Below are 57,671 nucleotides of genomic sequence, written 5' to 3'. Positions count from 1 at the left end.
GTCCACCCGCAACTTCGGATTGGGTTCAAAACGCTCCGGGGCCTGCCGTGCCGACAGCAGCGCATCATGCCCAGTCAGCAGATCGCCCTTGTCCTGCGCGAACACCGCGGACGGAAGCCGCGCTGGACTGCCGTTCATGACACGAAGTCGACGTCCGCAATCATCTACATGCCGACAATCGGCCATGATCGGAGCGACTGAACCCCGCCAATTGAGCGAGCGCCGACGGCCGTGTGGCGCTCAGGCGGCCCGCAGCGCTCGTTTGTTACGGGGCCGGGGCCCCGGTCGTCGCGGCACGGTGACGCAACACCATCTTGCGCAGCTCGGTAACCACGATCACCGACACGCTGGCGGCCACGCACACGAGCCACTGTGTCAGGTTGAGGCTGACGGTGTGCAGGATGCGCTGGAGCAGGCCGAGTTCGGTGGCGAGAATGATTGCGATGACCGACATGCCGCTGGTGATGAGGAACCGGCGGTCTTCGAACGTGTCCATGCTGAACATCGAACGCACGTCGCTGCGGACGGTGAACGACAGCACCAGGTTGAGGATCGAGAACGTGGTCAGCCCCATGGTGCGGGCCACGCCGGTGCCGTAGGCCCGGTCGCTCCAGACGATCACGGCAAGGGTGACCACGCCCAGCACCAGGCCGACGACGGCGAGCCAGAGCAGGATGCGTGTGGACAGCAGGGGTTCGTCCGAGCGGCGGGGTGGCCGTCGCATGACGTCCGGGTCCTGCTTGCCGTAGCCGAGACCGATGGCCTGGAACACCTGGGTCGTGAAGTTCACCCAGAGCGTCTGCAGCGGCAGGAACGGCACACCGGAGGCGACGTTGAACATGCTGGCGCCGAGGAACGTGGCGATGAAGCCGATGAGGACGCCCATCTGGAAGAAGACGTACCGTTTGAGGTTGTCGTACAGGGCCCGGCCGATCTCCACGGCCTTGACGATGGTTGCGAAGTCGTCGTCGGTGAGGATCATCGCGGCGGCCTCTTTGGAGACCTCGGTGCCGGTGATGCCCATCGCGATGCCGATGTCGGCGCGTTTGAGGGCGGGCGCGTCGTTGACGCCGTCGCCGGTCATCGCGACGATGTGGCCCTTGCGCTGCAGGATCTCCACGAGGCGTACCTTGTGCTCGGGTGTCACCCGCGCGATGACCCCGATGTCGTCGATTTCGCCGATCAGTTGGTCGTCGCTCATCGTGGCGAACTCGGCGCCGCTGATGGCCCGGCCGTTGATGCCGAGCTGTTGTGCGATGGCCGCCGCGGTGATGGCGTGGTCGCCGGTGATCATGCGGACCCGCATCCCGGCCGCCTTCGCTGTGGCGATGGCGGCCTTCGCCTGTGGCCGCGGCGGGTCGACGATGCCGACGAGAGCGAGCAGGGTGAGCCCGTTGAGGGTGTCGAGCAGGTCGGCCTGCGGGTCGAACTCGGCCGGGGCGAAGTCCTTGCGGGCCGTGGCCATGACCCGCAGCCCCTGCTCGGCAAGCCGCTCGTTCTCGGCCATGTAGCGCGCGCAGAGCTCGTCGTCCAGCAGGGTCGGTGCCGCGTCGGGGGTGATCACCGACGACGCGCGGGCGAGCAACTGGTCCGGGGCGCCCTTGACGAAGCAACGCACGACCTGGTTACCCGACTCGTCGCTCATCCGGTGGAACGTGGCCATCAGCTTGTACGCGGCGTCGAACGGTACCTCCGCGATGCGCGGGTACCGCTGCCGCGTCGAGGCCACGTCGAGGTGGCCCTTCTCGGCGAGCACGACCAGCGCTCCCTCGGTGGGATCGCCGATCAGTTGGCCGTCGCTGACCACGGCGTCGCCGGCCAGCGCCATCGGCAGCAGGAACGGCTCCAGCGGCACGCCCGGCTGGCCGGCGGCATGTCGGATGTCGCCGTCGGTGCGGTATCCGCTGCCCGTCACCACGTAGCGCCGGCCCGGGATGGTCAGCTCGACGGCGGTCATCTGGTTCAGCGTCAACGTCCCGGTCTTGTCCGAGTTGATGGCCGAGGTCGACCCGAGCGTCTCGGTGGACCGCAGCCGCTTGACGATCGCGTTCGCCCGGGCGAGCAGCTGCGTGCCCATCGACAGGATGGTCGTCACGACGGCCGGCAGGCCGGTGGGGATGGCCGAGATCGCGAAGGCGATCGCGGCGAGGAACACCACGTTGAACGCGTTGCCGCGGGACAGGTTCAGCCAGATCGACAGCAGCAGCGCGACGCCGGCGACGACGAGGATCTGGTTGGTCAGCCGCGACAGCTGCCGGGTCAGCGGCGTCTCGGCGCCCTGCTCGGCCTGCAACATGCCGGAGATGTGCCCGACCTCGGTCGCCATCCCGGTGGCGGTGACCACGAGGTCGCCGGCGCCGCGGGTGACGTTGGTGTTCATGTACACCATGTCGACCCGGTCGCCGAGTGCTGCGTCGGCCCCAGCGACCGTGTAGGCGTTCTTGGCGACGGGGACGCTCTCGCCGGTCAGCGCCGACTCGTCGACCTCGAGCCCGGCGGACCTGACCAGCCGCCCGTCGGCGGGGACCAGGTCGCCGGCCTCGATCTGCACGACGTCACCCGGTACCAGTTCCTCGGCCGCGAGCTCGGTGAGCTGCCCGCCGCGGCGGGCCCGCGCCTTGACGATCATCATCTTCTGCAGTGCGCTGACGGCGGCCGCGGCCTTGCCCTCCTGACGCAGCCCGAGTACCGCGTTGAACAAGGTCAACGCCAGCAACAGGATCCCTGTGCCGAACTGCTTGAGCGGGTACAGGCTGCCGATCCCGGCACACAGCAGGACGATCTGCATCGGGTCGGCGTACTGGCGCAGGAACGCCCGCCACCACGGCTCCTTGCGCGACTCGACCAACCGGTTCGGGCCGTACTTGGCACGCCGGGACGACACCTCGGCAGGCGGCAAGCCGGACAGCGGTTCGACATGCTCCACGGCGAGTGCGTCGTCGACCGACAGCGCGTGAAAGAGTGTGGTTTCGGCCTCCGTGGTCGACAGCGTGGCCATGAACTGGTCGCCTCCTGGTGATCCGACGCGCGAACGTGATCCGACGTGTGAACGCGTGCGGATTACCCACTCGTCGACGATTGACGCCGCGCTTTCGGCATACGCTCGATCACCTTCGTTGTGGCACGTGCCCCGGCAGCGACACGCCTACCATTGAGGTGATCACCACCGGGTGCAGGTGGCAGTCCGCGCCGAGCGGAAAGCAGCGGGAAGATCGTCATGTCGTCTTCAGTCGCCCTCACCGAGTTCGACGCGGTGCTGTTCGACCTCGGGGGAGTCCTGGCCGCCACTCGCCCGGTGCAGGCAGCGGCCTGGAAGCGCACGTTCGAGGAGTTCCTGGGCGCGTGGGACTCCGAGCACGGCACCCGTACCACCAGGTTCGACGAACGGACCGACTACGCCACGTACGTCGACAGCAAGCCCAGTCAGGACGGTGTACGCGACTTCCTGGCCTCTCGCGGTATCGAACTTCCGGAGGGTTCACCCGACTCGCGGCCCGGGGCGGAGTCAGTGTGGGGCCTGGGCAACCGTCAGCAGTTGCTGGTCGAGGATGAACTCGAACGGACCGGTGTCGAGGCATTCCCGGGATCGGTCGCTTGGGTCAGGGAGCTGCGCGAGGCGGGGCTGCGGACCGCGGTCGTGTCGACCAGCCGCAACTGCGCCTCGATCCTGCAGTACGCGGGCATCACCAACCTGTTCGACACCCGAGTGGGCGGTGTAACGGCGCAGAACCTTCGTTTGCCGGCCAAGCCGTTGCCCGACGCGTACCTGGAAGCTGCCCGCCGGCTCAGCGTCCCGCCCGACCGGGAGGTGGTCGTCGAGGACACCGGCACGGGAGTGCAGGCCGGCCGGGCCGGCGCGTTCGGACTGGTCGTGGGGGTTGACCGGGACGGGCACGCGGAGGAGCTGGCTGCGCCACGAGACCTGGCCCATCGTGTATCCGGAACAGGCCCACGGGTTCGCCACCACCGGCCAGACCATCGTGCGGGTGCCGGACGGCACCACGATCCGGCTGTTCGTCGACGATGACCCGGTGACGTGCGAGACGACGGAGGTTCGGCAGTTCGACCGCGCCCTGGACATGCGGCGGGGCGTACTGGACCGCTCGGTGGTGTACCAGTTGCCGGACGGCCGGCGGTTCCGGGTGGATACCAGGAGGTTCGTGTCCCTGGCCCACCGACACATGGCGTGCCTGCGCTACGAGGTGACGGCGCTGGACGCTCCCGGCCGTCTGATGATCTCCTCGGAACTGCTCACCCCACGGGCGACAGCAGACGGACCGGCGCTCGACCCGCGACAGAGCCGGGCACTCACCGAAGCGACCCTGGAGCCCGGCCTCGAACGTGTCGACAACGTCCGGGTGATCCGCACCTACCGCACGGCGCGCAGCGAGCTGGTGGTCGCCGTCGGGATGGATCACGAGTTCGACGAGCAGGCCGTCACACACGTCCGTACCAAGGTCGACGGTGATCGCGCCGATGTTGCCTTCGAGGCCTATGCGCGGCCCGGACAGACCGTCACGCTCACCAAGTGGCTGGCCTACCACTACGGCGCCGAGAATGCCGCGCACCTGGCCGACCGTGCCGGGGGTGACGTTGTACCGAGCCCGCGGCATCGGCTATGCGGCCGCGCTCGTAGACCACGAGCGTGTGGTCACCCAGTTCTGGCGGCGCAGTGAGGTGGTCTGGGAGGGGTCGCCCGCCGCCCAGCAGGCGCTGCATTTCAGCTTGTTCAGCATCCTGCAGGCGTCGCTGCGCAGTGAAGGGCATGGAGTGCCTGCGAAGGGTTTGACCGGCACCGGCTATGAGGGGCACTACTTCTGGGATACCGAGGCGTACGTGCTGCCGTTCCTGACACATACGTCACCGAACGTGGCCCGCAGTCTGCTCATGCATCGCATCCGCATGCTGCCCGCGGCCCGCCGCCGGGCCCGTGAGGTCGGCTGCGCAGGGGCGTTGTTCCCTTGGCGCACCATGAACGGCGAAGAAGCGTCGGCGTATTACGCCGCCGGGACGGCGCAGTATCATATCGATGCCGACATCGCCTATGCCCTCGACCAGTACGTCAAGCTCACCGGCGACTCCGACCTGCTGTTCAGACACGGCGTCGAACTGCTGGTCGAGACGGCACGCATGTGGGCCGGCCTCGGCTTCTTCTCCCAGCGGCGTGGCGGCAGGTTCGTCGTCCACAAGGTGACCCGGCCCGACGAGTACACCACGGCCCTGCACCGTCCGACACCGCGTGAACCGGTCTGCCCGGACTGCGGACCGGTCACGCGGTGGCCCGCCGGCCATCACGCTTTGACCTTCCAGCCGTGCACGGCCAGCGCCCAGATCACGAATACATCCAGCGCGATGATCAGCAGCGACCACAGCGGGTAGTAGGGAAGGAACAGGAAGTTCGCGATGGCGCTCAGTCCGGCCAGAACGATGCCCAGGGCCAGGGCCCACAGCCGTCCGGAGAACACCGCGAAGCCGGCCAGGAGTACCACGAGGCCCACGATGAGGTGAATCCATCCCCAGCCGGTCACGTCGAACGCGTACAAGTAGTCCGCCGTGACCACGAAGAACTTGTTCTCGACGATCGCGGCCAGGCCCGCGGCCATGTGGAACACACCGGCGATGATCATCATTATCCCGGCGAAGACGGTGAAGCCGCGGGCCCACCCGCCTCCCGTCTCCTGCTGTGCTCTCCGCTCAGCCATGCTCGGCACCCCCTCCACTCGGCGGGCGCCGTTCAACAGGTCACGCCGCGCGTAGCCCTGGTCAGCGTCCACAACGCCGGATGCGGGACGCCGCCCGGGAAGGACGGCATCGGACATACCCCCGCAGAGCGCGGACAATCCTTCTGGACGGCCCTTCCGGAACGACCTCCATCCAGGTTGGACGGGACCGCGCGGTAAGCGGTCGGAAGCCGTCGTCAGTCGGCGGCCGGGGCGCACTCGGTGGCGCCGGCTCGGTGGGCGGCCTCCTTGTCCGTCAGGTAGGTGTGCCGCGCCGACAGCATGATCAGCCCGTTGGCCAGCAGCGGAACGAGCATGATCAAGAAGGTGTCGCGCAGGCCGGCTGCCCGGCTCGTCACGCCCCGGCCGGCCAGCGCGTCCGCGACGAGGCCGAAGCACGCGGGACCGAGCGCCTGCGCGGTGAGGCTCAGGACCGTTCTTGCGCTCTCCGCGCGGCCCCATAGCCAGGGCGTGACAATGTCGAGCCGGGCCGCGTCCAACGGCGGGTTCGCCGCGCCCAGCATCGCCACGCCCAGGATGAGCAACGGCAGGGCGAACGCCACCGACGCGGACGCCAGGCCGGGCGCGAACAGCAGCGCCGTCCCCGTGTACGCCACGGCCGGAACCAAGATCCTGGCGTTCGGGCGGCCGTTGTGCTGCAGCCGGTCGGCCAGCCGCCCGCCGAGTACCGTGCCGGCGAGTGCGCCCGCACCGACCGCCACGACGAGACCGGTCAGCTCGCGCGTGTCGACGCCGTACCGGCTCGCCACGAAGACCACGCTGAAGATGCGCAGGCCGGCGAAGAAGAAGTACCCGACCGACGACGCGACGATGAGGATCCTGATCGTACGGATCCGCAGGATGTACGCGAGTGCCGGGCCTGTCGACCGCCAGGCCTGCCGCAGGACGTCGGCGCCCCCGGTGCCGTGGGGCATTGCCACGGGGTTGCCGCGCATCCGGACGGGGGCGGCCCGCGGGATCTCGTGCGCGCCGGGCGGCAGCCGGCTCGCCCCGCCGCGGGCGGGTTCGGGCAGCCACCGGAACACGGCGACGGCCAGCCCGAGGCCGAGGAGGCCGAGCAGCCAGAATCCGTACCGCCAGGACACCGCGGCGCCGATGTTGGCCCCGACGATCAGCCCGGCGCCCGCGCCGATCATCTCGCCGGTCAGGATCCAGCCGTACACCTTCGCCCGTTCGGCGGCCGGGATGAGGTCACCGGTCAGCGAGGCGAGCAGCGGCCCGGCCGCCGTGGTCGCACCGCCCAGGGCGAGCCGGGACAGCAGCAGCCACAGGTAGGACTGGGCCGCCCCGCCGACGAGGAGGGCCAGGCTCCACAGGACGATCGTGTAGATCAGCAGCCGTACCCGGACGACCTGGTCGGCCAGCGCCCCCATCGGGATCGTGGCGAGCGCGCCGACCCCGGACGACATGGTCGCCAGCAGGCCGAGCTGCGCGTGGCCGATTCGGAAGGCGCCCTCCAGTTCCCGGGCCAGCGCGCCAAGCATGCCGAGATCCGCAGAGCCCATGGCGAACACGCCGGCGAACAGCAGGATGACCCGGGTCCGCGCCGGCCCGCCGAAGAGTGCTTTGAACCGTCCGAACGGCATTGATCGGACAGCTACCCGCACCGATGGCTACCTAACCGAGCGGGGATGAGCGGACGGCCGGGCGTGACGCTGGGGCGACGGGGTAGGTGGTCGCCGTGGTCGCGTGGTTGGATCGTTACCAGCGCCGGCACGCCTGGCTGGGATTCCCGCTGGCGGTGGTCTACAAGTTCGTCGACGACCGTGGTCCGTATCTTGCCGCGATGGTGACCTATTACGGCTTCATCTCGCTGTTCCCGCTGACGCTGCTGTTCCTCACTGCGCTGGGCTTCTTCCTGGAGGCCAACCCTGGCCTGCACCAGCAGCTGGTGCAGACGGCGGTGGGGGATTTACCGGGCATCGGGCCGGAGTTGCAGCGCAACGTCAGCGGGTTGCGCGGCAGCGGCATGCGTCTGGTGCTCAGCGTCCTCGGTGCGCTGTACGGCGGGCTGGGGGCGATGCAGGCCGCGCAGGCCGGGTTCAATCACATCTACGGCGTCCCGCGCAACGAACAGCCCAATCCGATCCGGTCCAGGCTGCGCAGCCTCGGGCTGTTGCTGATGCTCGGCGGCGCGGTGCTGTTGTCGGCGGCGGCCACGACGTTCCTGGCTTTCGCGAACGAGCTCACCGGCCGGTCCGGGCCCGGACTGCAGTTCCTCGGCTACCTGCTGACGTTCGTGATCAATGCCGGCCTGTTCACCGCGGCGATGCAGTTGCTGACCGCCCGGACGCTGCGGGTGCGCCAGGTCATCGCCGGCGGGTTGATCGCCGCGACGTTCTGGATGGTGTTGCAGACCGTAGGCGCTCGATTCATCGCCGCCCGGCTCAGCCACACGAGCGCGCTCTACGGCACGTTCGGACTCGTACTCGCCGCGCTCGCCTGGATATATCTGCAAGCGCTCGTGCTGATGCTCTGCGCCGAGATCAACATGATCGCGAACCACCGCCTGTGGCCCCGGGCGCTGCTCGCGCCGTTCACCGACGACGTCGAACTGACCGAGGCCGACCGGCGGATCTACACGACGCTCGCGGCCGCTCAGCGTTTCAAGGGCTTCGAGACGGTGCGGGTCGACTTCGGCCGGCCGTCGCAACGATAGGCGTCGGCGCGACCGGCAGATTGCCGCCGCCCAGCCGGTCGGATTGCGGCGGCCGGCCGAGCAGAAAGACGACCGCCGCCCTGCGCAGTGTCCACGGTCGGCCGGCAGGGGTACGCGACGGTGGTCGTGCGGCGGCGCTGATGGGGTGTGGGCACCGCGATCCAGCAACTTCGTCGGATATGCCGCCGCATTCGGACGCGTCATACCCTGCCGTGACATCGACGTCGCTCGTTGGCCTCTCACCCGTGGCGGGGGATGGGCACGTGCATGGGATGTACGAGCCTGGAGGGGGAAGGAAGGCGACCTCCGGCTGACCTCGCTCCGGGTGCGGCGGCTCGCGCAACAGCGGACTTTCCTGCAGGTCGATCTGCGCGACGGTGAGTCGCGGCGCATCAGTAGCGCGCCGGCGGCGGTGCCAGCCGCGGCCGGCGCCGGCGGCGGGCCTCATCCGCGCGACGCCAACCGGCCCGGCCGCGAGAGCGAGAGACACTGGCTGGGGGAAGGCGGTACGCGAATGGATCAGGGTCCTTCGGCGACCGGCGACCGTGCCGCGACGTGGCTGGCGCGAACGGCGTTCGTCGCGGCCGCGGCGGCCATCGGACTGCTCGTCGGCGTCGCGGGACTGCGAGGGATCGGACTGCTCGCGGTCGGAGCCGCCGGCGCGGCGGCCGGCGTCGCCGGTCTGTGGTGGTTCCTCGCCCGCCGCGGCCTGCGGCGCCTCGCCGCGGCCGCCGTCACGATCGCCGCGCCGGTGACGGTGGTGACGCTGTACGTGCGGGCCGAGCTGCTGTGGCTGGTACTGACCTGCGGTGCGCTGAGCCTCGCCGCAGCGGCGGCGGGCGTGGTCGCGCTGCGGCGGACCGGCCGGGCCGAGGACGCCCGTGGGTCCGAGGTCCCGCCACCGCTGCACCCGTACCTCATCATGAATCCCCGGTCGGGAGGCGGAAAGGTGCAGCGATGCGACCTGGCGCGGAAGGCCCGCGCGCTCGGCGCCGAGGTCGTGCTGCTGGACGAGGTGGGCACCGTCGACGTCGCCGCGCTCGCCCGCCGGGCCGTGCGAGCCGGCGCCGACCTGCTCGGTGTGGCCGCAGGCGACGGCACCCAGGCAGCGGTCGCCGCGGTCGCCGTGGACAACGACCTGCCGTTCCTGGTGATCCCCGCCGGCACGCGCAACCACTTCGCGATGGACCTCGGGCTGGACCGCGCCGACCCGGCGAGCGGCCTGGACGCGCTCACCAACGGCGTCGAGATCCGCACCGACGTCGGGCTCGTCGATGACCGGATGTTCGTCAACAACGCCTCGTTCGGCGTGTACGCTGCGCTCGTGCAGAGCCCGGCCTACCGCGACGACAAGGCGGGCACCGCGCTGGAGCTGCTGCCAGACCTGCTGACCGCCGGACACGACCCGAACCTGCGGCTGCGCGCCGGGCAGACGCTCGTGTCCGGGCCGCAGGCGATCCTGGTGAGCAACAACCCGTACGCGGTCAATGACGTCATCGGGACGGGCCGGCGCGAACGCCTCACCGACGGTGTGCTCGGCGTGCTCGCCGTCAGCGCGAACAGCGCCTCCGACGCGGTCCGGCTCATGCGCGGCGGCCGCTCGAAGGGGCTCGCCCGTTGCACGACCGACGAGGTCGTCGTCGACGCGGACACGCCGTGGATCCCGGCCGGTGTCGATGGTGAGCCGGTCCGGCTGTCCACGCCGGTCCGATGCCGCATCCGGCCCGGCGCGCTGCGGGTCCGGGTGCCCCGCAGCCGGCCGGACCGCCGGCCGCGGCCCCCGCTGGACTGGCGCCGGCTCGGCCGGCTCGCCTTCCCCGCCGGCCGGCGCCGGCCGTGAACGCCGGCCCGGTCCGGCCGCCGCTGGTCATCGCGCACGTGTCGGATCTGCACATCGGGGCACACCCGCCCCAAGTTGTGCAGACGCTGGTGGACGACGTCTCGGCCACTGCTCCCACGCTGCTGGTCGTCACCGGCGACTGCACGATGCGCGCGCGGACCAGCCAGTTCTCGCAAGCCCGCGCCGTCCTCGAGCGGCTTCCGGCGCCCCGCCTCGTGGTGGCGGGGAACCACGACATCCCGTTACTCGCGCTCGGCCGCCTCGTCGCACCGTATGCCCGCTACCGCACATGGATCGATGGAGAGCTCGACCCGCGACTCGACCTGCCCGGCGTGAGGGCGCTCGGGCTGCAGACGATGCCCCGCTGGCGCTGGAAGAGCGGGCGGGTGAGCGGAGAGCAGTCCGCACTGGTCGAGGATTTCCTCGGGTCGGCGCCGGCCGGCGCGCTTCGCCTGCTGGCGCTCCATCACCCGCCGTCGGCCGGCGGCCTGGCCCGGATGCTCGGCCGCGCGGCGCTGATGCGAGCGGCCGCCGCCGCGCGCGTCGACATCGTCCTGGCCGGGCACACGCACGTGCCGGCCATGCGCGCGATCGACCTGCCGTCCGGGCAACAGCTGGCCGAGGTGGTGGCCGGGACCGCGACGAGCACCCGGCTGCGGGGGGTGCCCCGCTCGTGGAACGTCATCCGCGTCGATGCCGCCCACATCCGCGTGGAGCAGCGGTACGAGATCGCGGGGGAGTGGCGGACCGGTCGCGTCGTCAGCATCGAGCGCGGCGCAGGACGGACTTGCGCGCCGCGGTGAGCACGATTGCGTCGAGGTCGAGGCTCACGGTGTGCAGCAGGCGCGCGAGGAGCGGCTCCGCGCCATGTCAAGCCACCACTTTCAATCACCACCACTGGCGATGATCGGGGTCAGCTCGGCGGTACGGTCCCGGGTCCATCCTTGAGGAGGAACGACGTCGGCCCATGCCGGCACGGCCGACGGCCCGTAGTTGTGCCCGTGCCCCGCGGGCACCCCGGTCGAGAATGCCATGTCGGCGGTCACCTGCCAGAACGTCACGAACGGGATCCAGCGGATATCCGGCGACACGTCTCGGCCCCGCGGTTCGGCCAGCCATTCCGGCCGGCTGACGATCAGACGCGGCGACCACCAGACGATCGGGTCGGACGCATGTTGCAGGTACACCATCCGCGGGTTGTTCCATACGGTCGCCGGGTGATCGAGGTCGGATGCCGGATCACCGGCGAAACGGACCGTCGCGCCCTGCTCGTAGATCGGCAGTATCTCGGGGCTCCCGGCGTCGCGCTCGTCGACGATCTGCTGCCACTGGGCGCTGCTGTTCGGCGGGCCGATGAGCAGCATGCCGTCGACCCGGTTGCGGATGTCGTCGACGCCGCTGAACGCCGACTCGGCACCGAACGCGCCCAGGCTCTCACCGAAGACGACGAGCTTCGGGCGGTGGCCCGACGGCAACCGTGACCATGCGCCGTACACCTGGTTGAACAGGTCCCGCCCGGCCTCGTGCGCGCGCTGCTTGTCGACGAGGAACGACAGCCAGCTCGGGAGATAGGAGTACTGCAGGCCGACCATCGCCGTGTCCCCGTTGTACATGTACTCCAACGGGGCGACCGACTTCTCGTCGACCCAGCCCGTGCCGGTCGTGGTGATGACGCAGAGCACCTTGCGGTCGAAGGCGCCGGTGCGTTCCAGCTCCCGGACCGCCAGGGCGGCACGCTCCCTGGACGTCGGCGCGGACGCCAGCCCGGCGTATACGCGTATCGGTCGCATCGCCGGCTGGTTGGCGAACTGCTGGAGCTGTTGCGCGCTCGGCCCGTCGGCGACGAACTGGCGGCCCTGGTTGCCCAGCGATGCCCAGGACACCAGCGAGCCGGGCCCGCCCGAGCGAAGGGCGTCGTCCGGGGGCTCGGTGCCCGGTTGTGTCTCGTTGTTGATCGAGCGGAACATGGTGTCGGTGACGGCGAAGAACCCGTTGATGACGACGCCGTTGAGGACACCCAGTGCGATGACCGCGACGAGCGCGCCGGCGATCACGCGGGCGGCCGACGGTCGGATCCACCGGCCGCCGAACGCGGCGATCCGTCCGGCCGCCGAGCTCAGCAGCCGGAAGAGGCCGACGATTCCGGCCGCGGTGAGTACGGCCACGAGCAGCACGGTCGGGAAGCCGTACCCCGCCGGTGGGTCGACGCCTGCCAGCCGATGGACCTCGGTCTGCCAGCCGGCCCCCAGGTACAGGAAGATCGCCACCGTCGTGGCCGCGATGCCCGCGAGCCACCGCCAGGCCACCGGACCCGGCCGGGGCAGCGGCCGGACGACCACGTTGCGCAGCAGCCAGACCGCAACAACGCCGATGCCGTACCCGATCGCCGCGGAGATCCCGGAAATCAGCCCCTGGAGCAGGTTGCCCCGCGGCAACAGCGACGGCGTGAGCGACAGGCAGAACAGGACCAACGCGCCAGTCACGCCGACGAAGCTGTAGTGCCAGCGATGCAGTGCTCGCCGCCAGAGTCGGCGGACCGTCCCGGTCATCGCGTCCTCCACCCCGCCGCGCGTACAACTCATGCGGCCACCGCCGGCCCTCAGCGCGCCGCGCCGGCCGCCGCCAGCACTCCGAACCCGTTCACCGCCCAGTGCAGCCCGATCGGCGCCAGCAGGCTGCCGCTGCGCCGACGCAGCTCGCACAGCACGAACCCGGCGAGGGCGGTGAAGGCAACCGCCCCGGCGACCGCCAGCACCTGTCCGGTCGGGCCGGGCCCGACCAGCCGTGCGACGGCCGGGTTGACACGATTGAGGCGCAGCGACGGCAGGATGTGCCAGAGCCCGAACAGCACCGACGAGACGATGGTGGCCCGCGCCGGGCCGCGACGAGAGCGCACCAGTCCCCACAGCACGCCGCGGAACGCGAATTCCTCGAACAGTACGGTGCCGAGCGGCACGACCACCAGCGCAGTGAGCACCGCCGTGCCCATGGCGGTCGTGTACCGCTCGTCGCGGAACGCCCAGCGCGTGATGGGCACCAGCGCGACCATGGTGTAGGCGACAGCCACCGCGGCAGCGCAGATGCCCGCGTAGGCCGCGCCGCTGCGCCACGACCGCCGGCTCAGACCGAGATCGTCGGCGTGCAGACCCGCGCGCCTGGCCACCTCCACCAGCAGCAGCGCACCGACCGGGCCGGCGATCAACATGGTGTGTGGCGGCCCGAGCCGCCCGGCCGCGGCGACCACGGCCATCAGTGCGGCCGTCAGCACCACCGCGCCGGCCGGCGCGGTGCGCTGACCGGACGAACTCGCGCCCACGGGCTGAGCATGGAACCTGCACGGCCGGGCTGCCTCACCCGCAGCGGGGTATAGGCCGGCGTCCGCAGGGATTGACGTGGTCACCGGTGGCGCGTTCAGTCCGGCTCCCGACGTGCCGCGGTAGGTTGGCCCACTGACCAGAACGGTTTACCAGAACACGCGCAGATGCAGCAATGTCGATGGGGTGGCCGGGTCGTCGGCGTCGACCACGCCGAGCAGCCGTGCACCGCTGCGTTCGACCGTGTGCAGGGCGAGTCCTTCGATTTTCTGGACCGCGTCGCCTCGATGGGGCAGTGGCGTCACGGCCTGGACGCGGTCGTCGTCGAGCAGGGCCAGCGCCGCGGCCACGACCGGTCCGTCGTCGACCGGGTTGGGGGTGTCCTCGGCCGCGGCGCTGACCAGGATGCGGCCATCCGGCAGGGCCGCGGCATCGGTCACTGCGAGCGGGATCCCGCGGACCGTGCCGAGCTGGTAGCGGCGGGTTCCGTCGACGGTGACCGCATCGGGCCGGATCCGGCCGGTTGCGGCCAGCAGCAGTTCGTGCACGTCCACCTCGACGCTGGCGGACGGAGTGGCGGTGTCAGCGCTGCCGCGCTGGAACCAGCGTAGCCGGTCGCCGTGCCGACAGGCGCCCTCCAGGTTGAGCTGCCCGGCCGGCATGTCGAGGGCGTCGGCGACTGCGTCGTAGAGCCCGGCCAGGTCCGCAACGACGAAGGTCGGACCCTGCGTGGCCAGAGTCACGAACGACGACCGCATCCGCGCCCGGGTCGAGCCCGAGCCCAGCAACAGGACACCGACGAGGTCGTCCACCTGGATCTGGCACGCCGCCTCGAAGTCCGGCTTGAGGTGTTTGGTTCCGGCCGAGGAGCTGAATACCTCGTGGCCGTCCACGGCTGGCAGGACGCGGACCGGTGTCGTGCCACCCGGCCGGTCCCACGCGGCATGGGTGGCGTCGTCCTGTGCGACGAGCCAGCCGTCGCCGAGTGGGGCGATCGCCGATGCCGCTCGCACCGGCGACCCGGTCCCGAACCGCAACAGGGCCTCGTGCTCGACCTCGATCCGCACGTCTTCTCCTCGATAGCCGCCCTCACCCGACGTCCGGGTGCCGTCGTCGTCGCGGGTGCAGTACTGCGGCACCGGCGCGCCGTCGTCCCCGGTGTCGCGGGTCTCGCCGTACCGCGTGATGCAGCAGACCCCTCGAGGATCACGGAGTCGCCGCGGTACATCATCACGTAGCGGCCGGCGATCCACCCGGGGTGCGGACCGTCCTGGTAATGGCCGCCGACGGCGGTGACGAGGCTGCCCTCCGGGCGTTTGGGCAGCGGCCGGGGCGGCTGGTTCTTCGGTGGCGCCGCGTCGGCCGTGTCCACCACGCTGCCGTACCGCGGCGGCATCTTCGACGGGCTCTTCGACGGGCTCTTCGTCGGCTTCGTCGAGGCCGAGGGCGATACCGACGGCGAGGACGTCGGGCTCGACTGCGGCGACGGTACACCGGCCGGGTCGGCCACCGCCGCGACGTCCAGTCCCGCCGACGGGGCGCCGGAGCGCGCGCCGAAGGCGTGGATCCCGTACGCCACGCTCGCGCTCGCCACAAGCAGCACCAGGATCGCGTAAAGGCGCGCGCGGCGCCGCCTGCGCGGCCGCTCGTCCGCGTGAAAACCCTGCTCGTACCCAACGTCCATGTGGATTCCCATCCCAGCCAAGCTTCGTCGTCGGGCCAGCCCTGGCACTGGCTACGACCAGGAGACCGGATGGCGTTGAGCCGGATAACAAGAGACAACTGGCGAGGCTCCGGGGCCGGCACTGCGATGCAACTCTGGAGCGCGGGCCTTGTGAGCGCTAACATGGCGCGATGCTCATCCGGGACGGGATGGACACGGAGTCCGTGGTGGTTGCCGCGCAGGGCGGTGACCGGCGTGCCCTCGACGAGCTGATCGCCGCGTACCTGCCGCTGCTCTACAACGTGGTCGGGCGGGCGCTGGCCGGCCACGCCGACGTCGACGACGTCGTGCAGGACACCATGGTCCGGATGATCCGCAGCCTGCCGGGCCTGCGTGAGCCGGCGAAGTTCCGCTCGTGGCTCGTCACGATCGCGATACGCCAGGTCCGCAACCGGCTCGCCGAGCGGCAGGCCGCGACCGAACGCGGCGCCGCCGCCGACTTCGACACCGTGGCCGACCCGGGGGCGGACTTCGCCGACCTGACGATCCTGCGCCTTGGCCTGTCCGGACAGCGCCGGCAGATCGTCGAGGCCGCCCGCTGGCTGGACGGTGACGACCGGCAGCTGCTGTCGCTGTGGTGGCTGGAGGCCGCCGGCGAGATCGACCGCGGCGAGCTCGTCGAGGCGCTCGACCTGCCCGCCGCGCACGTCGCGGTCCGGGTCCAGCGCATGCGCGCCCAGCTGGACGCCGCGCGCTCGGTGGTCGGCGCATTGCGGACCCGGCCGGGCTGCCCCGACCTCATGGTGCTCACGATGGGCTGGGACGGGCGGCCCAGCCCGTTGTGGCGCAAGCGCATCGCCCGGCACACCCGTGACTGCGCGGCCTGTCACCCGGCGCGGGCCGGGCTGATCCCGCCCGAGCGGCTGCTGGCGAACCTCGCGCTGGTGCCCGTGCCGGTCGCGCTGCCCGCCGCCGTGGCCGCCGACACGCTGCTGAGCGGCGCCGGCGCCACCGCGCTCACGGCCACCACCGCCGCCACGGCCACCACCGCCGCCACGGCCACCACCGCCGGCGGCGCCACGCAGGGCGTCGCCTGGCTCGGCCAGTCCGCGCTGGCCAAGGCCGTCGTCGCGGTGGTGGCCGGCGCAATAGTGGCGGCCGGCGGCGTCGGCATCGGCTACCTCGACCGTCGGGAACCGGCCGCGCCGACCGCCGCCGCCTCGCGGCCGGCCGCGGCCCCGCCGCCGGCGAGTGCGGCGCCGAGCCCGGCGGCTTCCGGGAGCCCGGCATCCTCCCGTACCTCGGCCGCCGCCGCATATGGGAGCACGGTCGACGCCGTCGAACCGGCGCCGCCCAAGACCCAGCCGCCGGCGCCGTTGCCGAAGCGGCCGGAGGGCACCCTGGCCGTGGTGGCCAGCCAGGACCCGTCCAAGACCGGCGGCAACGACCATCCGATGGTGCACCGCGGCGACTTCGTGACGCTGCGCGGGCGTGGCTACTTCACGGTGACGTACCAGATGGTCTTCGCCGAACGCGCCGGCGGCCTGGTCATGCCGTCCTGGACGGGCCTGGCCGGCCGGCTGTTCCACGTCGCTTCGGGCGGTGGCCGCCGGATGGACGACGTGCAGCCCGGCCAGCCCGCCGATCACACGTTCATGGGCAACCCTGAACAGGGCGTGATCGTGTTGCCCGCCGGCGCCCAACAGATGTGGGTGGAGGAGCACTTTTACCTGGACGGCGAGGTCACGCTCCGGCAGAACGAGCGCGGCGCCGACTACAACCTGTTCCCGACCGTGTCGACCTGGCAGCGGATCACCGACGACATAACGACCCCGCCCAGCAAAGGCCCCATCCGGTACGGGTTCACGCGGGACACCGGCACCGACGGCGCCTCGGTCCCGCAGTACCTGACGCGGGGGACACCCGCCGACCCGGCGACGGTCCCGCAGGCCAGCGACGTCCGCCAGCGTTGAGACTCCGGCGCACTTTTGCGTTATCCGGGCCGGCGGCCGACGGTCAGCCAGTCGGGGGACCGGACGCATCGGGAGTCGGGAGTGTCGGAAGTGGTTGTACGCACGGGAAGACGGAACAACCGCAGGCGGCGCCTGTTCGCGGCGGCGGCCGCGGCCGTGCTGGTCGCGCTGCCGGCCACGCCGGTCCACGCGGCCGGGGTCGACGTGAGCGCCGACATCCGCGCCAACCGCGACGTGGTCCTCGCCGGTGACGCCACCGTCCGGCTGGACGGCGGCGTCACCACCTACACGGGGACCATCTCCGGCGAGGGCACGTTCACCGTCGCCGGCAGCGGCACCCTGGTGCTGACCCGGGACAGCGACTTCACGCTGCCGAAGGACCGCCAGCGCCAGAAGGTCGTCACGGTCGGCGGCAACCACCCGGTCAGCACGATCGAGAATCCCGACCCGCCGGCGGTCGTCGTGCAGCGGGGCGCCACGCTGCAGTACGGGTCGGGGACCGGGCCGGACGGCGCGATCGGGCACTACGTCCAGGCGCCGGGCGTCGCCCTGAACACGTTGAACCACCAGGTCGACGGCACGCTGGACGTGGCGGTCCACCGGTGGGTACAGCTGGGCATCATCAGCGGCACCGGCGTGGTCAAGCAGCGCCGGTCCACCTGGCCCGGCATCGGCCTGGCCGGCAGCCACCCGTTCTCCGGGACGCTCTATGTCGGCACCGGCGCCGACTTCGGCACCAACCAGTACGTCACCGCGTTCCCGAACGCGAAGACCATCATGAACTACGGCTCGCTGATCCACGGGGCACCGGACAACACCACGGTGACCGACCGCGCCGACGTCTATTCGCGCGTGTACGGCAACGACATCAACTTCCACACCTGGGGCAGCGGCGTCGTGCGGATGACCGGCGTCTACAGCTGGTCGGACAACGGCTCGGACACCGACCCGAGGCTCAGCTCGCCGTCGTTGAACTTCGCCGGCGTCGCGCACCGGGACAACAAGCGGGGCATCAACATCGAGGGCGCCACCGTCGAGTGGGGCGACGGCACGAACAACCGCTTCTTCCTGCCCGGCAACGAGAACACCGTCTACGTCAACATGCACTTCGACGGCCGCGACCGCAGCCGGCTGACGCTCAACTACGACGGCCCGGTGACGCTCGACGCGCCCATCTCCGGCGGCAGGTACCACGACACGCTGGCGGAGCCCGGCCGCGGCGACGTGGTCATCGCCGCCACGCCCGGCAACGCCGTCACGTTCAGCGCGCCGCAGAACTACGACGGCAGCACCACGATCGGCAGGGGCGCCTCCCTGCGTCTCGGTGACGGCACCCCGGCCGGGGACAGCGGGCTGCTGCTGACCGAGCTGTCCCAGATCCTCGACGAGGGCACCCTCATCCTGCAGAACACGAAGCAGGGCCTCACCCTGTCGAAGATCAGCGGCGCCGGCTCCGTCCGGCAGGCCGGCGCTGCCACGACCACGCTGACCGGCCAGACGACGTACCGTGGCAGCACCACGATCGCCGCCGGTACCGTCGCGCTGACCGGCGGCAGCATCGCCACCAGCAGCGGCGTCGACCTGAGCGGCCCTGGCGCCCGCCTGGACCTCGCCCGCGCCGGAGACCAAAAGATCAATAATCTCGCTGGTACGGCCGGCAGCACGGTCGCGATCGCCGGCACCCTGACGGTGAGCGCCTCCGCGGCGACCACCTTCGCCGGCGCCATCACCGGCACCGGCGGAGCCGGCGTGGCGAAGACCGGCCCGGACACGCTCACGCTGACCGGCGCGAGCAGCACGCCCGGCGGGGCGTGGACCGTGCGCGAAGGCACGCTGCGCCTCGGCGCCGCGACCGCGTCGATCGGCGCGTCAGGTGTCACCGTCGAGGCGGGCGCGACCCTCGACGCGACCGGCACCGTCGAGGCGCCACTGACCAACGGGGGCGCCGTCCGCGCCGACCGGCTCACCATCCACAGTGGATACACCCAGCGGCCGGGCGCGACCCTGTCGGCCAACCGGCTCACGGTGGCCGGCGACGTCACGCTCGCCGGCGCGCTGCGGATCGCCCCAGACCAGGTGGAGACGGTCATCGACAACACCGGCACCGCCCCGGTGCGCGGGACCTTCGACGGCCTGCCCGAAGGCGCCTCGATCGGCGGCTACACGATCAGCTACGTCGGCGGCGACGGCAACGACGTCGTGCTGCACGGCGCCCCGACCACCGCCGGCGGCGGGCGCGGCGGCCGCGAGGCCGGCGGCGGTCCGATGCCGGCCGCGGCGATGCGGGAGTCCGCGCTCGGCTGGGGCCTTGCCGCCGCCGGCCTCGCCGTGCTCGGGGCGCTCGCCGTCGCAGTGTGGCGCCGCCGCCGGAGCCGGGCCGCCTCCTGAGCCGTCACCGCCTGGTCCTCAGCATCAATTCGCCGGCTTTCTGCGATGTTGCCCCCTCGGATGCCTTGATCCTGTTGCGGTGGTTCACAGGCCGACGAGCTGCCAATCCTGGTTGGCGCCGCCGTTGCCGACCCATTGGATGACTTTCGCGCCGTCGGCGGTCGAGCCGCCTTCGACGTCGACGTACCATCCGGTGCGAACGTTGACGATCTGGTAGTAGCCGGTGGTCGAGGAGGGGATCAGCTTCCACCCCTGGTTGTCGCCGTTGTTGTCCGTCCACTGGTCGAGCTGGGCGCCCTGGGCCGAGTTGCCCGGGCTCTCCAGCACCTTGCCGCTCTTGTCGTTGACCAGCCGGTACGAGCCGTCGGTGGTGGTGGCGAGCTTGAACCGTTGGTTGGCGCCGCCGTTGTCGGTCCACTGGATGGCGACACCGCCGTCGGCGGTGGAGCCACCGTTGATGTCCAGTACCTTGCCGCTCTTGCGGTTGACCAGCTTGAAGGGGCCGGCCTCCGCGGCGAAGGGACGGTCGTAGACCTCGAGGTTGCGGATGGACGCCCAGACCCCGGAGGGCAGTGCGGTGACCGTCACCCGCACGTACCGGGCCTGGGCGGTGAAGGCGGCGACCTGAACCTGGCTCGTGCCGGTGGTGGCGGTGCGATCAGCGAGGGTGCTCCAGGTGGCGTTGTCGGTGGAGCCCTCGATCCGGTAGCGGTAGTTGGCGGCGTCGAGCTCCCACGCGATCCGGACGCCGGTGACCGGCTTCGTGGACCCGAGGTCCACCTTGAGCCAGTGCCCGGTGTTGCCGTCGTTCGCGCACCAGCGGGTGGCGGTGGAAGAGTCGACGGCCTTGGCCGCCGTGTTGCCCTGGGCGGTCTCCTCGCTGCTGGCCGTGGCGGTCTTGCCCGCGGCGATGTCGGCGGGCGCTACGGACCGGTCGAGCGTGACCCCGACGACGCTGTCCTCGGGGGCCCTGGTGCGGTTGATGCCGGTGATGGTCACCTGGCCGGTGGCGCTGACCGTGTACGACAGGTTGGCGCCCGAGGCGACGTCGAAGACCCGGGACACCTGCGCGTCGCCGATCGGCGGTGTCGTGAAGCTCGTGCCGCTATAGCCGGGCAGCAGGTGCGTGTAGAAGGTGCTGCCCTGGTAGGTGAAGCCGTACTGGCCGTCCACCGGGTTCCAGGGGCCCCCGCGGGTGCCGTACACCGCCGCACCGTACGTCGACATGAACGAGCCGATCCGCCGCATCAGGTCGGCCTGGGCCGTCGGCACCGTCCCGGTCCGACGTTGACCAGGCACGTCATGTCACGCACCCACGAGTTGACCAGGACGTTCATCGTGTCGCTGTAGCTCATCACGCCGGCGCCGGGGTTGTAGCCCCAGCTGCCCCCGACGGTGAAGCACTTCTCGGCGAGCTTGCCGGACCGGATGGCACCGGTCGGCACGGAACCGCCCTCTTCGCTGGTGTGGTCGCCGATCCAACCGGAGCGCGACGTGGTGAGGACGTTGGGCTGGTACTTGCGCACCAGGCCGGTCAGGCCCAGCGGCTTGCCGGTGGCCGGGTCGGTCTCGCTGTAGGCGGCGTCGACCGGCCACTGGTTGGCGGTGTCGCGGAACTGGCCGGGCTCCCAGAAGAAGGCCCCGTCCGCGTCGGAACCCCGCTCGGCGACCCAGCCGCCGTCCCACCAGAAGTCGTCGATCACGCCGTACTTGGTGACCAGTTCCCGGACGGCCTGGTACACCTCGTTCTTCATGATCCGCGCGTTCTCCTTGTGCGCGGGATCGGTGGTGTAACCCCACGGGTTGGTCGCGCAGTTGGTCCCGTACACGTCGTAGTACCCGGGGTATCGCCAGTTGATCGGCGAGTAGTAGACACCGACCCGCAGCCCGGCGGCCCGGACGGCCGCCACGTAGTCCTTGACGAAGTCCCGGTTCAGCGGAGCCTGCCCGGACGTCCACGCGTTGGGGTGCGTACTCGGCCACAGCGCGAACCCGTCGTGGTGGCGGGCCGTCAACACCGTGTACCTCGCGCCCATGTCCTTCGCCAACTGCGCCCAGTTGCCCGGGTTGTAGGCACTGGCGGTGAACTGCTCACCCGTGGCATCGGTGACATACCTGCGGTAATTCGCCGGCGTGACGGCCGCGTTGTGCATGTACCACTCACCTTTGGCCGGGCCAGCATAGACGCCCCAGCGGATGAACATGCCGAGCTTCGCGTCGTGCAGCCACTGGACCTTGTCGTCCGGCTGCTGCTCCACACCCAGGTCGGTCTTGGGAATGCGCAGCGGCGGGAGCGGCAGCGGACCAGCGCCGGTGGCGGCGTACGCCGGCGCCGGTACGACCTGATCCAAGGCAACGGCGGCGCTCATCGCGCCCATGCCTACGAGCACACTCCTGCGACTGACACCTCTGGGCATCATGTCTCCTCCGCGACGAGTTTTCGTCGGTGTCGTTGATGAAAAAGGGCTCCGGGCTGGCGGTGCTTGCATCGACGGGCCCAATCCGACGCGGGCGATCGATGCAGCCGCTCTGGTCGCCTGGGTGGCGGCCAGGTCCGACCGGGGTGGGGCGAACGCCGACTCCCGCCTGGGGTCCCTCCAGGAGACATGGGCGTGAGGTGCGTCCGGGGCGGGCGTTGTGTTTGGGTGTCCGCGGTTCACACGGCGACGAGCTGCCACTCCTGGTTGGCTCCGCTGTTGACGGACCACTGGATGACGCTCGCGCCGTCCGCGGTGGAGCCGCCGGACACGTCGGCGCACCATCCGTTGCGGACATTGACGAGCCGGTAGTACCCGCTCGTGGTCGCGGGGACGAGCTTCCACCACTGGTTATCGCTGTTGTTGTCGGTCCACTGGTCAAGGGCGGCGCCTTGGCTGGACCCACCCGGGCTGTCCAGCACCTTGTCGCTCTTGACGCTGCGGAGCCGGTAGGAGCCGTCGGAGTTGGGCAGCAGTGTCCACTGCTGGTTGGCGCCGCCGGTCCACGGCCACTGGATGGCCTTCGCACCGTCGGCGGTGGATGCGCCGGAGACGTCCAGAACCTTGCCGCTGTTGCGGTTGACCAGTTTGTAGACCCCGGTGAGGCCGATGGTGATTTGGATGGTGGCGTTCGCGGGGAGTGAGACGACGCGCGCGTGGTTGCCGAGCGGGGACGCGGCGACGGTGGCGGTGGTGCTGATGGAGGTTATGCCACGGCGGCAGATCAGGGTGATGTTCTGCGCGATGGCCGAGGTCAGGGTGACCGTGGCCGTGCGGGCGGCGGTGTCCCAGCTGAGGCTCTGGACCAGGATGCGGTTGCGGCCGCGGACCCCCTTGATGGTGCCCCGGGAAAGCTGGTCGGGCAGGGCGGGCAGCAGTTCCAGGACGCCTGGCCGGGAGTACACGAGAGCCTCGGCGAGCACCGCGGGGATGGTGTTGGCGGCGTCGCAGTTGTAGATGCTCAGGTTCGGGTTGTGCGAGGTCATCAGGGACCGCCACACCATGTTCCGGCCGAAGATCTTCAACAGGTTGCCGTGCACGCCGGGGCCGTCCTTGAGCCGGGCCCGGGCCAGGGCGCGGTGCAGGCTGCCGTGGGCCGAATAGTTCTCGTCGCCGCGCAGGTCCAGTGCCCGGCGGGCGTACCCCACGAGGTCGGGCCGGTCCTCGGGGTTGACCTCGTGTAGCGGCCAGGCCCCGTACATGTGCTGCACGTGCCGGTGGTTGTAGTTGTCGGTCAGGCCGGGCCAGGACCATTCGGCGAGCGCGCCGTCGCCGTTGACCGTGTAGTTCGGAAGCTTGGCCAGCAGCGCGGTCCAGCGCTGCACGCCCTGCCCGCTGCCCTGCTCGACGCCGAGGGTGTTGGCGGCGTCGATGGCGGCCTGAAGGGCGTGCTTGCCGGCCATGATGTCGCCGGTCGCGTTGATGGCGAAATGCTGGCCGGTGCTGGCTGGGGTGTTCTCCACGGAGAAGGAGGGCACGAAGATGACCTTGCCGCCCGTGTCGGTACGGGTGAGGAAGTCCTCGTAGAACAGGCCGAGCTCCATCAGGGCCGGGCCGAGCTTGGTGCTCAGGAAGGTCGCGTCGCCGGTGGTCTCGTAGTACTCCAAAAGCGGGTACAGCAGCCAGTCGGCGCCTCCCGTCCAGCACTGCCCGGGGAAGCCTCCGCTGTCGAAATGCAGCATGTGCCCGTATTCGCCGTCGGTACGGGTCGGGGCCAGGAAGCCGCGCGCGCCGTAGAGCCTGGTGGCGTTGTACCGCCAGTGCGCGAGCTGACCGAGAATGAGGTTGAAATAGACGTGGGTCAAGACATCAGATGTCTCAGCCCTGCGAGGGTCTCGTGAAGTCGGCGGAGAGGCCACACGCAGGTCTGCGTGCTGGCATATTCACATACGTCTGTCGAGTTAAGCAAGATTTTGATGAATTTTGTCGCCCGCCAACCGCGCCAGTGATCTGATGTCTGTAGCGTGCAGCTCACCCGGGCGAGCGCTCGTGGCTCTTGCTCATCAAGCACGGCGACAAGCCACGGACGGTCCCGACGCGTTGGACTCGTGGCCACCCGCGTTTCGATCGGCGGCCGACCGGACGGTTGAAATATGCCCAATGGCGAGCGACCAGTTGCCGATGCCAGCGCATGCCTGTGGCGGGGGTGACGAGCCGGTGCGCCGTCAACGCCCGGGGTAGGAGCTTGATCAGGGCGGCGAGCACGCTCGGTCCGCCCTGTCCGGCCGCGGCGTCGGATTCTGCCGGCGCACGACCCGCTGCTACTCCAACCGGGTCACGATCGGTTGAGTGGGAAATCGGCATGCAGGCGGGTGCCCTGGCCGGGCGGGCTGTCGAGGGCGAGGGCGCCGCCCAGTGCTTCGACGCGATCGATGAGTCCGATGAGGCCTGTACCGCGCTTCGGGTCCGCGCCGCCGACGCCGTCGTCACTCAGCGACAGGTGCAGGTAGTTACCCCGAACCTGCACGTGGACGTTGACGAGCGTGGCCTGGGCGTACTTGACGGCGTTCGTCAGCGCCTCCGCAACCACGTAGTACGCCGCGACCTCGACCGGTTCCGGCTGCCGGCCGTCCACGTGCACGTCGAGCTCCACCGGGAGGGCGGAGCGGCGGGCCAGCGTGCGCAGCGCGGGTCGCAGGCCGCCCTCGGAGAGGACCGCAGGGTGCACGCCGCGCGAGATCTCCCGCACGTCGTCGACCGTACCGTTCAACCCGGACACGACGACGGAAAGCCGCTGCCGAAGCTGCGTCAGCTCCGGCGGCACGTCCGCCTGCGCCTGGCGGATGTCCAGCGCCATGGAGACGAGTCGCTGCTGAACGCCATCGTGGAGGTCGCGCTCGAGCCGTCGGCGGGTCTGGTCGGCAGCGAGCACGAGCCGCGCCCGCGACGCGACCAGGTTGGCGCTCTGTACGAGCGTGACCGCCTGCCGGATGATCAGCATTCCCATGACCACGGTCCCGACGACGATCTCGACCCTGTCTATCGCGGTGCCCCGGACGAGCTGGACGATGAACAGCAAGCCCGTACCGGCGACGGGCACGTAGGGCAGCAACAGGTGGCCCCAGCGTGCGTCCGGGCGCACCGCCCAGCGCGGCGTCTCCCGGGTCGGTGTCAGCGCGGCGACTACGGCGAGCGCGGGCCCGGCGACGAACCCGGCATTGGCCAGCGGCGGCATGCTCTGCGCGCCCGCCGACAGCAGGTATGCGACGACGCTGTCCGAGAACGCCACGCAGAACAGTCCGGCTCCGAGAATGATCAGCTGTACCCGGTTCGCCGCCGACGCGGATACCGCGATGACCAGAATGACGATGACGGTCAGCAGCAGATCGGCGACCGGGAACGAGATCGCAACCCAGTAGCCGAGCGGGGTGGCCGCACCGACCCGCACCACCGACCCGAGCGCGGTGGCCCAGGTGAGCACAAACAACGCGCCCACAACAATGAACCCGTCGAGGAGCATCACGAGCAGCCCCGCGGGGCGCCGCAGCGCGCTCTGCGCGGGCCGGTCGGCGGCTAGGACGATGATCGCCGCGAGCGCGAACACCACCAGGATCAGGTTGACGGCATCCGCCGGCGACGGGACCGGCAGCCCGCCGTCGCGGAACAGCTGGCGCCAGGACCAGCGGGACTGCGCGATCATCCAACCGCATGTCGCGACGCCCATCCACAGCCGCCACCACCGCTGCGCGCCGGAACGCCGGGCGGCGGTGATCCAGCAGGCGAGGGTCCCAGCGAGCGCGGCGGAGACCTGCCCGACGTCGCTGAGGAAAAGCGACCACCACGGGTTCAGCAGCCCCGAACTGCTCAGACCGACAACAGCGGCCACCGGCAAAGCGACGATCGCGGACACGGCCAATAAGGGCCTGCTCGACAAATAGGCCAGCCCGGATCGAATATGGCCACAATCACACGCCAACCAGGTTAGCGCGCACGCGTGGGCATCCGCCGCGCCTCGAGCCGATCGTCACGTTGTGGCCGGATCACGACGAAACCGCCACTACCCTCGTGTCATCCGGCCGTCGGTACCGGGTTCTGGCCTCACGGCTGCACCCTGAAACGGCCAGCCCGGCAGCTCGGCCTCCGGCTCACATTCCATCCGGACAAACAAATGGCGCACGCTTGGGTGACTCCGGGCATGCGCCGTTGGGAAACAGTTTGTGTCGAAGGGGGATGTGAACCCCACGCGTCGCATCCCTGCGCAATGCAGGGATACATGCAGCGATCGTACGCAGGCCGGAATACCTCCTGATGATCCAGACCTGGAGCCGGGGCCGGGGAGCCCCGGCCTCGGTGCTCTCAGTCGGTGATGACGATGACGCCCGACGGCGCGTCCAGCAGCTCGACAGTCCGCTCGGCAGCGCGGTCGATCTGGACTCGCGGATCCGCTGGCGGGTGCTCCTCGTTGTAGGTGCCGGGGCCGTAGAACTGCCCATAGCTCAGCACGACACCGCCCTCGGCGAGCACGGAGTGCTCCAGCTCCTTCACGGCTTGGGCGTCGGGCCCTTCGGGTAGCTGCCATGCCACGGTCTGGGCCAGAATCCGGGGCGATCCGCTCTGCCGTGCGGCGTCGATCAGGTTCTGGTTTCCTTCCGTACGGATGCGGGCGTTCCGCCTCGCGTGGGTGCCGATGCTTGCCACGTCGTCCGGCAGATCGGTCAGCTCGTTGAGAATCACGTGGGGTGCGAAGTCCCGAACGGCCTTGATCAGGGCGTCTCGGTCGAAGACGTCGCAGACGATCGGTTCGGCGCCGAGTTCGCGCAGCTGCTCGGCCTTGCTGGCCGAGCGGGTCATGCCGCCGACGACATAGCCGGCCTTGACGAGCAGGGGGATCAGTCGCAGTCCGATCACGCCGGACGCTCCGGCGAGGAATACGCGCTGGTGGTGGGTGGAGGGCATGTGTCTACCTTGCTTTCTTTCCCGGTGGGTACGCCGCTTGATGCGTCGTTGTGCGATAAGGCTGATCAGGGCGAGGAGCACGACCGCGGCGCTGTACCCGCCGACGGTCGCAACGACACCCAGAACGTTGGTGAGCGCTCCGGCGATCACGACGGGCGCCCCGAGTCCGAGGTACGAGACGACATAGATCCCGGCGACGGCTCCGGCGCGCTGGTCCGGGTCGGCGAGCGGGACGATCAGGCCCAAGGCGGCCGTGAAGGCCGCACCGAACCCGAGGCCGGCGATCGCCTGCCCGGCGAACATCGTGGCGAGGCTGCCGGCCGCGGCGCCGACGGCGATGCCGACCGGGCCGATGATGGACGCGATGATGCCGGCGGTCATCGCGGTACGCGCGCGGACGTTGGCGAACGACAGGCCGACGACCACCGAGACCGCCGGCGCGATGAACCCGGCGAGCCCGTCAAGCAGGCCGCTGTCGCGGTGGAAGACGCTTTGAACCATGCTCGGGGCGAGGCCTCCGGAGAGCCCGGCGAGCATCCAGACCGCGGCGACCACCGGTGCCGCGGCGAGGAACTCGGAGCGGGCCCTGGGCGGAACGGCGACATTGGGGATCATCGAGCCGAGCGCACCGGGCCCGCGGCCGATCGTTTCGGGCGATAAGAGGATGGCGATGCCGCCGACGACGGTCAACGCGATGAGCGCAACGAACACGATGGTGTTGGCGTGCGGCGTGAGCTGGATGCCCAGGCCTGCGAGCAGGGAACCCGCGGCCAGGCCTCCGGTGAGCGCGACACTGCCGAGGAGCGGGCCGAGACGTTTCCGCTGGGCTGGCGCGAGCTCGACGAGGGCCGCGGTGAACGCTGCGGTCGCCGCGCCGCTGGCCACCCCCTGCACGACCCGGCCCGCGATCACCCAGCCGACGCCGGGGGCGAAGAGGAACATCAGGTTTGACGCGAGCTGCACGACCAGGGCGCCGAGCAGCACCGGCCGCCGGCCCAGGTGGTCGGAGAGTGATCCCAGGGTGAGGGCGGCGGCGAGGAACCCGATCGCATAGACCGCGAAGGCCACCGTGAGCAGCATCGGCGGGAAACTCCACGCTTTGCGGTAGACCACCAGCAGCGGGGTCAGGGCGCCCGCGGCGAGATAGAGGCTGTTGAACGCGAGCGCGGCACCTGCCAGGGCCAGACCGGGGGAAATGCGATGGGATGACACGGGGACTCCTAGATCCGACGTTGTGCTTCCACGCTAGGGAGCAAATGGTCTGGTAGTAGAATCCATTTCTGTGGGAAAATCGCAGACCAATTCGCTCGCTGAGGCCGGCGTCGACCTCTACCTGGAGCTGACCGGCAGCGGACTACGGTCGGGGTTGTCCGACGCCCTGCGCGAGGCGGTGCGCTCGGGACGATTGGCGCCGGGGACGCGCCTGCCCGCGTCGCGCACGCTGGCCACCGACCTCGGCGTCTCCCGGAGCACCGTGACGGAGACCTACGCTGAACTGGTCGCGGAGGGATGGCTTACCGCGCGGCAAGGCTCCGGCACCCGGGTCGCTCAGCGGGCCGAACCACGCCGTACACCCGCCGTGGCCGCACCGAAGCGGCCCCGGCCGACGCAGGGTCTGATGCCCGGCGCCGCAGACTTCGCGGAGTTCCCCCGCACCGCCTGGCTCGCAGCCGCCCGCCGGGTGCTGAGCGCGGCGCCGCACGACGCCTTCGGGTACGGCGATCCCCTCGGCCGGATGGGACTACGCACCGCTCTGGCCGGCTACCTCGCCCGAGTCCGCGGCGTGTCGGCCGACCCGGAGAACATCGTCATCTGCTCCGGCTTTCACCACGGCCTGACACTGACCGCCCAGGCGCTCAAAGCACGCGGCACCCGATCGGTCGCTGTCGAGGCCTACGGCCTGGATCTGTACCGTGCGCTGCTGCTCGACGCCGGCCTGACCATCCCACCGCTCTCGGTCGACGACCAAGGCGCGCGCGTCGACGAGCTGGTCGCCTTGAAAGGCGTCGGCGCCGCCCTGCTGACCCCCGCCCACCAGTTCCCCACCGGAGCCGTCCTGTCTCCGCAACGCCGGGCGGCCGTTCTCGACTGGTCCCGTACCACCGGCGCCCTGATCCTGGAGGACGACTACGACGGCGAGTTCCGCTACGACCGCAAGCCCGTCGGCGCCCTGCAGGGCCTTGACCCGGACCGCGTCGTCTATTTCGGTACGGCCAGCAAGTCACTGGCACCGGCCCTCCGCGTGGCCTGGATGGTGGTGCCCGGCCACCTCCTGCCGCAGGTCGCGGCCGCCAAGGGACGCGTCGAGACGGTCAGCGTGCTCGAACAACTGACCCTCGCCGACTTCATCACCTCAGGCGCCTTCGACCGCCACGTACGCACCCGCCGCCAGACCTACCGGCGCCGCCGCGACCACCTGATCGCGGCCCTAGCCCGCAGCGCCCCCGACGTCCACGTCACCGACACCCCGGCTGGCCTCCAGGCGGTACTCCGGCTCCCATCGCACACCGAACCTGCGGTCCTGGCGTCCGCCGGCCGCCAGGGCCTGCAGATCAGCTCCCTCTCCGACTTCCGCCACGAGTCACTGACCAGCTCACCCTCACCTGACGCTCTGGTAGTCAACTACTCGGCCGTCTCGGACAGCGCCTGGGAAACCACCCTGACCTCACTCTGCAACGCCATGCCTCGGCGCCCCTGACCCGCCGGCGAAGTTATGCCGATCTTCGGCGGCACCGTTCTCAGGAACCGCTTGTAGGATGCGCGTCACCCGACAGCCGTCCTCCGGAGTGAGTTGTGGCCGACGAAACCTCCCGCCCCCGCCATCCGGTCAACGTCGCGCACGAGGCGAAGATGGCCGCGAGCCTCCAGCTGCGTGTCGCTGACGCGGTGACCGCCTTCGCGGGCTCCATGCCGTTCGTGTACGTCCACGCCGTGCTGTTCGCCGTCTGGATGCTGTGGCTGGAGCGCAGCCCCTGGCCGACGCTCACGCTCGTGGTGTCCCTCGAGGCGATCTTCCTCTCCACGTTCGTGATGATCGGCCAGAACCGCCAGGCGGTGTTCCAGCAAGCGAAGGCCGACCACGACTTCAACGAGCAGGAGCTGGAGCTCAAGACCAACACTGAGCTGACCCGCCAGATCCACGTGCTGACCACCGAGCTGCACCGCCGCCTGCTCGCCGAGTCGTCGCCGGAGGGCGGCGAGGCCACGACGGTTGCCCAGGCCTGATACAGGTGCGGGAGACGGGCTGGGCGGTGCTTGGTGACGAGCTGGTTGACGGCATCGCTGAGGTTGTGGACCAGATGCCAGCTCCGCCCACCCGGCCTGCTCGACCTGAGCGGCCACGCAAGCGAGCTGGCTGAGCTGTTGCCGTGGCTGGCCGCGCTGCTCGACCAGGGCGACGCCGGCTGGTCGCGGTGGGCCGTGCCGGCGGAGCGAGGCTGACCGCCGCGACCGGTGGAAGGGGTGCACGCTACTCCTCGCGCGGCACCCCTTCCTTGGCGGTACGTCAGCCGGCCAGCGCGCCGCAGCAGGTCTCGATGATGAGGCGGGTGGTCACGTACGGGTCGCAGTTCGCGTTCGGACGGCGGTCCTCGATGTACCCTTTGCCATCCACCTTGACCTGCCAGGGGATGCGGACCGAGGCGGCCCGGTCGGAGACACCGTAGCTGTAGACGTTCCACGGGGCGGTCTCGTGCATGCCGGTCAGGCGGTGCTCGATCTCAGCGCCGTAGCCGGCGATGTGCTCCGAGACGCGCTTGCCGAGCGCCTCGCAGGCGATGATGATCGCGTCGTAGTTGTCGCGCATCGCGTTGGTGGAGAAGTTGGTGTGCGCGCCGGCGCCGTTCCAGTCGCCCTTGACCGGCTTCGGGTCGAGGGTGGCGGCGACACCGAAGTCCTCGGCGATGCGGTACAGCAGCCAGCGGGCGATCCACAGCTCGTCGGCGACCCGCGGCGCGCCGACCGGGCCGATCTGGAACTCCCACTGGCCGGGCATGACCTCGGCGTTGATGCCGGACAGGTGCAGGCCGGCGGCCAGGCACAGGTCCATGTGCTTCTCGACGATCTCGCGGCCGTGGACCTCGTCCGCGCCGACGCCGCAGTAGTACCCGCCCTGCGGAGCGGGGAAGCCAATGGGCGGGAAGCCGTACGGCCGGCCGTCCTTGAAGAACGTGTACTCCTGCTCGATGCCGAAGATCGCCTCCTGGTCGGCGTACATCGCCGCGATCTCGGCGCAGGCGGCCCGGGTGTTCGTCGGGTGCGGCGCCATGTCGATGGTGAGCACCTCGCACAGGACCAGCACGTTGTCCCCGCCACGGATGGGGTCAGGACAGGTGAACACCGCCTTCAGCACACAGTCGGACTTGTCGCCGGGCGCCTGGTTGGTGCTCGACCCGTCGAAGCTCCACAGCGGAAGCTCGGCGCCGTCGGCGACGATCTTCGTCTTGGAACGAAGCTTCGCGGTCGGATGGGTGCCGTCGATCCAGATGTACTCGGCCTTGAACGCCATTACTGGTACCTCCCTCGGGGACTCGTGAGCTGGGCGCGGCGACGCGGCCGCACACCGACGAAACCGCCGACACGCTCAGCCGGTCGGTGCGGAGTCCGCGCATCGGTCTGAGCCGGTGCATCAGGCGGCTGTCGGCGGCTTCGATTCCACGGCCCGGTACAGGCACCGCCGGACACCGCTCACTGTTCAAGCCTGCCTCGATCACGCCGAACGGCGTATGCGACAGAGCCGCTCGGTGTCCCTGGCTATCCTGCGCAAGCGTGGCGCCACTCGGTGACACGGCTAACCGCCAGGTGGATCACGAAGCCTTCAAGAGTTTGCCGCCGGTTTGCCCGCCGTCGAGAGTGCGCCGGCGCGGCGGCCGCAGCCGTCACCTCGGCATCAAGCGCTTATACCTCCCCGAGCTGGGCAGGTCTCACATGTACCGGTGAGCGGCCGAGCCCAGCACGGACCCGGCCACAAAGGTGAGTCTCTCTTGAAGGTAGGCCGTGGCCGTGCGGGCTTTCTGGGATGCGCTGGTAGCCAACATCGATCGTTTGACGTTGGCCGGGTGGATTCAGATCATCTCAGCCATAGGTGCGGTCGCCGCGGCGATTGCCGGCGCCTCGGCCGCTCGCTCGGGGCGCGCCGCGGCCCGAACCGCTGCCAAGCAGTTGCCGGAGTTGCAGAAACAGGTCGAGATCAACGCGGCTCAGGCGAAAGCCGCCGACGAGCAGGTCGTCCTCGCTCAAGAAATGCTGAAAGCCGCCACGGTGGCGGTCCGGGAAGCGGCACGCGCCAGGACGGACGAGCGGGCTCCCCTCGTCGTCGCGCTGTTTGAGGCGCCGCAATGGCCCCCACTGATCGATGCGACGCGTGATCGGATGCCCAATGGAAACGAGTTGCGACTGCTTGACCATCGTGCTGTGGCGCAGGCCGAAACGGCCTCACCAGCGCGGCTCTTCGCACAAAATGGGGAGCGCAACGGGCTCATGTGGTTTCAGACCCGGGGCGTACTGATCAACGAAGGCGCGACCACCGCACGGGTGCGACTCGGTGACGAGGCCCAGTTCGTGGAGGAGACCACCGCGCGGAGAGAGCGCCTCTTGCGACCGGGAGAGGTAGCCCAGTTCGAATGGGGCGCGGGTCACACGATTGCGGAGTGGGCGGACGCCCGCGAGAAACCCGACCCGCCCAACCCGCTTGGCGCCTGCTTCTTGACGATCACCGTATTCGACTCGTTCGAACACGGCATCTTCGACCACATTCACGTCGTCATGAGCGGCCGGCCGATCGTCTCGGTGGACGACTCTTTCGACGAAGTGAGGCTCGCTTCCCGGGAGTCCGAGGCGGAAATGGGAGTCACGGTCTTCCCCACCCGGCGGACGTACCGGTCCGACGGTCCGCGAAGGGACCCTCTCCCATGGGACGACACGTACGCGGCATGGTGGAGGGAAACGGCATGGTGGAAGGAAAAGGGACGGCGCGCCACGGAGCCTGCGTAGGATGCGCTCCAGGCGCGGCCATCTCGTCGTCTCGGCTGCCCGACGACCGGTAGCCGTGGATGCTGAGGCTTTGCCGTGTCGATTGCGGGCAGCGCCCGGGGACCGTTGTGACAGCAGTGTTGTTGGCTGGCGGCGGGTCGTCTGGACCAGGTTCTACCGCCAACGACCTCATGTCGCACCTTGTTATAGCGGGCGGCGCAGCCCGTCCAGCACGAGGGTGATGACATCGTCGGCTTCGGCCCGCCAGTCGGGGCGGTCGTGGGCCGCACCGATGCCGTGCAGCGCCATCATCACGGCCCCGGCATTCACGTCGTCGCGAACAGTGCCGTCCCGCACGGCGGCGGCCACCAGGTCGGTGACAGCCTGCTCCAGCGCCCGGCTGCCCTCGGTCATGGTGTCCGAGCCGCTGGCCATGAGCGTGGCCAGCGTCCGGGCCAGACCCTCGTGGGCATCTATGTGGTCGACCATGCCGCGTAGGAAGGTCGCCAAAGCCTCCGCCGCGGGCAGCGTGTCCTGTAGCTGGCGGGCGCGGCCGCACAGCGCGGCGACTTCCCCGTGGTAGACCGCCTCGGCCAGTGCCTCCCTGGTGGGGAAGTGGCGGTACAGCGTGCCGGTGCCCACGCCGGCCAGGCGGGCGAAGTCATCGAAGCGCAGGTTGAAGAAGTCGCCGGTGTCGAAGACCTCTCGTGCCTTGGCGAGCAGGGCCTCGCGCTTGCGTTGGGCGTCGGCACGCAGCGGCTTGTCGGCGGTCATGCGCTCCCTCGCGTTGACAAATGGAGATGACCTCCATATTTTGAAAAGTGGAGATGACCTCCAATTCGATCGTACCCCACGAGGTGCAGCGTGAAGATCCTGATGTTCGGGCGAGGCGTGATCGCCACTGTCTACGGCTGGGCCCTGCAACAGGCAGGACATGACGTCGAGTTCTACGTCCGACCGGGTCGCGCGGCGACGTACGGGGACGCGGTGGGCCTCGACCTGTTCGATACGCGGCGCCGGGTGTGGGGGCAGCGCGTCGTCGAGAAGTGGCCGGTGCGCTACCGCGAGGCGCTGGAGCCGGACCACGACTTCGACCTGATCGTGCTCAGCGTGCCGCACCACCGCCTCGCGGGCGCGACGGCCTTCCTGGCCCCGCGTGTCGGCCAGGCCACGGTGCTGATCTTCGGCAACATCTGGACCGAGCCGCTGGCCGCGATCGGCGCACTCCCGCTCGACCAGATCGCCTGGGGCTTTCCCCAGGCCGGTGGCGGTTTCGGCGCGGACGGCGTGCTCCACGGGGCACTGCTGCCGTCGGTCGTCTTCGGCACCCTCGGCCAGCCCCCGACCGACCGGGAACGGGCCGTGCGCCAGGCGTTTCGCGAGGCCGGGCTCCGGATCAAGGAGCAGCCTGACTTCCGCGGCTGGCTGTGGGTCCATTTCGTGTCGGATGCCGGCCTGTTCTCGCAGGGCCTGCGGCTGGGTTCCCTGTCCAAACTGGCCGGGGCAACGGGCGACCTGCGCGAGGCGCTGCTGGCCGGCCGCGAACTGCTGCCGCTCCTCCAGGCGCGCGGCCTCGACCTGCGACGGCACCGGGGCGGTGTGCTGCTGTTCCGGGCGCCCACCTGGCTGACGGCACCCGTGCTCGCCTGGCTGACTGTTCATGTCGCGCCCGCGCGCGTGAGCCTCACGGCGCACTCCGACCCCGACGCCGAGGAGCCGCGTGAGGTCTGCCGGGACACCCTGGCCGAAGCACGACGGTTGGGCATCTCGGTACCGCGACTGGAAGCGGCGGAACCGAACTTCGCCCGTGAGGAGACGGGTCGAGTCTGAATTTGCCGATGTTGTCGGTCACTTCGTTAGGTCGGCGTGTTGTGGTGACCTAACGAGGGGCGCTGTTGCATCTGGCGATCAGGGGACGCGCGTCGCCGGGCTTGATGTCAATGAACCGACTCTGACCGTTGTGGTGGCCACGCGAGCCGTTGGATGCGGATGCCAGGATCTGCGGTCCGGCTTCCCGGCTGACGGCGGAGCCGTATGGCAGTCGCTGTGGGGCGGCGAGCGCGCGAGTGGCCCGGCGCGTCGTACGTCCGATACTCGGCGTACGCTCCGAATGCCAGTTCGCCCGGGGAGTATCGGAGCGTGCGCGCAACGGTGAACGGGGACGAGGTAGCTGTCGACGAGATCAGTGGCACGACGAAGTGACCAAGCTGGTGAAGGTCGCCATGAAGTGGACGCGATCATGACATCGGTTGGACCGCTTTGCCGCTCGGTCACCTGGTTGACCTGGGAACTCCGGGCGCCGGATGGACACGCTGCACCGGCGACTGGATGCTCGACCCTGTGAGCGCGACGGCCGGTCAGCGTCTCGTCGGGCGCGACGACGAGCTGCGATCCCTGTTCGGACACCTGGACGGGGGCGGCTCCTGGGGTCGCGCGATCGGGCTGCTCGGAGAGCCCGGGGTGGGCAAGAGCGCGCTGCAGGCGGCGGTCGTGGAGCATGCGAGGTCTCTCGGGTTCACCGTCCTCACCGCGCGCGGCAGTCAGTCCGAGACGCACCTTCCGTTCGCCGGCCTTCACCAGGTGCTCCGGCCGTTGTTGCCTCACGTCGACCGGCTGCCGGCCATGCAGCGTGACGCCCTTCTCGCCTGCTTCGCCATGAGCGACTCGATCGAAGTCAACCCATTCTTCACGTTCCTGGCGGTCTTGGAGCTGCTCGTCGACTCGGCGAGACAGGCGCCCGTCCTCGTGTGCCTCGACGACGTCCACTGGATGGACCAGCCTTCGATCGACGCGTTGGCCTTTGTCACCCGCCGGATCACCAGCGAGCGGGTGATCGTGTTATGCACGTCCCGGCCCGAGTCCCTGCCGTTCACCGACGCCCACACGATCGAGTGGATGGAGTTGCACGGCATCGACGAGACCGCATCGGTCGCATTGCTGGAGGCACGGGCGCCACACCTGCCCCCGGCGGTGCGCGATCGCGTGCTGCAGCAGGCCCGTGGCAATCCGCTCGCCCTGCTCGAGTTCGCCACCGCATTGGAGTCGGGGCGGTACGCGTGGACCGAGCTTGAAGATGACCTGCCCATGACCACGCGCCTGGAACGGGCGTTCGCCGCGCGTGCCGAGCACCTCGACCCAGCCGTACGCGCGGTCCTGACGGTTGCCGCGGTCGACGACGGCGATGACATCAACGACGTCCTCGCGGCCGCGCAGATCCTCCATGGTTCCCCCCTCGACCGCGCCATGGCCCAGCCCGCGTTCGAGCACGGACTCCTGACCGTGGTCGGCGACCGGTACAGAATCGTCCACCCGCTGGTCGGTTCAGCCCTTCGGCGGGCCATGCCGCTGGCCACACGCCAGCAGGCGCACGCGGCGCTCGCGCGCGTCCTGGCCACTCATCCCGACCGCGCGGTGTGGCACCGCGCCTCCTCGGTGTCAGGACGTGATGAGCAGATCGCGGCCGAGCTGGAGCAGGCGGCCGACAACGCCCAACGCCGCGGTGCGGTCGCGTCTGCCGCCGCCTGGCTTGAGCGGGCGGCCGCGCTGAGTCCGGATCCGCAGTCACGAGCCGCCCGTCTGCTCAGCGCTGCGGAGCTCGGCTACCAGTTGGGCCGGTACAGTCAGGTTGAGCAGGTCAAAGCGCAGGTCACGGGGATGACGCTGCGACCGCGGGATCGGTCCAGGTTGACGTGGCTCGAGGGTGTCTTCCACGACGGCTCCACGGGCGAGCCCGCGGAAGTACGTCACCTGGTCGACATGGCAGAACACGCCATAAGCGCGCAGGACTTCGACCTCGCCATGCAGCTGCTGGTCGGTGCAGCCCGGAGGGTGTGGTGGCGCGACCCCGGTGAGACGGTGAGGCACGAGATCGTCCAGGCGGCCCAGCAGGTTGGCCTGCCGGCCCACGACCCGCGGCTGCTGGCCATTTACGGGCTTTCCGAGTCCCATGAGCAGGGGTCGATGGTCATCGAGCAGCTCGCGCGGTGGCCCGCGGACGCCGGCGGGCGGCCGGATCTGGCGGGCCTGCTGGGCATCGCCGCGTTCTGCACCGGTGATTTCCGCCGTGCCGTGGGTTTCCTGTCCACGCCCGTCCAAGAGCTGCGTGCGCAGGGCCGCATGAGCCTGCTGGCCGAGGCGCTGGCGATACGGTCATGGGCCGAGATCTACCTCGGGGTCTTCGACGTGGCGAGCTCGGCCGACGAGGCCATGCGGCTCGCGGACGAGACGGGTCAGTCACTGTGGGCCGCCACCGCACGCATCGCCGTGGCACTGATCGACGCGGTGGGCAGGGGCTGGGACACACGCCACGACCTGCTCTCGGAGGCCGAGCACGTCGCCCTGCGGACCCCGAATGCCGCCTCGTCCCTGCTCGCCGGCGTGCAGCTCGCTCGTGGCATCGCCGAGCTGGGCGCAAACCGACACGATCAGGCGTACAGCGAGCTTCACCGCGTGTTCGTGCCCGCCGACCCCGCATTCCAACGGGTGCAGCAGGTGTGGATGCTCGGCTTCTTGGCCGATGCCGCCGTGCACACCGGTCGCCGTGCCGAGGCGAGGTCGGTGTTGGCCTCCATGGAGCAGATTGCGGGTGTGTCCCCCTCGACGGGGTCGACCATCGCCCTGGAGTACTCGAGAGCCGTGCTGGCAGACCGCGCATCGGCCGAGTCGCAGTTTCAGACCGCCATGGACGGCGCGGCTTGCCGCCTGCCTTGGCATCGAGCTCGTGTCGACCTGGCCTACGGCTCGTGGCTGCGCCGGCAACGACGCGTCGTCGAGTCCCGTGAACCGCTGCGGGCGGCGAGGGCCGCCTTCGACGCCGTAGGCGCTCGCACCTGGGCGCGGCGAGCCGACCAGGAACTCCGTGCCACGGGCGAACGTGGGTGGCAGCCGACGTCGAACCCGCGCGAGCTGCTTTCGCCGCAGGAGACCCAGATCGCTGAGCTGGCCGCGCAGGGGTTGTCCAACCGCGAGATAGGCCAGCGCCTGTTCCTGTCACACCGCACGGTCGGCTCACACCTGTACCGAATGTTCCCGAAGCTCGGCGTCACCTCCCGCAATCAGCTCGCCGCTGCGCTGACCAACCACGGCGGCCAGTCCCCGCCGCGGCCACCTTCAGTCATCTGACGCTAGCCACCCCCCAGACACCCGCGGACCGCGGGCAGATGACTCAGGCCCGCGACGGAAGTCGGCGGGCCCTCCACCGTCCTACCGTGCTTGCGACAGGTGTGGCACCGTCGCCGCCGGCGCCGCAATCACCCGAGCGGCCGCCCGCCTGCGCGATGCGCTGAGTGCGGCAGGCCCGGTAGTCGTGCCGAGGTGGTGAGGTTGCTGTCTCGTGGTGAGGTGCAGTTCGCGGTGCTGGGGCCGGTGCGCGCGTGGCGTGGTGCCGGCGAGATCGACTTGGGTGCGCCGCAGCAGCGGGCCCTGCTGGCGTTGCTCCTGGTGCGTGCGGGACATCCCGTCAGCCTCGCTGAGATCGTGGATGTGCTGTGGGGCGAGGACCCGCCGACCACCGCGGTGAACGTGGTGCACCGCCACGTCGGTGTGCTACGGCGGCTGCTGGAGCCGGATCTGCCGGTGCGGGCGGCGGGCCGGTGGCTGGTGCGGTCGGCGGGCGGGTACCGGCTCGACGCCGACCCTGATGCCGTTGACGTGCTGCGGTTCCGGGCGCTGAGCCAGCAGGCCCGCCAAGCGACCGACGCCGACGCCGGGCGCGCTGCCGGGTTGTTCGCCGAAGCGCTGGAGCTGTGGCGCGGCGTGTGCGTGGCCGGGATCGATGCCGACGCCCGGGCGCATCCGGTCTTCGCGGCGGTGGAGCGTGAGTTCCTGGCCGCGGCGCGGGACGCCGCCGACGCCGGGGTGCGGGCCGGGCAGGTGCTCCGCCTGCTGCCGGCGCTGCAGGAGGCGGCGGTGCGCGCCCCGCTCGACGAGCCGCTGCAGGCCGGGCTCGTGCTGGCCCTGGCCGCGGCCGGTCAGCAGGCCGAAGCCCTCGCCGTCTACCAGCGGGTCCGCGAGCAGTTGGCCAACGAGCTCGGTATCGATCCCGGCGCCGAAATGGCTGCGGCGCACGCGACAGTCCTGCGTCGCGTCGCGACACGATCCGGTGCCGTTGTCCTCCCGCCTGAGCCGGTGCAACGGCCCCGTCCGGCCCAGTTACCGGCGGACCCGGCCACGTTCGTCGGTCGGCGGACCGAACTGGCCCGGGCGTTGGCGCTGCACGCGGGCGACGTGGCGGCGGCGACGGTGGTGATCAGCGCGATCGGTGGCATGGCGGGGGTGGGCAAGACCACCCTTGCCGTGCATTGGGCGCATCAGGTCGCCGACCAGTTCACCGACGGACAGCTGTACGTCAACCTGCGTGGCTTCTCGGCCGAGGCGGACGTGATGCGCCCGGAACAGGCGTTGCGCGGTTTCCTGGACGCGCTCGGCGTCGCGCCGCAGAGTGTTCCGACCGGGCTGGACGCGCAGGCGGCGCTGTACCGTAGCCTGCTGACCGGGCGCCGGATGCTGGTCCTGCTGGACAACGCCCGCGACGTCGAGCAGGTGCGGCCGCTGTTGCCGGGGGCCGGTGGCTGCCTGGCGATCGTCACCAGCCGTAGCGCGATGCCGGGTCTGGTCGCGGCCGAAGGCGCCCAGTCATTGACGTTGGACGTGTTGTCCGCCGAACAGGGCCGTGACTTCCTCGCCCGCCGGCTCGGTGCCGACCGGGTCGCGGCGGAGCCGGCAGCGGTCGAGCAGATCGTCACCCTGTGCGCCGGGCTGCCGCTGGCGCTGGCCATCGTGGCGGCCCGAGCCGTCACGAACCCGGCGTTCCCGCTGGCCGCTACCGCGAAGGAGCTGCGTGAGACACACGGCAGCCTCGACGCGTTCAGCGGTGCCGACGGGAGCATCAATGTGCGGGCGACGTTCTCCTGGTCGTATCGGACGCTCAGTCCTGATGCCATGCGGCTGTTCCGGCTCCTGGGCGGGCATCCGGGCCCCGATGTCGGCGTACCCGCCGCCGCGAGCCTGCTCGGCGTGCCGGTCCGGCAGGTCCGGCCGCTGCTGGCCGAACTGACCACCGCGCACATGCTCGTGCAGTCCTCGCCCGGCCGGTACGGGTTCCATGAACTGCTGGGGGCCTACGCCGCCGAACTGGCCGAGACCGTCGACGTGGCAGGCGAGCTGGACCTCGTGAAGCGCCGGAACGTCGAGTACTACCGGCGCACGGCGTTCCGCGCGGATCGGCTGCTCCAGCCGCAGCGCGTGCCTCCGCAGTTCGCCTCCCTGCCGGCCGCCGACCACGTCATCGCCGAACCATTTGAAGATCAACGCGCCGCGCTCGCCTGGTTCACCACCGAACGGGCGGACCGCGCGTGACGGATGGGACGTCGGGACGCAGTACCTCTGTGAGCTCGCCTGTGAGCTCTACCGGGCCGACGGCAACGACAACGGACACGCGAAGGCGCTCAACGAGGCCGGGCTCGGCTACGCCCACCACCACCACCTCGACGAGCACCACACTGCCATCGGCTTCCTCACCCGGGAGTTGTAGCTGTGCCGGGAGGTCGGCGACCGGCGCGGCGAGGCATCGGCCTGCTCCTCCAACACTCACCGACGCTGCCACTCGCCTCGGCCGCGAGGTAGCGACGGGGGAGGGCTCGCCGTGTAACGGGGTTGCGTATCCACCCGAGCACCACTTGTGATGTCAGGGCGTTGGCGTCGGTGCGCGGTGTCCGCCTATTGGCGACTCAACGCACGTGCCCGGGGGGCTGATTGCCGGAAGCCGCCGGGGGCTGACCCGTACTCGCGTTTGAACGCGTGGGCGAAGGCGTACTCGGAGCTGTAGCCGACCTTCCTGGCGACGGCGGCCAGCGGAGCGTCGCTGTCGCGCAGGAGCCGGGCGGCGAGGGTCATCCGCCACCAGGTGAGGTACGCCAGTGGCGGCTGCCCGACGAGTGCAGCGAACCGTCGGGCGAAGGCCGCGCGGGACAGTCCGGCACGCGCACCCATCTCCTCGACGGTCCATTGCCGACCGGGATCACCGTGGATGGCCCGCAGTGCCGCCGCGACTGCCGGGTCGCGTAGCGCCGACGCCCAGCCGCTAGCGGCGCCGTGGGCGGATTGTTCGTCGAACCAGGCGCGCAGGATGTGCAGCAGCAGCACGTCCAGCAGGGCGGGCAGCATGGCGTCGCCGCCCGGCCGTGGCTGCTCCAGTTCACCGCCGAGCAGGTCGACGGCGGCGCGTAGCCCCGGGTGGTGGCCGACCCGGGCCGGCAGATGGATGACCTCGGGCAGGTCGCTCATCAGCGGATGTGCCCGGGACTGGTCCAGCAGGTACGCACCGCAGAGCATGACTGGTCCAGCGGCCGGGCCGTTCGTCAGGTGCTGACCTGCTGGTTCCGTGTCCTCTTGACCGCGTGGAGTCTCGGCCAGTGACGCGGAGGCGTCCACCAGCGGGGTCGACAGGCTGTCGGCGAGGCCGTGGGCGGCTCCGTGGGGCAGGAATGCCACATCCCCTACCCCGAGGGCGATCAGTGCGCCGTCTGGTGGGAACAGCCAGCACGATCCCTGCAGGACGATGTGGAAGCCAGCCCCCGCGACCGGTGGGACCCGCGTTCCGAACGACGCGGGCCGGCGTACCCGGCCGGAGTGCGGTTGGCCGGTGCGCATGGCGGTGACCGCGTCGGAGAGCACATCCATTCGGTCAGCGTATCGCCGCGAACCGCAGCGAAGACGGTCGCGCATTAGCCAGAGACGTGCACGCATTGGGACTCTCTCCACGCCGCCATACGGTGAGTCACAGGCGAGCTGGTCAGCCACCTCGCACGACATCACTTATCGCTCGAACCAGGAGATCCACGTGAAGATCGCCGTCTACGGCGCAAGCGGCTACCAGGGAAAACTGGTCCTCGCGGAACTGGCCCACCGCAACATCGACATACTGCTCGTCGGCCGTAACGCCACCCGCCTGCGCGGGGCCGCGACGACTGTGGGGATAGCCGACGCCGGACAGCGGGTAGCCGACACCGACGACCATGGCGCCCTGGTGGCAGCCTTCCGCGAATGCGACGCGGTCATCAACTGCGCCGGACCATTCACGAGCTCCGGCCACGCCGTGGTTCGGGCGGCCATCGCCGCCGGCAGTCACTACGTCGACACCGCCGGCGAGCAGCTCTACCACAAGACAGTCTTCGACACGTTCGGCGGCGACGCGGAACGCGCCGGGGTCACCGTCGTCCCCGCCGCGAACGACGCCTGCGTCCCCGGCGACCTGATTGCCCGCCTGCTCGCCGAGCGCGTCCAGCCGATCGAGGAGATCACCGTCAGCCACTTCATCGTTGGCGGGGGAAGTTCCCGCGGATCACTCCGCTCGGTCGTCGAGACGATCGACGTGATCAAGGCGGGCGGCCTCAGCTACGACGACGGTGACTGGCGTACCGGCACCCCCGCCCGGCACGCTTCGGTCACTCTTCCCGGCGCCTCGCAACCGACCGAAGTAATGAAGTTCCCAATAGCAGAGGTGGTCACGATCCCACGCCACACGCAGGTCCGGCATGTCGAGAGCCTGGTCGGCGCCGCGCTCGGCGCCCGGTTGGGCACCCCGCTCACTCCGCAGATCATCGACAGTCTGCCCGAAGGGCCCACCGAGGAGGACCGACGTACCCAACGGTTCACCTACCTCATCGACGCCGTCGGCCGCGACGGCCGATCAGCCCGCGGGGTCGTGCACGGCCACGACACCTACGGCATCACCGCCGTGATCGCCGTCGAAGCCGCACGCCGACTCGTCGCGGACGGCGCCAAGGCGGGCGTGCTCGCCCCCGCACAAGCATACGACCCGACCAGCTTCCTCAACTTCCTCGCCACACACGGAGTCAGCTGGACCATCACCGTCTCCGACCTCCCCACCGCCCAGCAATGACGACGAACGCGCACGACGCGGCGAACCTGCGGCCCGATCCCGGCGGCGTTACGGGCATGGCTCCCTCCCTGCGAGCCCTACGACAACGCGAGGACGGGTGTCCGGTTGTCCGAGGTAACCTTCCGGACCCGCTGCAGCGCGCGGGTCAGCTCCGCATTTGTAAAGGAGGTTGCCATTCAGAAGGGGTCGTGCCATCCTGACGTGACTGGGGATCGTGATATGTAGATGGCTGATGGTTGGTGCGAGCCCGTCGTCAGGCTGGCGCGTGCCGTGAAGGGACCGCCATGACCACCGCATCCCGTCGAACCCGTCTCACCGCCGCTCTTGCCGGCCTCGTCGTGACCGCCGGGCTGGTGTCCGCCACCGCAGCCCCCGCCGCCGCGGCCACCGCGGTCGCGTTCTCCACGGTGGTCCCGGCTCCGGTCTCCGCCACCGCCGCGCCCGGGGTCAGCTACGCCATCACCTCGGCCACTACCGTCTACGCCGCGCCGGGCTCCGCGCCGGCGGCGGCCATCGCCGACCAGTTCGCGGCGCGACTGCGGGTCTCGACGGGGCTGCCGCTGCCGGTCGTCACCACCGTCGCCGCCCCCGCCGACGGGATCGCCCTGCTGCTCACCGGCGCGCCGGCCGGCGTCGGCGCCGAGGGCTACCAGCTCGACATCACCGCGGGCGCGATCACCGTGCGGGCGAGCCAGCCGGCCGGGCTGTTCCGCGGCGTGCAGACCCTGCGCCAGCTGCTGCCGGTGACCGCCGACGCCACGACCGCGCAGGCGGGGCCGTGGCCGGTGCCGGGCGGGCAGATCATCGACTACCCGCGGTTCGCCTACCGCGGCGCGATGCTGGATGTCGCGCGGCACTTCTTCACCGTGGCGCAGGTCGAGCGGTACATCGACCAGATCGCCCTCTACAAGATCAATATGCTGCACCTGCACCTGTCCGACGACCAGGGCTGGCGCATCGCCATCAACTCGTGGCCCAATCTGGCGGCGTACGGCGGCGGTACGCAGGTCGGCGGCGGACCGGGCGGTTACTACACGCAGGCCGACTACACCGCGATCGTCAACTACGCCGCCGGCCGGTACGTCACGATCGTCCCCGAGATCGACATGCCGGGGCACACCAACGCCGCGCTGGCCTCGTATGCCCAGCTCAACTGCAACGGCGTGGCCCCTGCCCGCTACACGGGCACGCAGGTCGGCTTCAGCTCGCTGTGCGTGTCGCTGGAACTGACGTACACCTTCATCGACCAGGTGGTCGGGGAGATCGCCGCGCTGACCCCGGGCCCGTACATGCACATCGGCGGCGACGAGGCGTCCTCGACCACGGCGTCGGACTACGCCACCTTCATCGGCCGCGTCCAGCCGATCGTCGCCGCGCACGGCAAGACTGTCATGGGCTGGCACGACGTGGCCAACACGACGCTGCTGCCGTCCACGGTCGCCCAGTTCTGGGGCACCACCACCAGCAACGCGCCCCTGGCCGCCGCGGCCGCGAACGGCACCAAGGTCGTCATGTCCCCGGCGAACAAGGCCTACCTGGACATGAAGTACCGCAACAACACCAGGCTGGGTCAGAAGTGGGCCGGCCTCATCGACGTGAACACCGCGTACGGCTGGAACCCGGGCGCCTACCTCAGCGGTGTCGGCGAGACCGCCGTGCTCGGCGTCGAGGCTCCATTGTGGACCGAAACCATTGTCACCTCGGCCGACATCGAGTACATGGCGTTCCCGCGCCTGCCCGCGATCGCCGAGCTCGGCTGGTCGCCCTGGAGCACCCACAACGCCACCGCGTTCACGAGCCGCCTCGGCGCACAGGGGCCGCGCTGGCACGTCATGGGCATCAACTACTACCACTCGACCCAGGTCACCTGGCCGAGCGGTTCGTAACCGCCGACGCGGCCGCGACGCGAACGCGCCACGGCTCCGTACGCCTCGGGAGGTGTGAATTGTCCCGAATCAACCGTCCTTACCTGCGGGCTCTGACCGCGCTGCTGCTCACCGTAACCACCGTGCTGACCGTCGGCGCGCTCGGCCCGGGCGGCGCCTCGGCCGCCACGGTCGGCTCCACCGAGCTGACCTCGGGTTGGGCCCTGCACACCGCCACCGGCCTGGCCGACACCGGCGCGACGATCTCCCAGGTCGGCTACCCGACCGCCGGGTGGAACCCGGTCGCCCTGCCCTCCACCGTCCTGGCCGGGCTGGTGGCCAACAACGTCTACACCAACATCTACGCCGGCACGAACCTGCAGTCCGTGCCGGACCTGACCGGCCAGGACTGGTGGTACCGGGGTCAGTTCACGGCCGCGGCCGCGACGTCCGGCCAGGTGTACTGGCTGCGACTGCAGGGCGTGAGCTACCGCGCCCAGGTCTGGCTCAACGGCACCCAGCTCGACGCGAACGCCGTCGGCACCTTCGTCGAGCACGAGTACAACGTCACCGGCGCCATCCTGCCCGGCGCACTCAATGCCATCGCGATCCGGGTCACCCCGCCACGGCACGGCTGCAACGACCTGTCGGTGTGCACCGTCGACTGGAACCCCGAGGCTCCCGACATGAACGCCGGGATCTGGGGCCGCACGCTGCTCGACACGACCGGCCCGGTCGCCGTCCGGGACCCGTATGTGCGGACCGCGCTGCCGCTGCCCGCGACCAACGCCGCCGACCTGACCGTCTACGCCGACGCGATCAACGCCACCGCCGCGCCGGCCACCACGACCGTCACCGCGACCATCAGCAAGCCCGGCCAGCCGACGATCACCGCCAGCCAGACCGTCACGCTGGCGGCAGGGGAACGGCGCGAGGTCGTCTTCGATCCCGCCGGCTACCCCCAGCTGCACGTCGCGAACCCGCTGCTGTGGTGGCCGTACCAGTTCGGCAACCCCGAGCTCTACCAGCTCACGACGGCGGCGAGCGTCGCCGGGGCGCCTTCGGACAGCAAGACGATCAGCTTCGGGATCCGCCAGTTCACCGACTACCGCACCACCGTGCAGGGCACCTCGTTCGTCGGGTACAAGGTCAACGGCCAGCCGATCCTGTTCCGCGGCGGCGGCTACGTCTGGGACCTGCTGCAACGATGGAACACCAAGACGAACAAGACCCACGTCGACTACGTGAAGGCCATGGGGCTCAACACGATCCGCCTCGAGGGGACGCTCGGCAACCGGGAGCTGTACGACCTGGCCGACGCGGCCGGCATCATGATCATGCCGGGGTTCGTCTGCTGCAGCGCGTGGGAGAACGACAGCGGCTGGACGGCGGAGCAGACCACCGTCGCGCAGGCGTCGCTGAACACCCAGATGCGGGCCCTGCGCGCCCACGCCGGCGCGTTCATGTGGGCCTACGGCAGCGACCAGCCGCCGACGGCGGCGCATCTCACGGCGTACAAGAACATCGCCGCCGCCCTGCACTGGCAGAACCCGACCGTGGACAACGTGGCGACGTGGTCGAACGCGAACGCGGGCATGAAGATGGACGGCCCGTACAAGTGGGAGCCGCCGGTGCTGTGGTGGGACCTGAGCCGGGCGGGCTCCGCGTTCGGCGCCACCGGCGAGGAGGGCACCGAGGCGCCGCCGCCGCTGGAGAGCCTGTCGCGGTTCCTGACCCCGGCCCAGACCTGGCCGGTCGGCAACGCAACCTGGAACTATCACGTCGGCCGGGCCGGCAGCGTCTTCGACAACACCGACGTCTACAGCAAGGCGCTCAGCCAGCGGTACGGCACCACGACGAGCGCCGCGGACTACTCGAAGAAGTCCGAGGTGATGAACTACGAGAACACCCGATCGTTCTTCGAGGCATGGAGCGCCCGCCAGTACACCCAGTCCTTCGGCAGCATCTGGTGGATGCAGAACAACGCCTGGCCCTCGCTGCACTGGAACCTCTACGACTACTACTTCAAGCCAGGCGGTTCCTTCTACGGCACCAGGAAAGCGACCGAGTCGCTGCACATCGCCTACGACTACTTCACTCGCAACGTCTACGTGGTGAACTCGACCCTCGCCGCCCGGACCGGGCTCACCGCCACGGCCACGGTCCTCAACATCCCGGACCTGGCCCAGAAGTACACCACGAGCATCCCGGTCAGCGCGCCCGCGAACGCGTCCGCCTCGGTGCTGACGCTGCCGGCCGTCACCGGCCTGACGCCGACGTACTTCGTCCGCCTCCAGCTCAAGGACACCGGCGGCGCGACCGTGAGCGACAACCTCTACTGGTACTCCACCACGCCCGACGCGCTGGGCAACAAGAGCAACTGGTACTCCACCGCCGTCAAGACCTACGCCAACCTGACCGGGCTCAACAGTCTGCCCAGCAACACGGGCGTCGCCACGGCCGTGTCCCGGTCGGTCGCCGGCGGCCAGGAGAGGGTCACGATCACGCTCACCAACACCAGTCCGACGAACATCGCCTTCTTCCTGCGCCCGGAGGTGACCGCCGGCAACGGCGGAACCGAAGTCGTACCGGTCTCCTACACCGACAACTACCTCTCCCTCTTCCCGGGTGAGTCGAGGCAGATCACCGCGGCGTACGCCACCGCGGATCTGGGTGGCCTGCCCGCGTACCTGCGGGTTCGCGGCTACAACATCCCGACGGCCTCGCAGGTCGTGCCCTGATCCGTTGCCGCTGATCATGGCCCGGTGTGCGGTCCGGGGGCGCCGTCCGCGGCGCCCCCGGACCCCTGCCCAGACTGGCGCATTTCCTGCCCGGACCCGTACGCGTCCCCCACGAACCTCAACACTCGGCAACAAATGAATGTCGGTCATAAATCCGGCGAACAGCCGGTCTTTCCGCCATTTCCGCCCGCTTTGCGCGGTGCGACTCTTGAGCCGGAATATTCGCGGAATCGGCCAGCCGATTGGGCCGCCGTTCAATCCGCACGGCCCTGTCTCCTCCCGGCAGTGAGCGCAATCATGAAGCCGTTCATGACCGTCGCTCAAATTCTTTCGAGGAGGGCTCGTGTCCGCTTTTCCGCCTGTGCGGGCAGGCACAGGCGCGTTCCGGCGCCCGTCCTGGGTGGCCGCACTGCTGGTACTGGCATTGGCCGGTCTCGGCGTGCCGCTGCTCGGGCCGGCGACTCCGGCCGACGCCTTCGGCACGATCAACGGAACGCTTTCCTATCCGGGCGCCAAGCTGCAGCGCGCCGAGCATGAGAAGATCACCCGGGCCGCGCTGGCGTGCGCGCCGGGCGTGAAGTCCGACGGTTCCTGTTTCGAGCCGAATTCGCTGGACCAATTGGCCGGCAAGGGCGACGTTCTCGGCGCGGTCGGCACGCCGGACGCGGACGAATTCGACGATCACAGCGCGCACTGCGACAACGCGGACTATCTGAACGTTCCCGGATATCCGGCGACGCAGACCCGTGCGGTGGCCACGGCCACCCTGCTCGAATGCGTCCATCATCTGCAGGCGCGTTTCGTCCAGGGCGTCGGCGGCGCCGCCGGACTACTCGACGTCAACGGGGATGTCAAAATCGCCGAGGTCGATCTCACGAAGTCCTGCTCATTCCTGTTCAGCGTGCCCGGCCGGTCGAAATGCGAGGCGATCGAGGGGTTCGGCCGCGCGTTGCACGGTGCGCAGGACTTCTACTCGCACAGCAACTGGGCCGACGAGTCCGATCCGGCCAAGCCGATCGGGATCGACAATCCGCCGGGGCTGAACCTGGCCGCGCCCAGCCCGATCCTCAACCTCAAGGTCGGGGCGCCGACGCCGTCGATCCCGGTCGACCTGACCACCGGGTACTTCTCCGGCGCGCTTTCCGACAAGTGTCCGGGTACGTCCGGCCGGGTCACCCACGCGTGCCTCAACAAGGACAACACCGACATCAACCCGGTGACCGGCGTGGCCACCGATCCGCTGACCGTGCGCGGTTCCGTGCCGGGCAAGCAGAACGAGCAGAAGGCGGTCACGGCGGCGATCGCCGAGACCAAGCGGCAGTGGGCCGATTTCCGCGACTCCCTGACCCTCACCTACGGCGCCGAGAAGGGTCAGCGGATGGCCCTGGCACTGACCCAGGACCTGAAGAAGGTGGACCTGGTCTTCGCGATCGACACCACCGGCAGCATGTCGCCGTACATCGCGTCCGCGGTCGCCAACGCCAACACCGTGCTGGACAAGCTGTCCGGCCACGGCCCGAACTCGCGCATCACCGACTACCGCATCGGCCTGGTGGACTACAAGGACGTCGACTCCACCATCCCGAGCTGTCCACCGGACACCGACGCCTCGACCGACCTGCGGTTCACGAGCACCCGGGCGGACATCGTCGCCGCGCTCGGCACGCTGCCCGGCAAGGTGGGCGGCGGCTGTGACACCCCCGAGGACGTGCTGTCGGGCATTCAGGCCGCGGTGAACTTCCCCTGGCGGGACGGCGTCGTCAAGGCCATCCTCGTCATGGGCGACGCGCCCGGGCACGATCCCGAGGCGCACTCCGGGCTCACGTCGCAGTCGGTGATCGACGCGGCGAACGCGGTCGACCCCGCCTCGATCTACCCGATCCTGGTCGGCTTCGACTCGAGCGCCACCGCCTTCATGACCAGGCTTGCCAACGGTACCGGCGGCCGCACCTTCGACAGCAACGCGCCCGGCGGTGTCGGGCAGGCGCTGCTCGACGCGATCACCACGATCTCCTCGGCACCGGCCAGCGGCGACGTCACGCCACCGACCGTCACCGTCAGCTTCCCGGCCCCGCCGGCGGGCCAGGGTGGCGTGTTCAACGCGTTGCAGTCGCCGGTGACCGGTACCGTATCCGCGTCCGACGCCTCCGGAGTGAGCGCGATCGACTGCATCGACGGCGCGGGCGGGCTGGTCCTCGGTGACCTGACCGTCGACGGCTCGGGCCGGGCCACCCGGACCGTCACCGTCACCGGCGACGGCGAGCACCTGGTGCAGTGCCTGGCCACCGACGCGTCGGCGAGCGGGAACACCGGGGCCGCCGACGGATCGAAACCGGCCGCCTCGCTGCTGGTCGACTCCGTGGCCCCGGCGATCGGCTGCTCGGTCAGCCCGAGCCAGCTGACCCCGGCCGACGGACGGCTCGTCACCGTGGACGCGACCGTCACCGTCGACGACGCGTTCTCCGGCCCGGGCACGTTCAAGCTGCAGTCGGTCACCAGCAGCGAACCCGGCTCCGACAGCGGCATCCAGGGCTTCGACGTGGGCACGGCCGACACCAGCGGGCAGTTGCGGGCCGACGCCACCGGCAGCACCGGGCGCGTCTACACGCTGACCTACCAGGGCACCGACCTGGCCGGCAACGCGGCCGGCTGCGAGGCCGTCGTCACCGTCCCGCCGCGCACGGCCACCGGCACCATCGGCGTTGACACCATGGTGAACACCCTCGTGTCGTACTGTACCGAGAAGGTCGTATCCGCCCCGGTGACGACCACCAAGGGCGGCGAGTTGCTGCTCGCGTACGTCTCCTCGGACGGCCCGAGCAACGGCGTCCAGCAGGTGCAGAAGGTGACCGGTGGCGGTCTGACGTGGACGCTCGCGGCCCGCGCCAACGCCGTCAAGGGCACCGGGGCGGCCGAGGTCTGGCAGGCGTACGCCGCCGCTCCCCTGACGAAGGCCGCGATCCAGGCCACGATGAAGGCGACGGGGTACGACGTGGCCATCACGGTGGTCGCGTACACCGGCACGGCGAAGACGGTCGGGGCCACCTCCGCACGGGGGGCCACGACCGGGGCGGCCGCGGCGACCCTGACCACCACCGCGGCCGGCGCGCAGGTCTGGGCCGTGGGCCACGACTGGAGCCGGGCCGCGCCGCGCACGGTCCTGCCCGGTCAGCGAATGGCCGTGCAGAACCTGGACAAGCGCGTCGGTGACACGTCCTGGGTGCAGAACACCGCTGCCGTCCCCACCGCCGGCACGGTGGTGACGGTGGGCACCTCGGCACCGAGCACGGACCGCTGGGAACTGGCCGCGGTGGAGATCCGCCCGGCCGGCTGAGTCACGGCCCGGTGCCCGGTTGTCGCCGGGCACCGGGCCGCTCAGCAGCGGATCCCGACGGGCCGGTAATCGGCATAAAACTCAAGGTCGGCGGTGGCCACGCAGTGGATGGATGTGTCGGCTCTTGTTGTCGCTCTGCAGAACCACGGTCCGGGCGGCCGGCTCAGGTGAGTGGGAACACCGGCTGGGCCCATGGCGGTCGTCTTGACGGCTGGATGGACGTGACCCATTTGACCCACCAGAAGCCGCGGCGGCCGGGTGCGACGATGCGGGCCGGGAAACCGTGGCCGTATGACAATGGCCGGTCGGCCACGGCGGTTACCAGCCAGACGTTGGTGAGCGTCGCGGCGCCGAACCAGCGGCTGTAGCCGGTTGCTGAGCGGGCCTCGACGGTGCGCCAGCCGTTGTCGGGCACCCCCGCCGCGGCGAGCAGGACGCTGAGTCGCACGCCGTCCCACTGTTGTTCGCTGTACCAGCCGCTGGTGCAGTCGAGCACGGCCGTGAACCGCTCGTGCGGAAGGTCGTGTACGGCGGCGAGGTCGAATGTGGCCGTGCCGACCCGCATCGTCCACTGTGCTGGGTCGATGCGCTGGACACGGTCGTCGAGCCAGGCCGTCACGAGCAGCTCGGGCCTGGGCACGGACCCGCTGAACCGCCGGCCGTCGCCGGGTCCTTCGTCCCAGACGGCGGTGGCGGCCGCGGCGCCCGCGCCGAGGACGGCGAGCCGGAGCACTGCCCGGCGGTCGACGTCTGCGCGGCGCGGCCGTACGACGTGCGTACCGAAGTGGGCGGCGAGGACGGCGAGTGCGGTCACCGCCGCACCGACGTGGATCTGCATGAGCGTCAACGGGCCGACGTGTTCGAGGCGGCCGATTGAGTGGATCAGCCCGCTGGCGATGGTGGTGAGGACGAGGACCGCGAGCGCGATCGACAGCCACTTCACGGCGGGGCGCCGTCCGGGTCGCCGCAGTCCACGACGGATCACGACGTACTTCCACGGGGCGAGCAGCACAATGGCCAGAGCGCCGGCGGCGTGCAGTTGGATGAGGTCGAGCGGCCAGTCGACGCCGACGGTGTTCGCGCCGAGGCCGGTCACGACCCCGGCTAGCAGCAGGAGTCCGAGCACGAGGTCGACCCGCCGGCCACCCTGTCTGTTTCGGAGCTGTACGCCCATGCGATGACGCTAACGCGTGCAGAAGAAAATGCGAGTCGCAGCATGGCATCGGCGAAACCCGCCAAGAACGTGCTCGTTGACGTGTGGCTGATCTCGACCTTGGCGACACCGGCCGTCGAGGAGGCACCCGCCGGCTCACCGATGTCGGCTGACGAGTTCGCCATCTAGGTCTGGTCGTGGACCTCGCCCCGGTCCCCGCCGCCGACCTGGTGCGGGCGACCGTCCCGCGGACGGCGCACGAGCGGCCCACGCAGTCCGGGTGATGCTAGGGACTGTGCCCCGGCAGCCGGCGCGGCAGCCGCAACGCTCCCATCGTCGTGCCCGCGGCCGTCGCCGCGAGGACAATGCCCCAGGCGACGGGCCCCAGCGGCCGGCAGCCGAAGAACTGGCTCAGGCCAGGGGTCTGCACGACGCCGACGAGCGCCGCCGCGGAGGCGCCCGCCGCACCGAGGACTCCCCGGTCACCGCCGGAGAGCAGCGCGGTCTGGCCCAGCTGCGCGCCGACGAGGGAGGCGAGTGCCACGGTACTGGCCCGCCCGGCCGTCCCGGTGGCCTTGGCCGTCAGCCAGGCCCCGCCGGTGGCCGCCGAGGTCGCGACGGCGCGGCGGATCACGTCACCGGTCAGCGCCGCGCCGAGCGAGGCCTCCGGTCCTTCGCGGGCGAGCTGCTCCGAGCTGACGTGCCGCGGCGGCCGCGCGGCGACCGTGATCGCGGGCAGCAGGTCCGTCATGAGGTTGACGAACAGGATCTGCCGCGGGTTCAGCGCTGGTGTCGCGGAGACCACGGAGCTGCCGACGGTGAACAGGATCTCGCCCAGGTTGCCGCCGAGGAGCAGGGCAAGCGACTCACGTACCGACGCCCACATGGCGCGGCCCTCGACCACCCCGTCGGCGATCGTCTCGATGCGGCCGTCCAGCACGATCATGTCCGCCGACTGGCGGGCGGCGGCCGTGGCCTGCTCGCCCAGCGCGATGCCGACGTCCGCGAGCCTGATGGCGGGCGCGTCGTTGGCGCCGTCGCCGGTGACCGCGACGGCGCACCCGGCGCGGCGCAACGCGCGGACCACCGCGACCTTGTGCCCGGGGCTCACCCGCGCGAAGACCGACGCCTTGGCCACCAGCGCGTCGACCGTCGCGTCGTCGGCGTTGTCGAGCTCCGGCCCGGTCGCCACCGTCCCGCCGTCCAGCAGGTCGAGCTCGGCGGCGATCGCCGCCGCCGTGCTGGGATGGTCGCCGGTCAGCATGACTACCTTGATGCCGGCGCGCCGCAGCCGGTCGACCGCCTCGGCGGCAGTGGCGCGCGGCGGGTCGGCCAGCCCCAGGAGGCCGAGGAACTCCAGGTTGTCGACGCGTTCGTCGTCGAGGCGGCGCCGCGCCGACGCCGCCCGCTCCGCGATCGCGAGCACCCGCAGCCCCTGCCGGGCCATACGGTCGACCTCCGCCTCGATCTCCTGCCGGTCGGCCGGCGTCAGCGGCCGGGCGGTCCCGTCGAGGCGCCAGGTTACGCAGCGCGGCAGCGTGATCTCCGGCGCGCCCTTGACGCTGATCACCTGGCCCTTGCGTGCCGTGCCGAGAACGGCGTGAAATCCGCGCGTCGGCTCGAAGGGAAGCTCGCGGACGGGCTGCCAGTCCTCAGCATTCACGTCGGTGCCGACGCCCGCCGCCGCGGCGCCGACCACGACCGCCTGGTCGGTGGGGTGCGGCAACACCTCCTGCCCGTTGGGCACCGGGCTCGCTCGCAGCGCGGCCGCGAGGATCAGCTGGTGCAGCGGGGTGAGCCGCTCGGTCGGTACCTGCACGCGACCGTCGGAGAGGGTCCGCAACGCGATGCGTCCCTCGGTCAGGGTGCCGGTCTTGTCGAAACAGATCACGTCGATCCGGCCGAGCGCCTCCATCGACCGGGGATCCCGGACCAGGATGTTGCGTTCGGACAGCCGGCGGCTGGCGCTGAGCTCGGCCGCGGTGGCGATGAACGGCAGCCCCTCGGGGATCGCGGCGACCGCGAGCGCGACCGAACTGTTGATCGACTCGGCCAGCCGCCCCCGGAGCAGGCCGGTGGTGAGCAGCGCCACCGCCGCGGCACCCGCCGCCGGCACCGACGCCTTGGTCAGCTCGCGCAGCCGCTGCTGCACGCCGCTCTTCGGAGGTTCCTGCAGCGCCATCTGCGCGCCGCGACCGGCCTCCGTCCGCTCACCCGTCGCCACCACGATGCACGTAGCCGACCCGGCGGCGACCGTCGTCCCTGCGTACACCATGCTGGTGCGCTCGGCGACGGCGGCGGCACGGGTGGCGGCGACGCTCTTGGCGACCGGCACGGACTCACCCGTCAGCGAGGACTCGTCCATCTCGAGGCCCGAGGTGCCGATCAGGCGGCAGTCCGCCGGTACCACGTCTCCGGGCTCCAGCAGGATGACATCCCCCGGCACGAGCTCGTCGATGCCGCCGACACGCTCGACGCCGGCCCGGCGCAACCGGACCCGCGGCGTCGCCGCACTCAGCAGCCGGCTCAGGGCCCGCCGGGCGGCCACGTCCTGGACGCCCGAGAGCAGCGCGTTGGCCAGGATGACGGCGACGACCAGCGCCGCGTCGCTCTTCGCCCCGATCATGGCGGAGGCGCCCGCACCGGCAGCGAGCGGCAGCGTCAAGGGCGTGTCCAGTTCGGCCACGACGGTGCCGAGCAACCCCGGCGCTGCCGGCGTCTCGGCGCCTGGGGTCTCGGCACGTCGGCGCTGTTCGCCGGCCTCCTCGCCAATGCCCTCCGGCGACGTGTCCAGGATCCGCATGACCTCCTCGACGGGCAGCGCGTGCCAGGCGACGTCGGTAGCGGGTACCGGCACCGGGCGGCGGCCCAGGCCACGCGCCGACCACACACCGCTGAGGACGTTGGCCGCCAGCGCGATACCGAGGGCCACCGCTCCGCGGCGCGCGCCCCGCGGCGCCGGGTCGGCGATCCCGAGCAGCGCGCCGGCCAGCGAACCCTGCGACGCCACCAGGATGCTCCGCTTGCTCACCGCCTTGGCCACCGTCGCCGCTTCGAGCAGCAGCCAGGCCGGCTCCAGGCCGGGCCCGCCCATCAGGTGGGCGCCCCACGGCGGGCGGCGATCCTCCCGCAGTACGCCGAAACCGCAGTCCGCCGCGGCCAGCGCGATGTCGTTGCGCTCGGCGACGAGCATGATGACATGGCCGTCGCGCTGCAGCGCGCGGATCGACTCCGCCAGCCGGGATCCCCCCGCTACGGTGCCGTCCGCCGGCACCCGGCGACGAACCTCGGCCGACGCCCCGGCGAGCAGCACCCGCCCGGACCGGCGCCCGGCCGCGATCACGGCCATGGTCAACGGATCCAGCGCGGGCTCCACCAATACGAGCGCCACGGGCTGCCGGTCGCGGGTCAGTGCGTACACCTTCCCCCTGACGCCGTCGGCTGAGCGCGCGTCGTCGAGGACAGACTCCGGGATCGGTGTGTCCAGGCGCTGCGGTTCGGTGACCGCCCAGCCGCCGGCGTCCTCGCTCGTCGGTAACGCGCCGTGGTGGCCGTCGACGAGCCGTCTCGCGGCCTCCCAGGCGACCTCGACCGTGCCGTGCACTGGCACCACGTGACTGATCAAGTGGCGCTCCCCGGTCAGCACCCGGGCGTCGATCACCACCGTGTCGACCCGGTCCAGCCGGCGCAGCGCGGCCGGGTCGCGGACGAGCACGTCGCGGCGGGCCAGGAGACGGCCGAGCTCGGCCGCATACGCCTCCCGGCCGGCGTACACGGGAACCGGCGAACCGGCCGCAAGCGCCCGGGCCGCGCGCCGGACGCCGCTGGGCAGCAGCGCGACCCCGCCGGACACGAGCAGCGTCAGCGCGCTGATCCGGCGCGCGTACTGCTCGATCGACCCTTCTGGCAACGCCGCCGGCCGGGCGCCGTCCAGGCCGCCGGCACGGCTCGCGCCGGCCTCCCGAGGCAGCTCGGCCCCCCTGCGCTGCCACGTGTCCCGCTGTGCGGCTATCTCCCGCAGCAGGACGACCCGCAAGACAGCGTCCGCGAGCATGGACAGCCCCGCCTGGCCGATGGTGTCGATCGCCGCGGTCGCCGTGGAGACCGTCAGATCGGCCCAGTGGCGGCCGATGGCCCGATGCAGCCGGGCGCGCAACCCCGGTATGTGGTCGACCAGCGCGACGATGGCGGCCAGCTCACGCGGCGCCGCGGGCAGTCGCAGGCCCTGTGCCACGAACGCTCCGGCGGCACCGAGCAGGTCGACGACGAGCGTCACCAGGTGGCGGGTCTCCGCGTCGAGGTAGGTCGGCCCGGCCGCCCCCTCAGCGGGGACGTGGTCGGACTCGGCCGCCGCGACCGCTTCGACGAGGTCGTCGAACTCGAGCGTGTCCTCGTCGTAGCTGATCAGCAGGCGACCGAGGGCCGCGTTCCACGCGGCCCAGTCCACGCCGTGCAGCGTTTCAAGGGCCTTCTCGAGCAGCTTGCCGTGCTCGTCGCTGATCAGGTGCTCCCGGGAGCCGTACACCTCGATGTGGGCGAAGCCGTCCCGGGCCCAAGCTCTCCGCCGGCCGCGGTGCGCCCGGTTCCTCGGGGTCGCCGTCACCGTGCCGTGGCAGTGGCCGGACCGGCTGTCGCCCGCCGCTCGCCCTCCGGCGCCTCAGCGGGGCCTTGCGACTCGGCGCGCCGACCGGTGTGGGTCGCCACCCAGACACCGGCCGCGGCCGCTACGGCGACCGGCCATTCCAGCATGCCGAGCGCGGCCAGCGCGCCGACACCGCCGTAGTACAGCAGTGACTTGGGCTCCGGTACGGCGGACACGAGGGTACGCGTCGTCCACCTGACATTCGTGAGGACCGACCGCGCCGCCGGACCGGCCACGTGGACGACCGGCACCTTGACGTGCGGCATCGGGACGTCCTGCCAGGTCACCAGGTCGGACCCGGCCTCGGGCCGTGCGGCCTCACTGGCGGGCGGGACTTCCTTCACCTGCGTCGGCTGCGGCTCGGCCGCCGTTGTGGGGGCGGCCTTCTTCGCCGGGCTGCGGCGCCGGGCTTGCGCTGAGGGGCCGCTGACAGGACGGCTGTCATTTCTCGTTGCTGTGGTCGCCATGGGATGAGCACCTCCACCGGAGTCGGCCCGAAAGGAAGCGGCTACCCCGACGGTGCGGGATCTACCCACAGACCGGCGACGGGCTTGCCCGGTTAGGCCGGGCGGCTCACGAGGCGGCGGAACGCGGCGACGATGAGCGAGATCAGCAGGGCGCTGACCACCTCAACCGCGATCGCGGCGAGCAGTTCGGACATGGCGGTGCTCCTTCGGTTTGTCGTTGCGCCGGAAACGTAGGAGCGGTATGTGAACGGTGGGTGACCCTACCGGAAATCCAGGGTGTTCTGCGGGTGGCAGTGGCGCGTGCCTGTGGGGCTGTCCAGGATCGCTGCCGGGTTGCGCAGGTCTGCCTGCAGGTAGCCGATGGCGTCGCGGTGGGGCTGGTCAGCAGGGCGCGGGCGTGGGCGACGACCACCGGATCGTTGTCCACATACAGCACCCTGCTGTCCGGGCTGATGGCGCGGGGGAGGGCTTCGTGCACGTCGGGTGCGGTGCGGTAACCGGAACCGACGTCGAGGAACTGCGGGATCCCGGCTGTTCGAGCACCAGCCACGTCGGAGTAGATCGCTCAAGGAGCGGCCGGGCCTACCATGTGCAGTCCGGCGGCCATGGCGCCGCGCAGGTTCACGTTGCCGGAGATGCGTTGCAGG

41 protein-coding genes (1 of these 41 running past the window's edge) are annotated in these 57,671 nt (G+C 70.6%); 22 read left to right on the top strand and 19 right to left on the bottom strand.

Annotated features, from left to right (window positions below):
- On the bottom strand, positions 1 to 138 hold the 5' portion of the coding sequence (locus tag AB0B76_RS39740; RefSeq protein ID WP_360385415.1) for a hypothetical protein. Its footprint begins 177 nt before the window's first position; the window shows 138 of its 315 coding nt (coding positions 1-138); it begins with the start codon at positions 136 to 138; its stop codon lies beyond the left edge, outside the window.
- Between the two features lie 127 nt (positions 139 to 265).
- The gene (locus AB0B76_RS39735) at positions 266 to 2,998 is read right to left on the bottom strand and encodes a cation-transporting P-type ATPase (protein ID WP_360385413.1); all 2,733 of its coding nucleotides are present in this window, start codon (positions 2,996 to 2,998) and stop codon (positions 266 to 268) included.
- Between the two features lie 255 nt (positions 2,999 to 3,253).
- Here AB0B76_RS39735 and AB0B76_RS39730 point away from each other — a divergent pair, with 255 nt between their 5' ends.
- Genes AB0B76_RS39730 through AB0B76_RS39720 form a run of 3 tightly spaced genes read left to right on the top strand, consistent with a single transcriptional unit; the run spans position 3,254 to position 5,379 of the window.
- Complete coding sequence (locus AB0B76_RS39730; protein WP_360385411.1) at positions 3,254 to 4,027, top strand: HAD family hydrolase; 774 nt, start codon at positions 3,254 to 3,256, stop codon at positions 4,025 to 4,027.
- The gene (locus tag AB0B76_RS39725; RefSeq protein ID WP_360385410.1) at positions 3,987 to 4,676 is read left to right on the top strand and encodes a hypothetical protein; all 690 of its coding nucleotides are present in this window, start codon (positions 3,987 to 3,989) and stop codon (positions 4,674 to 4,676) included. The genes AB0B76_RS39730 and AB0B76_RS39725 overlap by 41 nt, the downstream gene beginning before the upstream one ends.
- Positions 4,558 to 5,379 carry a hypothetical protein gene (locus tag AB0B76_RS39720; RefSeq protein ID WP_360385408.1) on the top strand — a complete coding sequence of 274 codons (822 nt, stop codon included), beginning with the start codon at positions 4,558 to 4,560 and terminating at the stop codon, positions 5,377 to 5,379. The genes AB0B76_RS39725 and AB0B76_RS39720 overlap by 119 nt, the downstream gene beginning before the upstream one ends.
- On the opposite strand, the gene AB0B76_RS39715 is transcribed toward AB0B76_RS39720, so the two are convergent.
- Positions 5,292 to 5,702, bottom strand: a complete 411-nt coding sequence (locus AB0B76_RS39715; RefSeq protein ID WP_360385406.1) for a hypothetical protein — start codon at positions 5,700 to 5,702, stop codon at positions 5,292 to 5,294. The genes AB0B76_RS39720 and AB0B76_RS39715 overlap by 88 nt on opposite strands.
- Before the next feature lie 215 nt (positions 5,703 to 5,917).
- Positions 5,918 to 7,327 carry an MFS transporter gene (locus AB0B76_RS39710; RefSeq protein ID WP_360385404.1) on the bottom strand — a complete coding sequence of 470 codons (1,410 nt, stop codon included), beginning with the start codon at positions 7,325 to 7,327 and terminating at the stop codon, positions 5,918 to 5,920.
- A 95-nt stretch (positions 7,328 to 7,422) separates the two neighbouring features.
- Between AB0B76_RS39710 and AB0B76_RS39705 the strand changes: the two genes are divergently transcribed.
- The 3 genes from AB0B76_RS39705 (at position 7,423) to AB0B76_RS39695 (ending at position 11,043) form a co-directional block, all read left to right on the top strand.
- Positions 7,423 to 8,400, top strand: a complete 978-nt coding sequence (locus AB0B76_RS39705) for a YhjD/YihY/BrkB family envelope integrity protein (protein WP_360385402.1) — start codon at positions 7,423 to 7,425, stop codon at positions 8,398 to 8,400.
- A 514-nt stretch (positions 8,401 to 8,914) separates the two neighbouring features.
- On the top strand, positions 8,915 to 10,240 hold the full coding sequence (locus AB0B76_RS39700; RefSeq protein WP_360385400.1) for a diacylglycerol kinase family protein: 1,326 nt from the start codon (positions 8,915 to 8,917) through the stop codon (positions 10,238 to 10,240).
- Positions 10,237 to 11,043, top strand: coding sequence for a metallophosphoesterase (locus AB0B76_RS39695; protein ID WP_360385398.1), 807 nt, complete (start codon positions 10,237 to 10,239; stop codon positions 11,041 to 11,043). The genes AB0B76_RS39700 and AB0B76_RS39695 overlap by 4 nt, the downstream gene beginning before the upstream one ends.
- An 81-nt stretch (positions 11,044 to 11,124) precedes the next feature.
- Here AB0B76_RS39695 and AB0B76_RS39690 read toward each other — a convergent pair whose 3' ends face one another.
- The 3 genes from AB0B76_RS39690 to AB0B76_RS39680 all read right to left on the bottom strand — a co-directional run bounded on the left by AB0B76_RS39690 (position 11,125) and on the right by AB0B76_RS39680 (position 14,621).
- The gene (locus AB0B76_RS39690; RefSeq protein WP_360385396.1) at positions 11,125 to 12,822 is read right to left on the bottom strand and encodes an alpha/beta-hydrolase family protein; all 1,698 of its coding nucleotides are present in this window, start codon (positions 12,820 to 12,822) and stop codon (positions 11,125 to 11,127) included.
- A 17-nt stretch (positions 12,823 to 12,839) separates the two neighbouring features.
- Positions 12,840 to 13,556: a CPBP family intramembrane glutamic endopeptidase gene (locus AB0B76_RS39685; protein ID WP_360385394.1), complete on the bottom strand. Its 717-nt coding sequence runs from the start codon at positions 13,554 to 13,556 to the stop codon at positions 12,840 to 12,842.
- 147 nt (positions 13,557 to 13,703) lie between these two features.
- Positions 13,704 to 14,621: a hypothetical protein gene (locus AB0B76_RS39680; RefSeq protein WP_360385392.1), complete on the bottom strand. Its 918-nt coding sequence runs from the start codon at positions 14,619 to 14,621 to the stop codon at positions 13,704 to 13,706.
- Between the two features lie 225 nt (positions 14,622 to 14,846).
- Here AB0B76_RS39680 and AB0B76_RS39675 point away from each other — a divergent pair, with 225 nt between their 5' ends.
- The 3 genes from AB0B76_RS39675 (at position 14,847) to AB0B76_RS39665 (ending at position 19,578) form a co-directional block, all read left to right on the top strand.
- Positions 14,847 to 15,170 carry a hypothetical protein gene (locus AB0B76_RS39675; protein WP_360385390.1) on the top strand — a complete coding sequence of 108 codons (324 nt, stop codon included), beginning with the start codon at positions 14,847 to 14,849 and terminating at the stop codon, positions 15,168 to 15,170.
- Between the two features lie 238 nt (positions 15,171 to 15,408).
- A complete protein-coding gene (locus tag AB0B76_RS39670) occupies positions 15,409 to 17,190 on the top strand; it encodes a sigma-70 family RNA polymerase sigma factor (protein WP_360385388.1) in 1,782 nt (593 codons plus the stop codon).
- 81 nt (positions 17,191 to 17,271) lie between these two features.
- A complete protein-coding gene (locus AB0B76_RS39665; RefSeq protein WP_360385386.1) occupies positions 17,272 to 19,578 on the top strand; it encodes an autotransporter-associated beta strand repeat-containing protein in 2,307 nt (768 codons plus the stop codon).
- An 84-nt stretch (positions 19,579 to 19,662) separates the two neighbouring features.
- Here AB0B76_RS39665 and AB0B76_RS39660 read toward each other — a convergent pair whose 3' ends face one another.
- The 5 genes from AB0B76_RS39660 to AB0B76_RS39640 all read right to left on the bottom strand — a co-directional run bounded on the left by AB0B76_RS39660 (position 19,663) and on the right by AB0B76_RS39640 (position 28,163).
- Positions 19,663 to 20,850 carry an RICIN domain-containing protein gene (locus AB0B76_RS39660; RefSeq protein WP_360385384.1) on the bottom strand — a complete coding sequence of 396 codons (1,188 nt, stop codon included), beginning with the start codon at positions 20,848 to 20,850 and terminating at the stop codon, positions 19,663 to 19,665.
- Positions 20,826 to 21,947, bottom strand: a complete 1,122-nt coding sequence (locus AB0B76_RS39655) for an alpha-L-fucosidase (protein WP_360385382.1) — start codon at positions 21,945 to 21,947, stop codon at positions 20,826 to 20,828. Before AB0B76_RS39655 ends, AB0B76_RS39660 begins: the two co-directional genes overlap by 25 nt.
- Before the next feature lie 287 nt (positions 21,948 to 22,234).
- Positions 22,235 to 23,860 (bottom strand): RICIN domain-containing protein, encoded by a 1,626-nt coding sequence (locus AB0B76_RS39650; protein ID WP_360385380.1) that lies wholly within the window; start codon positions 23,858 to 23,860, stop codon positions 22,235 to 22,237.
- A gap of 470 nt (positions 23,861 to 24,330) precedes the next feature.
- Positions 24,331 to 25,905, bottom strand: a complete 1,575-nt coding sequence (locus tag AB0B76_RS39645) for a histidine kinase (protein WP_360385378.1) — start codon at positions 25,903 to 25,905, stop codon at positions 24,331 to 24,333.
- A gap of 446 nt (positions 25,906 to 26,351) precedes the next feature.
- On the bottom strand, positions 26,352 to 28,163 hold the full coding sequence (locus AB0B76_RS39640) for an MFS transporter (RefSeq protein WP_360385376.1): 1,812 nt from the start codon (positions 28,161 to 28,163) through the stop codon (positions 26,352 to 26,354).
- Positions 28,164 to 28,233: 70 nt separating this feature from the next.
- Here AB0B76_RS39640 and AB0B76_RS39635 point away from each other — a divergent pair, with 70 nt between their 5' ends.
- The 3 genes from AB0B76_RS39635 to AB0B76_RS39625 all read left to right on the top strand — a co-directional run bounded on the left by AB0B76_RS39635 (position 28,234) and on the right by AB0B76_RS39625 (position 30,392).
- Complete coding sequence (locus AB0B76_RS39635; RefSeq protein WP_360385375.1) at positions 28,234 to 29,649, top strand: PLP-dependent aminotransferase family protein; 1,416 nt, start codon at positions 28,234 to 28,236, stop codon at positions 29,647 to 29,649.
- 95 nt (positions 29,650 to 29,744) lie between these two features.
- The gene (locus AB0B76_RS39630; RefSeq protein WP_360385373.1) at positions 29,745 to 30,176 is read left to right on the top strand and encodes a DUF1003 domain-containing protein; all 432 of its coding nucleotides are present in this window, start codon (positions 29,745 to 29,747) and stop codon (positions 30,174 to 30,176) included.
- A 33-nt stretch (positions 30,177 to 30,209) separates the two neighbouring features.
- A complete protein-coding gene (locus AB0B76_RS39625) occupies positions 30,210 to 30,392 on the top strand; it encodes a hypothetical protein (protein ID WP_360385371.1) in 183 nt (60 codons plus the stop codon).
- A 64-nt stretch (positions 30,393 to 30,456) separates the two neighbouring features.
- Here the strand turns inward: AB0B76_RS39625 and glnII are convergent, their stop codons facing one another.
- Positions 30,457 to 31,458, bottom strand: a complete 1,002-nt coding sequence (gene glnII, locus AB0B76_RS39620) for a glutamine synthetase GlnII (protein WP_360385369.1) — start codon at positions 31,456 to 31,458, stop codon at positions 30,457 to 30,459.
- Positions 31,459 to 31,946: 488 nt separating this feature from the next.
- On the opposite strand from glnII, the gene AB0B76_RS39615 reads away from it, so the two are divergent.
- Complete coding sequence (locus AB0B76_RS39615) at positions 31,947 to 32,942, top strand: hypothetical protein (RefSeq protein WP_360385367.1); 996 nt, start codon at positions 31,947 to 31,949, stop codon at positions 32,940 to 32,942.
- Positions 32,943 to 33,125: 183 nt separating this feature from the next.
- Here the strand turns inward: AB0B76_RS39615 and AB0B76_RS39610 are convergent, their stop codons facing one another.
- Positions 33,126 to 33,695, bottom strand: coding sequence for a TetR/AcrR family transcriptional regulator (locus tag AB0B76_RS39610; RefSeq protein ID WP_360385365.1), 570 nt, complete (start codon positions 33,693 to 33,695; stop codon positions 33,126 to 33,128).
- 90 nt (positions 33,696 to 33,785) lie between these two features.
- Here AB0B76_RS39610 and AB0B76_RS39605 point away from each other — a divergent pair, with 90 nt between their 5' ends.
- From AB0B76_RS39605 to AB0B76_RS39590, 4 genes are all read left to right on the top strand, one after another.
- Entirely contained in the window at positions 33,786 to 34,751 is a 966-nt protein-coding gene (locus AB0B76_RS39605; protein ID WP_360385363.1) for a 2-dehydropantoate 2-reductase N-terminal domain-containing protein, read from the top strand.
- Positions 34,752 to 35,261: 510 nt separating this feature from the next.
- Entirely contained in the window at positions 35,262 to 38,042 is a 2,781-nt protein-coding gene (locus AB0B76_RS39600; RefSeq protein ID WP_360385361.1) for an AAA family ATPase, read from the top strand.
- A gap of 201 nt (positions 38,043 to 38,243) precedes the next feature.
- On the top strand, positions 38,244 to 40,277 hold the full coding sequence (locus tag AB0B76_RS39595) for a BTAD domain-containing putative transcriptional regulator (RefSeq protein WP_360385359.1): 2,034 nt from the start codon (positions 38,244 to 38,246) through the stop codon (positions 40,275 to 40,277).
- Positions 40,219 to 40,452 (top strand): hypothetical protein, encoded by a 234-nt coding sequence (locus AB0B76_RS39590; protein ID WP_360385357.1) that lies wholly within the window; start codon positions 40,219 to 40,221, stop codon positions 40,450 to 40,452. The genes AB0B76_RS39595 and AB0B76_RS39590 overlap by 59 nt, the downstream gene beginning before the upstream one ends.
- A gap of 185 nt (positions 40,453 to 40,637) precedes the next feature.
- Here the strand turns inward: AB0B76_RS39590 and AB0B76_RS39585 are convergent, their stop codons facing one another.
- Entirely contained in the window at positions 40,638 to 41,600 is a 963-nt protein-coding gene (locus AB0B76_RS39585) for an AraC family transcriptional regulator (RefSeq protein WP_360385355.1), read from the bottom strand.
- 160 nt (positions 41,601 to 41,760) lie between these two features.
- Between AB0B76_RS39585 and AB0B76_RS39580 the strand changes: the two genes are divergently transcribed.
- From AB0B76_RS39580 to AB0B76_RS39565, 4 genes are all read left to right on the top strand, one after another.
- Positions 41,761 to 42,822, top strand: coding sequence for a saccharopine dehydrogenase NADP-binding domain-containing protein (locus AB0B76_RS39580; RefSeq protein WP_360385353.1), 1,062 nt, complete (start codon positions 41,761 to 41,763; stop codon positions 42,820 to 42,822).
- Positions 42,823 to 43,106: 284 nt separating this feature from the next.
- Positions 43,107 to 44,708, top strand: coding sequence for a family 20 glycosylhydrolase (locus tag AB0B76_RS39575; protein ID WP_360385351.1), 1,602 nt, complete (start codon positions 43,107 to 43,109; stop codon positions 44,706 to 44,708).
- Between the two features lie 59 nt (positions 44,709 to 44,767).
- A complete protein-coding gene (locus AB0B76_RS39570) occupies positions 44,768 to 47,428 on the top strand; it encodes a hypothetical protein (protein WP_360385349.1) in 2,661 nt (886 codons plus the stop codon).
- A gap of 361 nt (positions 47,429 to 47,789) precedes the next feature.
- On the top strand, positions 47,790 to 50,762 hold the full coding sequence (locus tag AB0B76_RS39565) for a vWA domain-containing protein (protein ID WP_360385347.1): 2,973 nt from the start codon (positions 47,790 to 47,792) through the stop codon (positions 50,760 to 50,762).
- Positions 50,763 to 50,925: 163 nt separating this feature from the next.
- Here AB0B76_RS39565 and AB0B76_RS39560 read toward each other — a convergent pair whose 3' ends face one another.
- Positions 50,926 to 51,936 (bottom strand): molybdopterin-dependent oxidoreductase, encoded by a 1,011-nt coding sequence (locus AB0B76_RS39560; protein WP_360385345.1) that lies wholly within the window; start codon positions 51,934 to 51,936, stop codon positions 50,926 to 50,928.
- 42 nt (positions 51,937 to 51,978) lie between these two features.
- Here AB0B76_RS39560 and AB0B76_RS39555 point away from each other — a divergent pair, with 42 nt between their 5' ends.
- A complete protein-coding gene (locus tag AB0B76_RS39555) occupies positions 51,979 to 52,104 on the top strand; it encodes a hypothetical protein (RefSeq protein WP_360385343.1) in 126 nt (41 codons plus the stop codon).
- Positions 52,105 to 52,201: 97 nt separating this feature from the next.
- Here the strand turns inward: AB0B76_RS39555 and AB0B76_RS39550 are convergent, their stop codons facing one another.
- From AB0B76_RS39550 to AB0B76_RS39540, 3 genes are all read right to left on the bottom strand, one after another.
- A complete protein-coding gene (locus tag AB0B76_RS39550) occupies positions 52,202 to 56,518 on the bottom strand; it encodes an HAD-IC family P-type ATPase (RefSeq protein WP_360385341.1) in 4,317 nt (1,438 codons plus the stop codon).
- Positions 56,515 to 56,901, bottom strand: coding sequence for a hypothetical protein (locus AB0B76_RS39545; RefSeq protein ID WP_360385339.1), 387 nt, complete (start codon positions 56,899 to 56,901; stop codon positions 56,515 to 56,517). Before AB0B76_RS39545 ends, AB0B76_RS39550 begins: the two co-directional genes overlap by 4 nt.
- 265 nt (positions 56,902 to 57,166) lie before the next feature.
- Entirely contained in the window at positions 57,167 to 57,574 is a 408-nt protein-coding gene (locus tag AB0B76_RS39540) for an SAM-dependent methyltransferase (protein ID WP_360385337.1), read from the bottom strand.
- Positions 57,575 to 57,671: the final 97 nt, after the last annotated feature.

Source organism: Dactylosporangium sp. NPDC049140 (genome assembly GCF_040648435.1).
The sequence above is the reverse complement of the archived record's forward strand: the minus strand, read 5'-3'. Positions and strand labels throughout refer to the sequence as shown.

What these genes read in the sequence shown, in the direction of transcription:
- AB0B76_RS39735 (WP_360385413.1), bottom strand. Translation starts at nt 2,998, where the DNA reads ATGGCCACGCTGTCGACCACGGAGGCCGAAACCACACTCTTTCACGCG.
- AB0B76_RS39720 (WP_360385408.1), top strand. Translation starts at nt 4,558, where the DNA reads ATGCCGCGCACCTGGCCGACCGTGCCGGGGGTGACGTTGTACCGAGCC.
- AB0B76_RS39715 (WP_360385406.1), bottom strand. Translation starts at nt 5,702, where the DNA reads ATGGCTGAGCGGAGAGCACAGCAGGAGACGGGAGGCGGGTGGGCCCGC.
- AB0B76_RS39710 (WP_360385404.1), bottom strand. Translation starts at nt 7,327, where the DNA reads ATGCCGTTCGGACGGTTCAAAGCACTCTTCGGCGGGCCGGCGCGGACC.
- AB0B76_RS39700 (WP_360385400.1), top strand. Translation starts at nt 8,915, where the DNA reads ATGGATCAGGGTCCTTCGGCGACCGGCGACCGTGCCGCGACGTGGCTG.
- AB0B76_RS39690 (WP_360385396.1), bottom strand. Translation starts at nt 12,822, where the DNA reads ATGAGTTGTACGCGCGGCGGGGTGGAGGACGCGATGACCGGGACGGTC.
- AB0B76_RS39670 (WP_360385388.1), top strand. Translation starts at nt 15,409, where the DNA reads ATGCTCATCCGGGACGGGATGGACACGGAGTCCGTGGTGGTTGCCGCG.
- AB0B76_RS39655 (WP_360385382.1), bottom strand. Translation starts at nt 21,947, where the DNA reads ATGAGCGCCGCCGTTGCCTTGGATCAGGTCGTACCGGCGCCGGCGTAC.
- glnII (WP_360385369.1), bottom strand. Translation starts at nt 31,458, where the DNA reads ATGGCGTTCAAGGCCGAGTACATCTGGATCGACGGCACCCATCCGACC.
- AB0B76_RS39610 (WP_360385365.1), bottom strand. Translation starts at nt 33,695, where the DNA reads ATGACCGCCGACAAGCCGCTGCGTGCCGACGCCCAACGCAAGCGCGAG.
- AB0B76_RS39585 (WP_360385355.1), bottom strand. Translation starts at nt 41,600, where the DNA reads ATGGATGTGCTCTCCGACGCGGTCACCGCCATGCGCACCGGCCAACCG.
- AB0B76_RS39575 (WP_360385351.1), top strand. Translation starts at nt 43,107, where the DNA reads ATGACCACCGCATCCCGTCGAACCCGTCTCACCGCCGCTCTTGCCGGC.
- AB0B76_RS39560 (WP_360385345.1), bottom strand. Translation starts at nt 51,936, where the DNA reads ATGGGCGTACAGCTCCGAAACAGACAGGGTGGCCGGCGGGTCGACCTC.
- AB0B76_RS39555 (WP_360385343.1), top strand. Translation starts at nt 51,979, where the DNA reads ATGGCATCGGCGAAACCCGCCAAGAACGTGCTCGTTGACGTGTGGCTG.